Annotated in this window: 47 protein-coding genes (2 of these 47 cut by a window edge); 29 read left to right on the top strand and 18 right to left on the bottom strand. The window is 70.5% G+C overall.

The window, feature by feature from the left end:
- Positions 1 to 198: the 5' end (the start) of a sigma-54 dependent transcriptional regulator gene (locus tag ASD35_RS06680; protein WP_056874622.1), read on the bottom strand. 1,278 nt of this gene lie to the left of the window's left edge; only the first 198 of its 1,476 coding nucleotides appear in the window; its start codon is at positions 196 to 198; the stop codon falls past the left edge of the window.
- 166 nt (positions 199 to 364) lie between these two features.
- Between ASD35_RS06680 and ASD35_RS06685 the strand changes: the two genes are divergently transcribed.
- Positions 365 to 616, top strand: a complete 252-nt coding sequence (locus ASD35_RS06685; RefSeq protein WP_157275409.1) for a hypothetical protein — start codon at positions 365 to 367, stop codon at positions 614 to 616.
- Between the two features lie 88 nt (positions 617 to 704).
- Positions 705 to 869, top strand: coding sequence for a hypothetical protein (locus tag ASD35_RS27035; RefSeq protein WP_157275410.1), 165 nt, complete (start codon positions 705 to 707; stop codon positions 867 to 869).
- 12 nt (positions 870 to 881) lie between these two features.
- On the opposite strand, the gene ASD35_RS06690 is transcribed toward ASD35_RS27035, so the two are convergent.
- Positions 882 to 1,088: a hypothetical protein gene (locus tag ASD35_RS06690; protein WP_056874092.1), complete on the bottom strand. Its 207-nt coding sequence runs from the start codon at positions 1,086 to 1,088 to the stop codon at positions 882 to 884.
- Between the two features lie 138 nt (positions 1,089 to 1,226).
- Here ASD35_RS06690 and ASD35_RS06695 point away from each other — a divergent pair, with 138 nt between their 5' ends.
- Both ASD35_RS06695 and ASD35_RS06700 read left to right on the top strand, forming a co-directional pair.
- A complete protein-coding gene (locus ASD35_RS06695) occupies positions 1,227 to 2,651 on the top strand; it encodes a phosphatidylserine/phosphatidylglycerophosphate/cardiolipin synthase family protein (RefSeq protein WP_056874093.1) in 1,425 nt (474 codons plus the stop codon).
- 66 nt (positions 2,652 to 2,717) lie between these two features.
- Positions 2,718 to 3,218: a hypothetical protein gene (locus ASD35_RS06700; RefSeq protein WP_157275411.1), complete on the top strand. Its 501-nt coding sequence runs from the start codon at positions 2,718 to 2,720 to the stop codon at positions 3,216 to 3,218.
- A gap of 560 nt (positions 3,219 to 3,778) precedes the next feature.
- Here the strand turns inward: ASD35_RS06700 and ASD35_RS06705 are convergent.
- The 5 genes from ASD35_RS06705 to ASD35_RS06725 form a co-directional block, all read right to left on the bottom strand.
- Positions 3,779 to 4,837 (bottom strand): aldose epimerase family protein, encoded by a 1,059-nt coding sequence (locus ASD35_RS06705; protein ID WP_056874095.1) that lies wholly within the window; start codon positions 4,835 to 4,837, stop codon positions 3,779 to 3,781.
- Positions 4,837 to 5,814 carry an SMP-30/gluconolactonase/LRE family protein gene (locus ASD35_RS06710; protein WP_056874096.1) on the bottom strand — a complete coding sequence of 326 codons (978 nt, stop codon included), beginning with the start codon at positions 5,812 to 5,814 and terminating at the stop codon, positions 4,837 to 4,839. Before ASD35_RS06710 ends, ASD35_RS06705 begins: the two co-directional genes overlap by 1 nt.
- Positions 5,811 to 6,656, bottom strand: coding sequence for an NAD(P)-dependent oxidoreductase (locus ASD35_RS06715; RefSeq protein WP_056874623.1), 846 nt, complete (start codon positions 6,654 to 6,656; stop codon positions 5,811 to 5,813). The genes ASD35_RS06710 and ASD35_RS06715 overlap by 4 nt, the downstream gene beginning before the upstream one ends.
- A 110-nt stretch (positions 6,657 to 6,766) precedes the next feature.
- Positions 6,767 to 7,831: a LacI family DNA-binding transcriptional regulator gene (locus tag ASD35_RS06720; protein WP_235538256.1), complete on the bottom strand. Its 1,065-nt coding sequence runs from the start codon at positions 7,829 to 7,831 to the stop codon at positions 6,767 to 6,769.
- A gap of 109 nt (positions 7,832 to 7,940) precedes the next feature.
- Positions 7,941 to 10,082: an alpha-glucuronidase family glycosyl hydrolase gene (locus ASD35_RS06725; protein ID WP_056874098.1), complete on the bottom strand. Its 2,142-nt coding sequence runs from the start codon at positions 10,080 to 10,082 to the stop codon at positions 7,941 to 7,943.
- A 302-nt stretch (positions 10,083 to 10,384) separates the two neighbouring features.
- Between ASD35_RS06725 and ASD35_RS06730 the strand changes: the two genes are divergently transcribed.
- The 6 genes from ASD35_RS06730 (at position 10,385) to ASD35_RS06755 (ending at position 20,128) form a co-directional block, all read left to right on the top strand.
- On the top strand, positions 10,385 to 12,049 hold the full coding sequence (locus tag ASD35_RS06730) for a glycoside hydrolase family 43 protein (RefSeq protein ID WP_200956009.1): 1,665 nt from the start codon (positions 10,385 to 10,387) through the stop codon (positions 12,047 to 12,049).
- Between the two features lie 42 nt (positions 12,050 to 12,091).
- Positions 12,092 to 13,606, top strand: coding sequence for an MFS transporter (locus tag ASD35_RS06735; RefSeq protein ID WP_056874100.1), 1,515 nt, complete (start codon positions 12,092 to 12,094; stop codon positions 13,604 to 13,606).
- Between the two features lie 43 nt (positions 13,607 to 13,649).
- A complete protein-coding gene (xylA, locus tag ASD35_RS06740) occupies positions 13,650 to 14,966 on the top strand; it encodes a xylose isomerase (protein WP_056874101.1) in 1,317 nt (438 codons plus the stop codon).
- 165 nt (positions 14,967 to 15,131) lie between these two features.
- Positions 15,132 to 16,595: a xylulokinase gene (gene xylB, locus ASD35_RS06745; RefSeq protein WP_056874102.1), complete on the top strand. Its 1,464-nt coding sequence runs from the start codon at positions 15,132 to 15,134 to the stop codon at positions 16,593 to 16,595.
- A gap of 75 nt (positions 16,596 to 16,670) precedes the next feature.
- Complete coding sequence (locus ASD35_RS06750; RefSeq protein ID WP_056874103.1) at positions 16,671 to 18,797, top strand: S8 family serine peptidase; 2,127 nt, start codon at positions 16,671 to 16,673, stop codon at positions 18,795 to 18,797.
- A 14-nt stretch (positions 18,798 to 18,811) separates the two neighbouring features.
- On the top strand, positions 18,812 to 20,128 hold the full coding sequence (locus tag ASD35_RS06755) for an MBL fold metallo-hydrolase (protein ID WP_157275412.1): 1,317 nt from the start codon (positions 18,812 to 18,814) through the stop codon (positions 20,126 to 20,128).
- 16 nt (positions 20,129 to 20,144) lie between these two features.
- Here the strand turns inward: ASD35_RS06755 and ASD35_RS06760 are convergent, their stop codons facing one another.
- The 3 genes from ASD35_RS06760 to ASD35_RS06770 all read right to left on the bottom strand — a co-directional run bounded on the left by ASD35_RS06760 (position 20,145) and on the right by ASD35_RS06770 (position 24,753).
- Positions 20,145 to 20,468 carry a hypothetical protein gene (locus tag ASD35_RS06760; RefSeq protein ID WP_056874105.1) on the bottom strand — a complete coding sequence of 108 codons (324 nt, stop codon included), beginning with the start codon at positions 20,466 to 20,468 and terminating at the stop codon, positions 20,145 to 20,147.
- 77 nt (positions 20,469 to 20,545) lie between these two features.
- Positions 20,546 to 22,045 (bottom strand): TonB C-terminal domain-containing protein, encoded by a 1,500-nt coding sequence (locus tag ASD35_RS06765; protein ID WP_235538287.1) that lies wholly within the window; start codon positions 22,043 to 22,045, stop codon positions 20,546 to 20,548.
- Positions 22,046 to 22,158: 113 nt separating this feature from the next.
- A complete protein-coding gene (locus ASD35_RS06770) occupies positions 22,159 to 24,753 on the bottom strand; it encodes a zinc-dependent metalloprotease (protein ID WP_056874107.1) in 2,595 nt (864 codons plus the stop codon).
- Positions 24,754 to 24,983: 230 nt separating this feature from the next.
- Here ASD35_RS06770 and ASD35_RS06775 point away from each other — a divergent pair, with 230 nt between their 5' ends.
- From ASD35_RS06775 to ASD35_RS06800, 6 genes are all read left to right on the top strand, one after another.
- The gene (locus ASD35_RS06775; RefSeq protein ID WP_056874108.1) at positions 24,984 to 25,301 is read left to right on the top strand and encodes a helix-turn-helix transcriptional regulator; all 318 of its coding nucleotides are present in this window, start codon (positions 24,984 to 24,986) and stop codon (positions 25,299 to 25,301) included.
- An 8-nt stretch (positions 25,302 to 25,309) separates the two neighbouring features.
- Positions 25,310 to 25,816, top strand: a complete 507-nt coding sequence (locus ASD35_RS06780) for an arsenate reductase ArsC (protein WP_056874109.1) — start codon at positions 25,310 to 25,312, stop codon at positions 25,814 to 25,816.
- Positions 25,817 to 25,826: 10 nt separating this feature from the next.
- On the top strand, positions 25,827 to 26,903 hold the full coding sequence (gene arsB, locus ASD35_RS06785; RefSeq protein WP_056874110.1) for an ACR3 family arsenite efflux transporter: 1,077 nt from the start codon (positions 25,827 to 25,829) through the stop codon (positions 26,901 to 26,903).
- A gap of 142 nt (positions 26,904 to 27,045) precedes the next feature.
- On the top strand, positions 27,046 to 27,546 hold the full coding sequence (locus tag ASD35_RS06790) for a MarR family winged helix-turn-helix transcriptional regulator (protein ID WP_056874111.1): 501 nt from the start codon (positions 27,046 to 27,048) through the stop codon (positions 27,544 to 27,546).
- Entirely contained in the window at positions 27,537 to 29,366 is a 1,830-nt protein-coding gene (gene arsN2, locus ASD35_RS06795; RefSeq protein ID WP_082579960.1) for an arsenic resistance N-acetyltransferase ArsN2, read from the top strand. The genes ASD35_RS06790 and arsN2 overlap by 10 nt, the downstream gene beginning before the upstream one ends.
- Before the next feature lie 2 nt (positions 29,367 to 29,368).
- On the top strand, positions 29,369 to 30,541 hold the full coding sequence (locus tag ASD35_RS06800; RefSeq protein WP_157275414.1) for an MFS transporter: 1,173 nt from the start codon (positions 29,369 to 29,371) through the stop codon (positions 30,539 to 30,541).
- Here the strand turns inward: ASD35_RS06800 and ASD35_RS06805 are convergent.
- On the bottom strand, positions 30,528 to 34,289 hold the full coding sequence (locus tag ASD35_RS06805) for a glycosyl hydrolase family 8 (protein ID WP_082579961.1): 3,762 nt from the start codon (positions 34,287 to 34,289) through the stop codon (positions 30,528 to 30,530). The genes ASD35_RS06800 and ASD35_RS06805 overlap by 14 nt on opposite strands.
- A 176-nt stretch (positions 34,290 to 34,465) precedes the next feature.
- Here ASD35_RS06805 and araD point away from each other — a divergent pair, with 176 nt between their 5' ends.
- The 3 genes from araD to ASD35_RS06820 are packed head-to-tail and all read left to right on the top strand — an operon-like array spanning position 34,466 to position 38,052.
- Positions 34,466 to 36,193, top strand: coding sequence for an L-arabinonate dehydratase (gene araD / locus ASD35_RS06810; protein ID WP_056874112.1), 1,728 nt, complete (start codon positions 34,466 to 34,468; stop codon positions 36,191 to 36,193).
- Between the two features lies 1 nt (position 36,194).
- The gene (locus ASD35_RS06815) at positions 36,195 to 36,905 is read left to right on the top strand and encodes a ribonuclease activity regulator RraA (RefSeq protein ID WP_056874113.1); all 711 of its coding nucleotides are present in this window, start codon (positions 36,195 to 36,197) and stop codon (positions 36,903 to 36,905) included.
- 10 nt (positions 36,906 to 36,915) lie between these two features.
- Entirely contained in the window at positions 36,916 to 38,052 is a 1,137-nt protein-coding gene (locus tag ASD35_RS06820) for an ROK family transcriptional regulator (RefSeq protein ID WP_056874114.1), read from the top strand.
- A gap of 13 nt (positions 38,053 to 38,065) precedes the next feature.
- Here ASD35_RS06820 and ASD35_RS06825 read toward each other — a convergent pair whose 3' ends face one another.
- The 3 genes from ASD35_RS06825 to garD all read right to left on the bottom strand — a co-directional run bounded on the left by ASD35_RS06825 (position 38,066) and on the right by garD (position 42,119).
- Positions 38,066 to 39,379, bottom strand: a complete 1,314-nt coding sequence (locus ASD35_RS06825; RefSeq protein ID WP_056874115.1) for a sensor histidine kinase — start codon at positions 39,377 to 39,379, stop codon at positions 38,066 to 38,068.
- Between the two features lie 92 nt (positions 39,380 to 39,471).
- Positions 39,472 to 40,488, bottom strand: a complete 1,017-nt coding sequence (locus ASD35_RS06830; protein ID WP_235538257.1) for a hypothetical protein — start codon at positions 40,486 to 40,488, stop codon at positions 39,472 to 39,474.
- Between the two features lie 41 nt (positions 40,489 to 40,529).
- Positions 40,530 to 42,119, bottom strand: a complete 1,590-nt coding sequence (gene garD, locus ASD35_RS06835) for a galactarate dehydratase (RefSeq protein WP_056874117.1) — start codon at positions 42,117 to 42,119, stop codon at positions 40,530 to 40,532.
- Positions 42,120 to 42,228: 109 nt separating this feature from the next.
- Here garD and ASD35_RS06840 point away from each other — a divergent pair, with 109 nt between their 5' ends.
- Entirely contained in the window at positions 42,229 to 43,038 is an 810-nt protein-coding gene (locus ASD35_RS06840; protein ID WP_056874118.1) for a FadR/GntR family transcriptional regulator, read from the top strand.
- A 12-nt stretch (positions 43,039 to 43,050) separates the two neighbouring features.
- Here the strand turns inward: ASD35_RS06840 and ASD35_RS06845 are convergent, their stop codons facing one another.
- Entirely contained in the window at positions 43,051 to 43,257 is a 207-nt protein-coding gene (locus ASD35_RS06845; RefSeq protein WP_056874119.1) for a helix-turn-helix transcriptional regulator, read from the bottom strand.
- Positions 43,254 to 43,640, bottom strand: a complete 387-nt coding sequence (locus tag ASD35_RS06850) for a hypothetical protein (protein ID WP_056874120.1) — start codon at positions 43,638 to 43,640, stop codon at positions 43,254 to 43,256. The genes ASD35_RS06845 and ASD35_RS06850 overlap by 4 nt, the downstream gene beginning before the upstream one ends.
- 198 nt (positions 43,641 to 43,838) lie before the next feature.
- On the opposite strand from ASD35_RS06850, the gene kdgD reads away from it, so the two are divergent.
- The 6 genes from kdgD (at position 43,839) to ASD35_RS06880 (ending at position 51,197) form a co-directional block, all read left to right on the top strand.
- Entirely contained in the window at positions 43,839 to 44,750 is a 912-nt protein-coding gene (kdgD, locus tag ASD35_RS06855; protein ID WP_056874121.1) for a 5-dehydro-4-deoxyglucarate dehydratase, read from the top strand.
- A gap of 33 nt (positions 44,751 to 44,783) precedes the next feature.
- Entirely contained in the window at positions 44,784 to 45,755 is a 972-nt protein-coding gene (locus ASD35_RS06860) for a tripartite tricarboxylate transporter substrate binding protein (protein ID WP_056874122.1), read from the top strand.
- 4 nt (positions 45,756 to 45,759) lie between these two features.
- Positions 45,760 to 47,088, top strand: a complete 1,329-nt coding sequence (gudD, locus tag ASD35_RS06865) for a glucarate dehydratase (RefSeq protein WP_056874123.1) — start codon at positions 45,760 to 45,762, stop codon at positions 47,086 to 47,088.
- Positions 47,089 to 47,133: 45 nt separating this feature from the next.
- On the top strand, positions 47,134 to 48,108 hold the full coding sequence (locus ASD35_RS06870) for a tripartite tricarboxylate transporter substrate binding protein (protein WP_056874124.1): 975 nt from the start codon (positions 47,134 to 47,136) through the stop codon (positions 48,106 to 48,108).
- 215 nt (positions 48,109 to 48,323) lie between these two features.
- Positions 48,324 to 49,763 (top strand): aldehyde dehydrogenase family protein, encoded by a 1,440-nt coding sequence (locus ASD35_RS06875; RefSeq protein WP_056874125.1) that lies wholly within the window; start codon positions 48,324 to 48,326, stop codon positions 49,761 to 49,763.
- A 63-nt stretch (positions 49,764 to 49,826) separates the two neighbouring features.
- The gene (locus tag ASD35_RS06880; protein ID WP_056874126.1) at positions 49,827 to 51,197 is read left to right on the top strand and encodes an MFS transporter; all 1,371 of its coding nucleotides are present in this window, start codon (positions 49,827 to 49,829) and stop codon (positions 51,195 to 51,197) included.
- Here the strand turns inward: ASD35_RS06880 and pelA are convergent.
- Positions 51,181 to 52,482: a pectate lyase gene (gene pelA / locus ASD35_RS06885; RefSeq protein WP_056874127.1), complete on the bottom strand. Its 1,302-nt coding sequence runs from the start codon at positions 52,480 to 52,482 to the stop codon at positions 51,181 to 51,183. The two genes, ASD35_RS06880 and pelA, sit on opposite strands and share 17 nt — an antisense overlap.
- A gap of 95 nt (positions 52,483 to 52,577) precedes the next feature.
- Between pelA and ASD35_RS06890 the strand changes: the two genes are divergently transcribed.
- Together ASD35_RS06890 and ASD35_RS06895 are read left to right on the top strand one after the other, a co-directional pair.
- A complete protein-coding gene (locus ASD35_RS06890) occupies positions 52,578 to 53,957 on the top strand; it encodes a metallophosphoesterase (protein WP_056874128.1) in 1,380 nt (459 codons plus the stop codon).
- Positions 53,958 to 54,138: 181 nt separating this feature from the next.
- A complete protein-coding gene (locus ASD35_RS06895; protein ID WP_056874129.1) occupies positions 54,139 to 55,572 on the top strand; it encodes a S41 family peptidase in 1,434 nt (477 codons plus the stop codon).
- 83 nt (positions 55,573 to 55,655) lie between these two features.
- On the opposite strand, the gene ASD35_RS06900 is transcribed toward ASD35_RS06895, so the two are convergent.
- Positions 55,656 to 56,822, bottom strand: coding sequence for an MFS transporter (locus ASD35_RS06900; protein ID WP_056874130.1), 1,167 nt, complete (start codon positions 56,820 to 56,822; stop codon positions 55,656 to 55,658).
- Positions 56,823 to 56,903: 81 nt separating this feature from the next.
- Here ASD35_RS06900 and ASD35_RS06905 point away from each other — a divergent pair, with 81 nt between their 5' ends.
- Positions 56,904 to 56,937 carry the 5' end (the start) of a molybdopterin-synthase adenylyltransferase MoeB gene (locus ASD35_RS06905; protein ID WP_056874131.1) on the top strand. It continues 713 nt past the right edge of the window, so 34 of the gene's 747 nt are visible here — the first part of the coding sequence; it begins with the start codon at positions 56,904 to 56,906; its stop codon lies off the right edge, out of view.

Consider the following 56,937-nt stretch of genomic DNA (forward strand, 5'->3'; position numbering starts at 1 on the left):
GTCGGCCAGCAGTTCCATGCCGTTGCCGTCCGGCAGCCGCAGGTCCAGCAGCAGGATGTCCGGCTGCTGCAGCGAGATCTGGCGGCGCGCATCTCGCAAGTTGTGGGCCACCGCCACCGTGAACTGTTCGCCCGCGATCAGGGCGCGCAGCGACGCGGCCGAGTCCGGGTCATCGTCCACCACCAAGGCATGCGGCATCGCGCTCGTTTCCTTCTGAAGTTGTTTGAACGCCTCGACCGAGGCGGCCATGAATTTTCAACACATTCGAGCGTGGGCAGAAAAACATTTGTGACGGCCTAGGGGGGTGGCACGGGCACGCCCATTGCCAGCACGCCGTATCGCCGCTCCGCACGATCAGGCCCTTATGTCGTCCCTTTTTACCGGGTTGCAAGACCGCGAAGACGCCGATGCGGCGCTGTTGCATCTGGCCTGTGTCGTGGCGCTGGGCGGCCTGCTGACGCTGGCGTGGCGCTCCTGCCATGCTCGCCACCAGCACCGCCGCACGTCGCGCTCGGCCCGGCCGCCAGCGCCGGTGGACCGCTGGGAAGGCGAAGGCGGCAGGCCGCTGCCGCCCGAGCACGAAGCCAGCTCCGCGGCCACCGCCAAGCCGGCCTGAAGGCGGCGCCGGCAACATTTACCGCAAATCCGGCCAGGGCCGAGGCGTTGCCCCGCTTGGCGGACCCTGTTCACCGAAAGGCGCCCTCATGAATGCAACGCAGATCCCTCCCCCAGCGTCCGTGCCGGGGTCCCACCCCGATGACGATTCGGTCGCAGGCGAGGAAGACCCGGGCGCGAGCCTGGACGACCAGCCCGAATCCACGCCGGTGCCCGGCACGCCGCAGGCACCGGTCCCGCCGGTGCCGCGCTGAGGCCGGCTCGCCTTACTGGCTGGCCGGCGATGCCGGCCAGGCCGGGCTGGCTGGCAGGTCTGCGGCCGGCGGCGGTGTGGTCGTCGGGGTCGTGGTGGCCGGTGGAGGGGTCACCGTCACTGACACGTCAGGTGTCGGCTGGCGGCGTTCGCAGCCGACCAGGCTCAGGGCGAACATGGCGCCCAGCAGTGCAGCGGCGCCTCGGCAGAACTTGTGCATGGTGGATCCCGTTGAAAGGTTGAACAAAGGTTCAACGGACTTGACGGCAAGCCCCGTGCCCAGGCGGCTGGCCCCTGGGGGCACGCGCCTTGCCTTGACCGGCGGAGCGACGGATTCACCGGCGCCTGCAAAGCCTTCATGAAGCAATCTCGCGGCTGGCGCCGTATCGGCCTGGTGTGGACCTTGGCTGCGCTCTGGGCGCTGGTCGGTGCGGCCGCCTGCGGCAATCTGCTGGAACGCGACCGCCAGGTGCGGCCATTGCCGCCGCAGCAAACAGCCGACCGCATCACGATGGTGGACCGCGACGGCCCGGTGCCCGCGTCCGCCGAGGCGCGCGAGCTGGCCCGGGTGCGCGCCGAGGGCAGCAGCGCATTGTTCGAACGCCACCTGGGCGTGCTCGCGGGGAAGGGCGACGCCCAGCTGCTGCGCGGCAACACCGCCAAGCTGCTCATCGATGGCCCGCAGACCTTCGCGGCCATGAAGGCCGCCGTCGCCGCGGCCCGCCATCGCATCCTCGTCGAGTTCTACATCGTCGAGGACGACGGCGTCGCGGCCGAGTTCGCCGACTTGCTGATACGCAAGGCCGCCGAGGGCGTCAACGTGGCGTTGATGTACGACAGCGTCGGTTCACTGGGCACGGAGAAGGCCTTCTTCGAGCGGCTGCGCGCGGGCGGCGTCGCGGTCTGCGCCTTCAACCCGATCAACCCGCTGGAGCGGCCGGGCCACTGGGGCCTGCTGCAACGCAACCACCGCAAGATGCTGGCGGCCGACAGCGACGTCGCCTTCACCGGCGGCATCAACCTGAGCAACGTCTACGCCAAGGGCTCCTTCGGCAGCGGCCGCGGCCGGCCGCCGGCCGAGGACGCCGACCGCGAGGGCTGGCGCGACACCCAGGTCGAGCTGCGCGGGCCGGTCGTCGGCGCGCTGGCGGCCGTGTTCCGCGAATCCTGGGCCCGCCAGGGCTGCGAGGGCACGCTGCCGCCGGCACCGCCGCCGCGCGTCGCGATGCCCGGCCAGCGCGTCGTCAAGCTGGTGGCCGGCGACCCCGAGCAAGGCATCAACCCGACCTACACCGCGCTGCTGCGCGCCATCGACGCCGCCCAGCGCAGCGTGCAGCTGACCATGGCCTATTTCGCCCCGGGCCCCGAACTGATCCAGGCCTTGTGCGACGCCGCGCGGCGCGGTGTCGCGGTCTCGCTGGTGCTGCCTGGCCGCAGCGACGTGAAGATGGTGCTGCACGCGGCGCGCTCGCGCTATGCCCAGCTGCTGGAGGCCGGCGTGCAGGTGCACGAGATGTCGCACGTCGTCATGCATGCCAAGACGGCCGTGATCGATGGCGTCTTCTCCAGCGTGGGCTCCAGCAACCTCGACTGGCGCAGCATCGTCGGCAACAACGAGATCGACGTCATCGTGCTCGGTGACGACTTCGGCGAGCAGATGCAGCAGCTCTTCGCTCGCGACGTGACGGCCTCCAAGCCCATCCTGGCCGAACAGTGGGCGCGCCGCGGCCTCGGCCAGCGGCTGCTCGAGGGTTTCGCGCGCATCGTGGAGCCGTTGCTTTGACGGCCCCTGGCGCGTCGTTTGCCCAAGCAGGCTACTTCGACTCATTCGCTACCAAGGAGCGATGCCATGGAACCTGAAGGTCTTCTCGCGCGCACTGCAAGCCACGACGAACAACCCCCATTGATGGGCGGCATGCCGGCCAACTGGGACAACAGGATCTCAGCAGTGCCGACGCCGGGCGACGATGCCCAGGCCGCCGCTGAGTCCGCCAGGGCACGCCGCCCCGGTGGCAGCAAGATGGGGCGGCTGATGTGGCGCAGCCGCACGCGCACCGCCGGCATCCGCTTCGAATGGGCCATGCGCTCGTGCGGGCCGGTGCTGCGCGTCGTCGCGACCTGGACCGATCAGCAGGGCCAGCCGCACCACACCTCCTACTCGGTGCAGTGCAACGGCCTCGAGGGCGCCCTCGACCGTGCCATCGCCTCGCGCATCTCCTGTGGTGCGCCGATGCCGGATCGCGAGGACTTGCTGCAGCGACTGCGGCAGGAGTTCGCCACCGCCCCGCACTTTGCGAACGGCGCTGCGACGGCGCCATCGTCGACGGGCTTGATGGCCCAGGCGGCCTGACTGCCCGCACGCCGACGCGGCCGCGGCGCAACCGCGCGCCGCGTCTCAGAGCCAGTTGATGAGGCGCTTCAACCAGCGCGGCAGCGGGCGGGCGGGCGTGTAGTTCTGGCGGTATTGGCTCGGCATCGGAGAGGTCCTGTTCTTGGGCTGTCGATTTATACAGCATAGCTGTTGATGCATACAGCCTCTTCGCCCACCACCTCCGGAGTTCGCTCGCAAGAAAATGGTAGCGAGCACATAACGCCGTCTTCGCAGCATCTACAGCAGCCCTTCAAGCTTGGGGCCATCTCGTCAGCCCCTTGGCAGACTGGAAGGTAACGCTCACAATCGCGGCAAGACCTGTGTCTCTGGTCGGACGCCACCCCCTGGTAGCGCGTCCTGTCTCTTACGGCGGCCTGCGCGAGCGGACCGCCGTTTTTTTATGTCCGGTCGATGGCGCCGTACCGCACGCGGGCACCCGCATTGCGCGTGGCGGACCGCCCGGTAAGGGATGCAGCAATCCCTGGCTAAGGGGCGCGCGCTCGCGCGGCCCGCCATCGCGCGCCTCACGACGCGTCGCGTCAGCCGGCGATAACGGTGCCGAACCGATGCAGCGTCGCCGAGCGGAACACCTCGCCCGGCCGCAGCACGGTGCTGGGCCAGTCCGGCGCGGCGGGGCGGTTGGGCGAGTCGGGGCTGTGCTGGGTCTCCAGACAGACACCCGCGCCGCGCGTGTACAGCCGCCCGCCGGGACTGGCGAGCGAGCCGTCCATCCAGGTGCCGGCATAGAACTGGATCGCCGGCTCGGTCGTCAGCACCTCCATGCAGCGGCCGGAGGCAGGGTCGCGCAGGCGGGCCGCCGGCTGCAGGCCACCGCCCGGCGGCGCATCGAGCAACCAGTTGTGGTCGTAGCCTACGTCCATGCCGATGATGCGTTCACGGCGGAAATCGAACGGCGTGCCCTCGACGGCGCGGTGGGCGATGGGGATGCCGGTCGCATCGACCTCGGTGTAGCGGCTGGCATGCAGCGTCAGGCGCTGGCCCAGCGCCGGGCCGGACTCGGCGCCCGCCAGGTTGAAGTAGGCGTGCGAGGTCGGGTTGATGACGGTCGCGCGGTCGCAGGTCGCCTCGTAGTCGATGCGCCAGCTCATGTCGGCGCCCAGCGTGTAGCGCACCTGCAGGCGCAGCTCGCCCGGGAAGCCCTGGTCGCCATCGGAGCTGGTGAGGTCCAGCAGCAGGCTGACCGCATCGTCGGTCGGCGGCTGCGGCGTGGCCCGCCACAGCCGGCTGTGGAAGCCGCCCGGGCCGCCATGCAGGCAGTGCCCGCCGTCATTGGCGGGCAGCGGGTGGCGCACGCCGTCCAGCTCGAAGCTGGCGCCCGCGATGCGGTTGGCATAGCGCCCGGCGATGACGCCGAGGTAGCTGCCGGCACCGCTCAGATAGGCGTCCAGGTCAGCCAGACTCAGCACGACGTTGTCGCTGCGGCCGGCCGCGTCGGGCAGCCACAGGCCGGTGACGATGCCGCCCCAGTCCAGCGCCGTCAGCACCAGGCCGCGGCCGTTGTCCAGGCGGTACTCGCGCACCTGGCGGCCGTCGGGCAGGCGGCCGTAGTCGCGCACGGTGATGCCGGGCGCGGGCATCAGCGCACCAGCCCGCGTGCGTTGACGTACAGCGCGTACAGCGAATGGCTGCTGGCCATGAAGAGCCGGTTGCCCTTGGCGCCGCCGAAGCAGACGTTGGCGCAGCGCTCGGGCAGGTGGATGTGGGCCAAGGGCTCACCGTCGGCGCTGTAGACGCGCACGCCGTCGAGCTGCGCCGCATCGGCCCCGGGCTGGCCATCGCTGCCGAAGCCGCACCAGATCCGGCCCCGCGTGTCGAGGGCGATGCCGTCGAAGGCGCCATGGCCCTCGGCGTCGATGAGCAGGCGCTTGTCGCTCACGGTGGCGCCCTCGACGGCGTAGGACCAGATCAGCCGGTGCGGGTGCGCGCGGCTCTCGACCACCAGCAGCCGGCCCTCGGGGGTGAAGGCCAGGCCGTTGGGCGCGGCCAGGTCGTCGATGGCGCGTTGCAGCGCGCCGGTGCCGGGGTCGATGCGGTAGACGCCGTGCGGCTGCTCGCGCGCGGCGGGCGCGCCTTCCCAGTCGCCGGAGATGCCGAACTCGGGGTCGGTGAACCAGATGCCGCCGTCGGGCGCGCAGGTGATGTCGTTGGGCGAGTTCAGCGGCTTGCCGTCGAAGCGGTCGGCCAGCACGGTGAGGCGGCCGTCGAGCTCGGTGCGTGTGATGCGTCGGCCCAGGTGCTCGCAGCTGATGAGCCGGCCTTGCGGGTCGCGCGCATGGCCGTTGGCATTGCCGGCCGGCTGGCGGAACACGCTGACGGCGCCGCTGCAGTCGTCCCAGCGCAGGATGCGGTCGTTGGGGATGTCGGACACCAGCAGGTAGCGGCCGTCGCCGAACCACACCGGGCCCTCGGCCCACTGCAGGCCGGTGGCGAGCTGCTCGACGCAGGCCGAGAACAGGCGCAGCTCGCGACCCTGGGGCGCGAGGATCTCGAAGGCCGTGTCGGGCAGGCGGGAGGCGGGCTGGAAGGGAATGCGAGGGCCTTGCTCGTGGCTCATGCGCCCTCCCCGCCCGGCTGGCCCGCGAACGCGAACGGCCCCAGCACGACGAAGGCGCCGCCCTGGTAGCGCGCCTCGGGCCGGCTCGGGTCGATGTGCGGCTGCTTAGCCTCGACGGCGGCGCGCCAGGGCTCGGAGCTGTCCTGCGGGCGGTAGCCCACGTGCTTGCCCTGCGAGTTGTCCCACCAGGTGGTGCGGTTGTCGCTGGCGCCGTAGACGATGCTGTGGCCCACCACGGGCGCGCTCAAGGCGGCGACGAGCAGGCGCTCCATGTCGTCATGGCTGATCCAGCTCGACAGGTGGCGGCGGTCCTGCGGCTCGGGCAGGCAGGAGCCGATGCGGATGCTGACGGTCTCCAGGCCGTGGCGGTCGAAGTAGAACTGCGCGAGGTTCTCGCCGAAGGCCTTGGACAGGCCGTAGTAGCTGTCGGGCCGGGGCACGACGTGGGCCGGGATGGTCTCGCCCTGGCCGTAGAAGCCTGTCACGTGGTTGGAGCTGGCGAAGACGATGCGCCGGGTGCCGCGGCGGCGCGCGGCTTCGTAGAGGTTGTAGGCGCCCACGATGTTGGCCGGCAGCACGGTGCCGAAGGGCTTCTCGATGGACACGCCGCCGAAATGCAGCACCGCGTCCACGCCTTCGAGCAGCGCGTACATCGCCGCCTCGTCCTCCAGCGGCGCGACGACCACTTCCTCGCCCTCGCCGGCCGGGTCCATCGCGGCCAGGTCGGAGACGCGCAGCGTCTCGCAGTAGCGCTTCATGCGCGGGCGCAGCATGCGGCCCAGGGTGCCGGCGGCGCCGGTCAACAGCAGGCGCTTGAAGCGCAGTCCGGTCAGTTGTTCCATGTCGTTGTCCATCGTGATCACGGTATTCGTCGTCGGCCGAGCGCTGGAACGTCCGGAGCCGGCCGGCGGGCGATGTGCGCCCATGCCGGCGCGGCGCGACCAGGGGCTGCTCACCGCCGCATCGGCGGTCTCAGGCGCGGCGCGGCGTCGGACTGGCGACGCACGACCTTGAAATCCCGCAGCTCGTGCTCGCACGGCAAGGGCTCGCCGGCACGCCGCGCGCGGATGTGGCGCACCAGCAGGTCGACCGCGGCGCCGGCCATCTCCATGATGGGCTGGCGCACGGTGGTGAGTTCGGGCCAGATGGTGGTGGCCAGCGGCGCATCGTCGAAGCCGACGACGGTCAGGTCGCTGGGCACGTCCAGGCCCATGCGGTGGGCGATGGCGACCGTCGCCGCAGCCATGTCGTCGTTGCTGGCGAAGATGGCCGTCGGCCGCTGCTCCTGCGACAGCAGGAACTCCGCCGCGTCGAGGCCCGAACGGTAGGTGAACATGCCCTGGGCGACGACCTCTTCCTCGGCGATGTTCAGGCCCGCGTCGGTCATCGCGGCATGGAAGCCCGCCAGGCGCCGCGAGCTGCTGCTCTGGTAGGGGTCGCCGATGATGAAGCCCAGGCGGTGGTGGCCCAGGTTCAGCAGGTGCTGGGTCATCACGTAGGCGGCCTGGAAGTCGTCGATGCCGACGGCGCAGACCGATTCGGACGGCTTGCCGCTGGACACGGCGACGGCGGGCGTGTCGGTCTCGGCGACGAGCTTGAGCAGCGGCTGCGAATCGCAGAACGGCGGCGGCAGGATGAGGCCGTCGATGCCGTTGGCGATCATCTCGGCGACGGGCTTCTCCTCGCCGTCGCGGGCGGCATCGCAGCGCTGCACGATGAGCTGCACGTGGCTCAGGCTGCTCTTGTTCAGCAGGCCGATCAGGAACTCGTTGAGGTAGCCGGCCGTCGGGTCGATGTAGAGCATGCCGATGCGGATGGGCTCCGAGCCGGCCAGCCGGCGCGCGGCCTGGTTGGGCAGGTAGTTCAGCTGCGCGATGGCCGCCTGCACCTTCTCGCGCGTGCCCGGCCTCACGTTGAGCTCGCCATTGACGACACGTGACACCGTCATCGGCGACACCCCGGCAAGACTGGCCACATCGGCGATGGTGGCCACCTTGGTGCTACGCCCCTGGCGCACGTTTGGCTTCAATCTGCACCTCGAGAGTTCATTGTTCTGGCACCCGCGCGGTCAGCGCACGGACGAAGCTGCGATTTTGTATCAACGACATGGCGGGCCGTCCTGGAGCTCAGCCGCCGCGGCCGGGCGCGAACGGGAAGCGCATGGCCTTGTACGCCTCCAGCGGCTGCGCCGGGGGCCGCACGCCCGGCGGCAGCGGCAGGCCGGAGACCGCTTGGAAATAGGCGATGCAAGCATCGCGCCACCAGCGGGCCTCGCCCTCCTGCACGGCCAGGTAGGCCGCCACCTCGGCATGGCGGGCGGCGTCGATGTCGGGCTCGAGCGCCGCCCAGCGACGGCGCATGTCGGCCACCGTCGCCACGCCGCGGTCATAGCGGGCGACCAGCTCGGCCCACAGCGTGCGCCCCGACGGCATGGCGTGATCCCACGGCAGATGGTGGAACCACAGCAGCAGCTCCGGCGGCGTGGTTCGGGGGTCGCCGAAGCGTCGCGCGACGGATGGCGCGTACTGGGCGACGGCGTTGCTGCCCGTGGCGCTGCGGTCGAAGCCGATGCCATCCCGCCCGGCGCGGTGGAAGTAGACCGGGTTCCAGTCGGCCCGCTCCAGGTTGTCGACCCAGGGCGCCGGGCCATGGTGGTGGCCGGTGCCCATCAGGTGATGCAGGCCGAGCGGCGTCATGTAGTCGACCACGGCCTCGCGCGAGGCCAGCATCAGGCGGGCGATGGCGTCGCGCGCGGCGGGCCGGGCCGTGAAGGTCTGTGCCACCCAGTCGCGCGCGACGGCGGCGGCGGGCAGGTCGGGGTCCCAGGCCAGGCGGCCGAAGGCGTACCAGTTGGCCTGGTCGAACTGCGAGCCGCTCCAGTTGCGGTCGGTGCCGATGTTGGCCACGCCGGCGATGGCCGTCAGCCTGTGGCCGTGCAGGCGGCCGTCGACGACGCGGGCCACCGTGCCGCCGTGGCCGGTGTCGGCTTGCAGGACCTCCTCGAACAGCGGGCCGAGGTGCACGAGGTGGGTCGAGAAGCCGAGGTACTCCTTGGTGATCTGCAACTCCAGCGCCAGCGGCGTCTTCGGCATCGCGCCGAACAGCGGGTGGAAGGGCTCGCGCGGCTGGAAGTCGATGGGGCCGTTCTTGACCTGCACGATGACGTTGGGCGCGAACTTGCCGTCCAGCGGCTGGAACTCGGCAAACGCCTGGGCGGCGCGGTCCTTGGCATCGGGCGCGTAGACGAAGGCCCGCCACATGACGACGCCGCCATGCGGCGCCAGGGCCTCGGCCAGCATGTTGGCGCCGTCGGCATGGTGGCGGCCATAGTCCTGCGGGCCCGGCTGGCCTTCGGAATTGGCCTTGACGAGGAAGCCGCCGAAGTCGGGGATGCGCTCGTAGATCTCCGCCGCCTTGGCCCGCCACCAGGCGCGCACGGCCGGGTCCAGCGGGTCGGCCGTCTTCAGGCCGCCCAGTTCGACCGGCGCCGAGAAGCGCGCCGACAGGTAGACCCGGATGCCGTAGGGCCGGAACACATCCGCCAGCGCGGCGGCCTTGGCGAGGAAGGGCGCGGTCAGCGACTCGGCCTTGGCGTTGACGTTGTTCAGCACCGTGCCATTGATGCCCAGCGACGCGTTGGCGCGCGCGTAGTCCACATAGCGCGGGTCCAGCAGGTCGGGCAGCTTCCACCAGTCCCAGATCGAGGCACCGGCATAGCCGCGCTCCACGCTGCGGTCCAGGTTGTCCCAGTGGTTGAGCAGGCGCAGGCCGACCTTGGGCACCGAGCGCTGCTCCAGCCGGGACAGGTCGGCACCGGTCTGCGCCGCGCGCAGCCAGGCAAAGCTGCCGTAGAGCAGGCCCGCCTCGCTGTTGGCGGCGATCAGGGTGACCGGGCGTCCCTGCAGCCGCGTGCTGCGCAGCAGCCAGCCTTCGCGGCCCAGTTCGTCCCAGCGCAGCTCGACACCGGGCGGCGCGCTGCCGGGTGTGGCCAGCACCAGGGCGCCTTGGGCGATGCGTGTCGCCAGCACCGGCTCGCGCCCGGCCATGGCCGTGATGCCGCGCTGCAGCTCGGCCACCGCCGCCCGCAGCGTCGGCGAGCCCGGTTGCGCCGGGACCACGATGCTGCGGGCGCCGGCCTGCAGTTGCACCATGGCCTGGCCCTGCAGCGGCCGGTAGCGCAGCCACAGCTCATGGCCGTCCTCGGCCGCCGCCCAGGCGGGTAGCAATACCAGCCACAGCGCCCACAGCCATTTGCCCATCGTCCTCATTCCGTCTCCTCTTCGCCCGCAAGGTATGCGAAACCCTGGCTTGCGCGACACCAAATGGTAGCGCTACATTTCCATCTGACAATACGCATCCGGCGGCACCACCGATGCCCCATTCTCCAGGAGACAAGTCTTGAACAAGCACGTGCGCGGCGCCTGCGCTGCGCTGTCCCAGCGCCAGGGGTTTACCCGAGCGCGTTGCGCTAGCGCTACCAACGGCGGCGTCTAGGCGCCCACGCCGCCCCGGCGGTGAACCCTTCTTCCGAACAGCACCTGCGCACGGTGCCCGAACGCCAGTCCTGACGATGATCACCAATCCCATCCTGCCCGGCTTCCATGCCGACCCGTCCATCTGCCGCGTCCCTGGCGAAGGTGGCGACGACTACTACATCGCCACCTCGACCTTCGAGTGGTGGCCGGGCGTGCGCATCCACCATTCGCGCGACCTGGTGAACTGGCGGCACCACAGCTATGCCGTCACTCGGACCAGCCAGCTCGACCTGACCGGCCACCCCGACTCCGCCGGCGTCTGGGCGCCCTGCCTGAGCTATGCGCACGGCCAGTTCTGGCTGATCTACACCGACGTGCGCAGCACCATCGGCGCCCACAAGGACACGCACAACTACCTCGTCACCGCGCCCAGCATCGACGGCCCCTGGAGCGAGCCGATCTACCTGAACAGCTCGGGCTTCGACCCCAGCCTGTTCCATGACGACGATGGCCGCAGCTGGCTGCTCAACCAGCAGTGGACGCATGTGCCGGGCAAGAACCACTTCAACGGCATCCTGCTGCAGGCGTACGACCGCGAAGCCAAGCGCCTGGTCGGCCCGGTCAAGAACATCTACGCCGGTACCGAGCTCGGCGTCGTCGAAGGCCCGCACCTGTACCGCCGCAACGGCTGGTACTACCTGCTGACCGCCGAGGGCGGCACGTTCTATGAACATGCCGTGACGCTGGCGCGCTCGCGCAGCATCGACGGGCCCTACGAGACGCTGCCCGGCAACCCGCTGCTGACCGCCTGGCAGAAGCCCACCGACGGCCTGCAGCGCGCGGGCCACGCCAGCCTGGTCGAGACGGCGCAGGGCGAATGGTTCCTGGCCCACCTCTGCGGCCGGCCGCTGGAATGGACCGGCCCCAATGCCGAGAGCAACTCGCCGGAGTCCGGCTACGCCGGCCTGCACTGCCCGCTGGGCCGCGAGACGGCGCTGCAGCGCCTCATCTGGCGCGATGACGACTGGCCCGAAGTGGTCGGCGCCAATGGTCAAGCGAGCCAGCAACCCGGCATGAAGGTCGCCCTGCCCGACCTGCCGCCCCACCCCTTCCCCGCCGAGCCGGTGCGCGACGATTTCGATTCGGCCACCTTCAACGGCCACCTGAACTCGCTGCGCAAGCCGTTCGACGACAGCTGGGCCTCCCTGACCGCGCGCCCCGGCCACCTGCGCCTGACCGGCCGCGAGTCGCTGATGAGCCTGTTCGACCAGAGCCTGGTCGCGCGCCGCCAGCAGCACTTCAATTGCCGCGTCGAGACGCGTGTGGACTTCGAGCCCGAGAACTTCCACCAGATGGCCGGCCTCGTCGCCTACTACAACACCCGCAACCACGCCTACCTGCATGTCACGCGGGACATCGACAGCGGCGAACGCGTCGTGCGCCTGCACGTGAACCGCGACGCCGCACTCAGCTCGGTCAGCGCCCCGGTGCCGGTCGCGCCCGGGCCGGTGGACCTGGCCGTCGAGTTCAGCCACGACAGCTACCAGTTCCACTTGAAGCAGGACGGCCAGGACTGGCAGCCCGTCGGCCCGGCGCTGGACACCGCCATGCTGAGCGACGAGTTCGCGACCCGCTTCATCAACGGCTTCGCCAACCACTTCGGCTTCACCGGCAACTTCATCGGCATCGCCTGCCAGGATATGGCCGGCACGCGCAAGCATGCCGACTTCGACTTTCTGAGCTATGAAGCGAAGGCCTGACCCGGCTCACCGGGCAGGCAACAAAACGACAAGAGGAGACGTATGAGCCAGAGACTCTCGTTCATGGAGAAGGCGGGCTACAGCTGCGGCGACGCGGCGGCCAATTTCGTCTTCATGACCATGGTGCTGTTCCAGCTGAACTTCTACACGGACGTGTTCGGCCTGTCCGCCAGCACGGCCGCCGCCATCCTGCTGTGGCCGCGGCTGTGGGACGCCGTCTTCGACCCCATCATGGGCGTGCTGGCCGACCGCACCAACACGCGCTGGGGCAAGTTCCGCCCCTGGGTGCTGTGGACGACGGTGCCGTGGTGCGTCGTCATGATCGCGGCCTACACGGCGCCCGACCCGAGCTGGGGCTGGAGCACCGGCATGGTCATCGCCTACGCCGGCATCACCAACACGCTGCTGATGACGCTGTACTCGATGAACAACATGCCGTACTCGGCGCTGGGCGGCGTCATGACGGCCGACCTCAACGAGCGCACCAAGCTCAACTCCTACCGCTTCGTGTCGGTCAACGTCGCGCAGTTCATCGTGGGCGGCTTCACGCTGCCGCTGGTGGCCAAGTTCGCGCAGGGGCATGACCGTGCCCACGGCTGGCAGGTCACGATGACCATCTGGGCCGCCGTCTGCCTGCTGCTGTTCCTCGTCACCTTCTTCACGACGAAGGAGCGCATCAAGCCCGTCGTCGAGACCCATGCCTCGCCCAAGCAGGACTTCGCCGACCTGTTGAAGAACGGCCCGTGGATCGCGCTGGTCTGCTACACCGTCTTCAACTTCGGCATGCTGGCGCTGCGCGGCGGCGCGCACTACAACTATTACCACCACTACACCGACAAGGCCGCGATGTTCGACTTCGTCGCCGCCCTCGGGCTGACGACGCCCGACCCAGCCGGCACCGGCAGCCTGGCCGATGCCCTCGGCTACATCGTCCACGGCACGCGCGACAACCTGGCCAGCTCCAACGTGGCCGACGTGTTCAACAGCATCCTCAACATGGCCGGCTTCGCGACGACCATCGTCGTCATCATGCTGTCCGCGGGCCTGTCGGCACGCTTCGGCAAGCGCACCGTGGCGACGGTCGCCTTCGGTTTGTCGACGCTGCAGGCCTGCGCGATGTACCTGCTGTCGCCAACCGACGTCTGGGGCATGCTGGGCCTGCACATGCTGGGCGCCGTCTTCTACGCGCCGACCATCGCCGTCATGTGGGCCATGTACGCCGATGCCGCCGACTACTCCGAGTGGCAGACCGGCCGGCGCTTCACCGGCATGGTGTTCGCCACCATCGGCTTCTCGCTGAAGGCGGGCCTGGCGCTCGGCTCGGCGGCTTTCCTGTGGCTGCTCGCCGGCTTCTTCGGCTACGACACGCAGGCCCCCTCGGCACCCAACGCAGTGGAGGGCTACCGCGTCATGTCGAGTTTCGTCGTCGGCGCGCTGTTTGCCGGCTGCTTCTTGAGCCTGCTGGCCAACAAGCTGGACAAGCGCACCACGCTGAAGATGTCCGAAGAGCTCGCTGAACGCCGCCTCAAGGCTGGCGTGGCGCCCAACGCCGTCTAACCTCTTCATCACCACCACTTCTCCCGCCAGTCAAGGACCCGCCATGAGCACCGCCTATTCCGACCTCCCCGTCGTCCAGTACGAAGGCCCGCAATCCACCAACCCGCTGGCCTACCGCTGGTACGACGCCAACCGCGTCGTGCTCGGCAAGACGCTGGCCGAGCACCTGCGCCCGGCCGTCTGCTACTGGCACAACTTCTGCTGGAAGGGCGAGGACGTCTTCGGCCTGGGCGCCACCGCCCACCAGCGCAACTGGTTCAGCGAGGCGGACGCCGTCAAGGCGGCGCAGCTCAAGCTTGACGCCGCCTTCGACTTCTTCGGCAAGCTGGGCCTGCCCTGGTGGTGCTTCCATGACCGCGACGTGGCCCCCGAGGGCGCGACGCTGGCCGAGTCCAACCGCAACCTCGACGCCCTGCTCGAAGCCGCGGCCAAGAAGATGCAGGACCAGAAGATCGGCCTGCTCTGGGGCACGGCCAACCTGTTCTCCAACCCGCGCTTCATGAGCGGCGCGGCCACCAACCCCGACCCCGAGGTGTTCGCCTACGCCGCCGCGCAGGTGAAGCATGTGCTGGAGTGGACCCACCGCCTGGGCGGCCAGAACTATGTGCTGTGGGGCGGCCGCGAGGGCTACGAGACGCTGCTCAACACCGACCTCAAGCGCGAGCTGGCGCAGTACGGCCGCTTCCTGTCGGCCGTCGTCGAGCACAAGCACAAGATCGGCTTCAAGGGCACCATCCTCATCGAGCCCAAGCCGCAGGAGCCCACCAAGCACCAGTACGACTACGACAGCGCCACGGTCTACGGCTTCCTGAAGACCTACGGCCTGGAGAACGAGGTCAAGGTCAACCTGGAGGTCAACCACGCGACGCTGGCTGGCCACAGCTTCGAGCACGAGGTGGCCACCGCCTGCGCTTTAGGCATCTTCGGCTCCATCGACGCCAACCGCGGCGACGAGCAGCTGGGCTGGGACACCGACCAGTTCCCCAACAACCACGCGGCGCTGGTGCCGGCCATGCTGGAGATCATCCGCGCCGGTGGCTTCACGACCGGCGGCACCAACTTCGACGCCAAGGTGCGCCGCCAGTCCATCGACCCCACCGACCAGCTCGAGGGCCACATCGGCGGCATGGACACCATGGCCCGCGCCTTCCTCAGCGCCGCCGCGCTGTACGAGAGCGGCCAGCTGGAGAAGGCCGTGGGCGACCGTTACGCCGGCTGGGACGGCGACCTCGGCAAGAAGATCCACGGCGGCGCCAGCCTGGACGACCTGGCCAGCATCGTGCACGCCCAAGGCATCTCGCCGGTCGCGCGCTCGGGCCGCCAGGAGCGCCTCGAGAACATCGTCAACGCGTTCGTGTGAGCCCCTCGCCCAGTCGCGCCGCGCTGAACGCGGGCGCGGCTGGTCGGTCCCCCGAGGGAACGGCGATGCTCGCCGGGCTTGCCCCGCTCGCACATCGCCCAGGGCGGGCCGGCTTGGGAGCGGCCCGGCGCTCGGCCCGCAAACGCAATACAAGTTCAACACACCATGTTCCTCGGCATCGACCTCGGCACCTCCGAGCTGAAGCTGCTGCTGCTCGACGAGCAGCACCACATCGTCGCCACCACCGGCGTGGCGCTCACCGTGCAGCGCCCACAGCCGTTGTGGAGCGAGCAGAACCCGGCCGACTGGTGGGCCGCGCTCGACGCCGGCATGGCCCAGCTCAAGCAGGACCACGGCGCGGCGCTCGCCGCCGTGCGCGGCATCGGCCTGTCGGGCCAGATGCACGGCGCCGTGGCGCTGGACGCGGCCGAGCGCGTGCTGCGCCCGGCCATCCTGTGGAACGACGGCCGCAGCGGCCCGCAGTGCGCCGAGATGATGGCCGCCTGCCCCGAGCTGCCGGCCATCACCGGCAACCTGGCGATGCCGGGCTTCACGGCGCCCAAGCTGGCCTGGATGCGCCAGCACGAGCCCGAACTGTTCGCCAGGGTGGCCAAGGTGCTGCTGCCCAAGGACTGGCTGCGCCTGGGCCTGAGTGGCTCGTGCGTCAGCGAGATGAGCGACGCCGCCGGCACGCTCTGGCTCGATGTCGCGCGCCGCCGCTGGTCCCCCGAGGCGCTGGCGCTGACCGGCCTGAACGAAGGCCACATGCCGCGCCTGGTCGAAGGCAGTGAACCCAGCGCCGGCCTCAAGCACGAGCTGGCCCAACGCTGGGGCCTGAAGGCCGGCATCCCGATCGCGGGCGGTGGCGGCGACAACGCGGCCAGCGCCGTCGGCATGGGCGTCGTCAAACCGGGCCAGGGTTTCCTGTCGCTCGGCACCTCGGGCGTCATCTTCCTGTGCAACGAGGCCTTCAGCCCCAACCCGGCGCGGGCCGTGCACGCCTTCTGCCATGCGCTGCCAAACACCTGGCACCAGATGAGCGTCATGCTCAGCGCCGCGAGCGCGCTGCGCTGGGTCACGCAACTGCTGGGCGAGCCGAACGAAGCGACGCTGATCGACAAAGCGGCCGCGCTGAGCGACACGCAGCGCCGGCAGGCGCCTATCTTCCTGCCCTACCTCAGCGGCGAACGCACGCCGCACAACAACGCCCATGCGCAGGGCGTGTTCTTCGGCCTGACGCATGAGCATGGCGCCGCCGCCATGGGCTACGCCGTGCTCGAAGGCGTCGGCTTCGGCCTGCTGGACGGCTGGCAGGCGCTGCAAGCCGGCGGCGGCAAGGCCGACGCGCTGTGGCTGGTCGGCGGCGGCGCGCGCAGCGCGTGGTGGGCGCGGCTGCTCGCCTCGCTGCTGGATGTGCGCCTCCTCAACGGCGTGGGCGCCGAGGCCGGGGGCGCCCTGGGCGCGGCGCGGCTCGCCTGGCTGGCCTGCGGCGGCACGGTGGACGACGTCTGCCGCACGCCCGACATCGCCCGCGTCGCTGAACCCGACACCGCTCTCGCCGCCGAGCTGCAGCCCCGCCACGCCCGCTTCCAACGCCTCTACACGGCGCTACGCAGCGAGTTCGCCTGAAGCCTCCCCAACGTTGAGGACCCGCCGCGGTGCACCGGCGGCGAACAATCCGAGCCTGCTCACCGGGAGGCTCACATGGCGACACAGGACGACCGGCGGCTGCACCCCAAGCTGCGCGCGATCGGCAACCGCACCGACCGCGTCAACGCGACCGCGTCGGTGTTCTCCAGCCGCATGACCAGCCAGATGAAGCTGGACGCCGGCAGCCTGAGCACCGCCGCCGAAGCGCAGCTGGCTGCCTGCGAAGGCTTTGCCGGCGGCACGCTGGACGGCGGCCAGGTGCCCGTCACCCGGCGGCCCGAGCGGCGCCCCAAGATGGCCGAAGCCGGCGCTGCGGCGCAGGCCTATGTGAACGTCTTCATCGAGACCGTCAACGCCGACCCCGGCGAGGCCAGCCCGGCCGAGCAGGTCCAGGCCGGGTTGGAAGACCTCCTGCAACAGGCCGACTTGCCCGATGGCATCTCGCGCCGGGTCGTGCCACGGCGCAACTTCATCTCGGCCACCGTGCCGGTCGCGATGTTGGCCGAAGTCGCAGCGATGCCGGGCGTCAGCTTCGTGCATGCGGCCGAGTCGCTGTCGCTGTCACTGCCCATGGCCACCGGCGCCAGCGCCCGGCTCAAGCCCACGCCGCGTGCGGTCACGGTCGGCGGCAAGCGCCAGACTGGCGCGGGCGTGCTGATCGGCATCGTCGACGTCGGCGGCTTCGACTTCGCGCACCCGGACTTCCTGGACCGCCACGGCGACACCCGCTTCGTCGCCATCTGGGACCAGGGCGGCGACTTCCGCGCGCCGCCGGCGGCCTATGGCTACGGCTCGGAGCTGACCGCCGCCCGGCTCGCCAACGCCGTCAAGGCGCAGCGCGGCGGCGGCGGCCTGCCGGCCGTCGAGCTGGAGCGCCAGTCGCAGCGCTCGGTCGGTTCGCACGGCACCCATGTCGCCAGCATCGCGGCGGGCGCCAGCGGCGTGTGCCCCGGCGCCCGCATCGCCGGCGTGCTGGTGTCGGTACCCGAACCGCAGGGGCCGCGCGAGCAGCGCCGCATGAACTTCAGCGATTCCTCCCGCATCGTCGACGCCATCGAGTACCTCTACAGCCTGGGCCGCGAATTGGGCCTGCCGGTGTCCATCAACATCAGCCTGGGCACCAACGGCGGCGCGCACGACGGCTCCAACGGCCCGTGCCGCTGGATCGACGCGTCGCTGAATACCCCCGGCCGCGCCATCTGCGTGGCGGCGGGCAACGCCGGCCAGGAGGGCGGCGTGACGCCGGACGACCTGGGCTGGGTGATGGGCCGCATCCACACCATGGGCCGGGTGCAGTCGCGCGGGCTGGACGTCGAGCTGGAATGGGCGGTCGTCGGCGACGGCATCGCCGACTTCTCCGAGAACGAGATGGAGATCTGGTACGGCCCGCAGGACCGGCTCTCGGTCGCGGTGCAGCCGCCCGGTTCATCGGACTGGTTCAAGGTCGGGCCACGCGAGTACATCGAGAACCGCCGCCTGGACAACGGCACGGTGCTGTCCATCTACAACGAGCTCTACCACCCGACCAACGGCGACAACTACATCGCCATCTACCTGTCGCCCAACCTCAACCCCGGCACCATGGCGCCGGTGGCGCCCGGCGTGTGGAAGGTGCGGCTGCATGGCGAGGAGATCCGCTCGGGCGAGTTCCACGCCTGGATAGAGCGCGACGACCCGATGGAGATCGGCCGCATGGATCAGCTGCGCGCCTTCCGCTTCCCATCCTTCTTCACGGCCGCCAGCAACGTCGACTCGCACTCCATCGGCTCGCTGGCCTGCGCCCACCGCGTGGTCGGCGTCGCCAACATCGACGCGTCGGCCGGCAAGGTCAACCGCAGCAGCAGCCAGGGCCCCACGCGCGACGGCCGCGGCAAGCCCGACATCGCCGCGCCCGGCACCGGCATCGTCGCGGCCAACGGCTTCGGCGGCGGCGACACCTGGGTCGCCATGACCGGCACGAGCATGGCCAGCCCCTACGTCTGCGGCGTCGTCGCATTGATGCTGGCCGCCAAGCCCAGCCTGAACGCAGCCCAGTGCGAGGGCATCCTGAAACGCACCGCCCGGCCGCTGCCCTCGCACGGCTACGAGTGGCGCAACGACGCCGGCTTCGGGGTCATCGACCCGGTCGCCGCCATCGAGGAGGCGCGGGTGTTCGACGAGCGCGCCGAACGGCGCGGGTGAGCGAAAGGCAAGCGATGCAGATCCACATCTTCCAGTCCCAGGAGGGCGACTGCCTGATGGTCGAGGACGACGCCGGCCAGGCGCGGCTGCTGTCCGACGGCGGCACGCCCGGCGCCATGCGCGACGGCATCGCGGCGGCACTGGCGGCATGGCAGGAAGCCGGCAAGGACATCGACCTGCTCTGCGTGTCGCACATCGACAGCGACCACATCGGCGGCGTGGCGCTGCTGCTGGACCTGGCGGTGCAGTGGAAGGTGTTCGACTTCCACCAGCGCAACGGCGACCCCTCGGCCGAGCCCACGCTGCCGCGGCCGCCGGCCATCAAGACGATCTGGCACAACGCCTTCCGCGACCTCATCACCAGCAACGCCGGGCGCATCGAATCGCTGCTGGCGGCCAGCGCGCCGCTGCTGCAGGCCAGCCGCGACCCCGGCCTGGCCGACATCGGCCACGCGCAGGCGCAGATCGCCACGTCCATCAAGGAGGCGCTGACCGTCTCCCGCCTCATCAAGCCCGAGTTGCTGGGCATAGGCCTGAACACGCTGGCGGCCTCGCCGCAGCATGCCGGCAAGCTGCTGATGGCCCGGCCTGGCCAGGCGGCCGAGACGCTGGGCGACCTGAAGGTGACCGTGCTGTGCCCCACCGCGGCGGAGCTGCGCAAGCTGCGCGAGGGCTGGAACAACTGGCTGCGCAGCGAGACCAACCGGCAGACGGCCCGGAAGATCCGCGACCTCTACGCCGGCCAGCTGGAGAACGGCACGACCAGCCTGGCCATCGATGCCTTCCAGCTGTTCGACTGGCAGGGCGTGCCGGACTACAAGCAGGTCACGGTGCCCAACGTGGCATCCACCGTGCTGCTCGTCGAGGAGGCCGGGCAGCGACTGCTGCTCACCGGCGACAGCCACCCGGACATGATCATCGACGGCCTGGAGCGCGCCGGCCTGGTCCCCGACGGGCACATCCACCTGGAGGCGCTGAAGTTCCAGCACCACGGCTCGGACCACAACCTCTCCGACGAGTTCCCGCGCATGGTGTCGGCCGACCACTACCTCTTCTGCGGCGACGGCTCGCACAGCAACCCGGAACTCTCGGTGCTGGAGGCCATGTTCGCCGCCCGCCTCGGCCCTGCGCCCAAGCGGGCGCGCTCACCGCGCGCCGCCGGCCGGCCGTTCAAGTTCTGGTTCAGCACCTCGCCCGAGGTGCAGGCGGCCGGGCAGAACCGCGACCACATGCTGAAAGTGGTGCGCTGGGCGCAGGCCAAGCTGCAGCAGCACCCGGGTCACTTCGACTTCCACTTCGGCGTGGAGCCGTTCACGACGCTGGTGCTGTGAGCGGTTGAACCGGCGCTCAGTGGTGCGTGCGCGCCTTTGCCGCGGCGTTGCGCTTGCGTGTCTCGGCGCCCTTCCTGGCCGAGGCCGAGCGCTCCGCCGCCGTGCGGCTGGCCGCGGCCTTGCCGCCCAGGCGGCCGCCCTTGCGCGAGGGCTCGTGGTTCTCCGGCTGCCCACGGCCCGAGCCCGACTTCTTGCCGCCGCCGGTCTCCTTGTTGACCGTCGCCCAGGCACGGGCCTCGGCCTCATCCTCGGGCACGCCGCGTTCTTCATAGCCGGCCTCGATGTGCGCGGCCTGGCGCTTTTGCTTGTCGGTGTACGACGACTTGTCACCTCGGGGCATGGCGCTCTCCTGGAATGGGAAAACCCATACCTTGCGACCTTCGGGCGGGCCCGTTTGTAGGACTTCGCCGTGCTTACTCAGTCCAGCCGAACGGCCGTGTCGAAACGCCAGGTGCGGCGAATCTCGACGACATCGAAGTCGCGCAGCAGCGCCGGCGAAAAGGCCGGGTAGTTCTCCTGGCTGTGCACGATGCGGCGCACCGCGTCGTCGATGGCCGGCACGCCGCTGGAGCGCACGAAGGTGACCAACTCCACCGAGCCGTCGCTGCGCACCGCCACCGTGACGATGGGGTGGGCGTGCGGCTGCTTGGCCGCTTCTCGCACCATCTCGAAGGTCAGGTTGAGCTGGATCTTGCGCGCCCAGGTCTCGCCGTAGGCCGCCAGCTCTGCATTCGCATCCGTGCGGCCGAACAACCGGCCGCGCCGCGCGGGCGCCCAGTCGGGGCGTTGGCGTTCGGCTTCACGTTGGGCGTCGCGTTGGGCCGCCTCCGCGTCGAGCTGGCGGCCGATGGCACGCTTGCGGGCTTCGCGCTGCTCCTCCTCGGCCTTCGCTTGCGCCTGAGCCGCGGCCAGCCGGGCCGCGTCGATGCGGCCAGCCTCGAGCCGCGCTGACGCCGAGCGCGCCGCCTCCTGCCGCGCTGCCTCCTCGCGCGCCGCATCAAGCCGCGCCGCCTCGGCACGCGCGGCTTCCTGGCGGGCGGCGGCCTCCACACGCGCCGCCTCGGCGCTTGCGGCCCGCTGGCGCGCGGCCTCCTGCCGGATCGCATCCTGGCGCACGGCCTCCTGGCGGGCTGCCTCCATCTGCTGGGCGCGCTGCTGCGCCTGCTGCCGGGCGATGTCGAGCTGGGCCAGCTCGGTGATGCGCTCCCGATCGGTGGTCACGCGCAGCGCGTCGGTGGCACCGCGCAGCCGCTGCGTGGAAGGGCTGGATGCGGCACCGAAGGCCGCCACGACGGCGGCCGGCTTGGCGGCGTCGAGCTGCGCCAGTTCAGCGCTGCGTTCCCTGTCGGCCGCCAGCCGCAGTGCCTCGGTCGGCCGGCGCAGCGGCTCCACGGCGGGGCTGGACGCGCTGGACAAAGCGCCGACGACGGCGGCCGGCTTGACGTCCAGTTGCGCCAGTTCGGCGGCGCGCTGCTGCGCCTCGCGGTCGCTGGTCGGGCGCAGGCTGTCGGCGGCGCGACGCAGCGTTTCGACCGCCGGTGCCGACGCAGCGCCGAGGGATGCAACGACAGCGCTCGGCACCGCCGACGCCGCCGGCACGGCCCAGTCCGCCGGGCGCTCCACGGCCAGCAGCGCCGGGCCGCTCACGGGCGGGGGCAACTCGGTCGGCGCACTGCGCCTGGCCTCGGCGACGGCATGCGTTTCGGGTGGCGCGGGTGCAGCCTCGGGCGCCGGCAGCTGGGCGGCAGCGGGCGCCGCAGGCTCCAGCACGACGCGCAGATCGGGCTGCGCCAGCCCCGCCAGCACGGCGCTGCCGCCGCCGAAGGTCAGGCTCAGCAGCAGCGCATGAGCCAGCAGCGACGCCGCCAGCGCCGGCGGCAATCGTCGGCGGCCCCGCCTCGGCGCGGCGTCGGTCATGCGCACGCCGCCGCCTTCCTCTGTCCTGCGTCAATGTCCCTGCATGTCATCAGGGCGATTGTCAGTGCCCGGCCCGGGCGGGCGAAGCGCGGCCGCCCCCTCAATGCCGGGTCTCAGTGGTCGTGCCCGGGCCAGCAGGACTGGTGAGCCGCGTCGTCATCGGCCTGGTGGCCGAGTACGCGCAGCAGCGCCGCCGCCGGGTTGGCCGGCGGCGCGAAGCGCGGGTCCAGGGCCTTGGCGATGGTGTCGGCCAGGCCCTGCAGATGGGCCCGTCGCGTGCGGTCGCCACGCGCGGCGCCGGCACTGATCACGCCCTTGAGCTCGACCAGTTCCGCCCTCACGCCGGCCTGGCCGTCGTCCAGGCCCAGCGGGTTGCCGGTGCCGAGGCGGGCGGTCAGGGTGTCGACATGGTGGCGCTGCAGGCTGCGCCGCGCTGCCGGGATGGCCGCGCCGCTGGCCAGCTCGGTGAACACGGCGCGGCGCAGGTCGGCCAGCAGGTCCTCCAGCCGGTAGGCCCGGGCGCCCAGGTCGGCCTCCTGTGCGATCAGGCGCTGCGTGCGCGAGGGTGCCAGCAGCTGACGCAGCAGGGTGCGCTGGTTCATGCCGAGCCACAGCGAAGCCTCGGAGGCACTCAGGCGCTGGAGGATGGCCGCGTCCTGCATCCATTGCGGCGTGGCCAGCGCCTGTTCGGCCAGGAACTTCATCGCCCGCACCTGGCGGTCACGCGACACCGGCTCGGCGATGGCGCCCGGCTGGTCGTTGTGCTTGTTCTGCACGTCATAACCGCCGATGAGCGCCACGACATGCGACATCTCGCGGGACCACTGCTGCCACGTCCCGCGGTACAGCCGCTCCAGCAGTTGGTCGTCCTTGCCGTCCTGCGGCACGACAGCGGGCAGCATCTTCACGACGCGCTGCAGGTTCAGCAGGCCCAGGCCGGTGCCCACCACCGCGTCGGCATCGCCCACCGCCTCGACGTTCTCGCCAAAGTCGCCGCCCTCGGCCTTGGGCGCGCTGAAGCGCAGCCAAGGTGTGGCCTGCTGCTCACGCGCCCACAGGTTGAGCTGCTGGCGCTCATCCTCGGGCGTCCTGGCGCTGGGGATGGGCGTATAGCCCCAGCGGGCGGCGAAGACGTCGTACGGCCCGATCTTGGGAACAAGAAGCGCCGGGTCGACCTGGTCCTGCGGCTGCACGACGTAGTTGAAGCGGCTGTAGTCCATCAGCGACGGCGTGTGCCCCATGGTCTTGAGCCACTCCGGGTCGCGCAGCTTCGCCACGGGGTACAGGGAGCTGGCCTTCATGTTGTGCGGGAAGCCCAGCGAGTGCCCCACCTCGTGCGTGACGACGAAGGCCACAAGGTCGCCCATCAGGTCGTCGGGCAGCGGCAGCTTGCGGGCGCGCGGGTCCAGCGGCCCGGCCTGCGTGACGTACCAGTCCTGCTGCAGCTGCATGATGTTGTGGAACATCACGATGTTGGCGTTCAGGATCTCGCCGCTGCGCGGGTCGGACAGGTGGGGCCCATAGGCATTGGGGATGGGCGACGGCACCCAGCGGATGACGCTGTAGCGCACGTCCTCGGGGTCGAACTCGGGGTCCTCCTCGGGCGTCGGATAGGGCCGGGCCTGCACGGCGTTCTTGAAGCCGGCGGCCTCGAAGGCGGGGTTCCATGCCTCGATGGCCTTCTTCACATGGGGCACCAGCGCGGTGGGGGTGGCCTTGTCGATGTACCAGACGATGGGCTTGACCGGCTCGCTGATGGCCGCGCCTGGGTCCTTCTTCTCCAGCCGCCAGCGCGTGATGAGGCGCTCGCGGCGGGCTTCCTGCAGGCCGTCGCCGAAGTCCATGCGGCTGACGCTGAAGAAGCCCACACGGTCGTCAAACAGGCGCGGCATCATGGGCTGCGCAGGCAGCTGCACGATGTTGTAGGCGAGGTTGAGCGACACGCTGCGCGAGGGCTGCATCGGCGGCACGATGGTCACGCCCGGCACTGCGGGCATGGGCGCAGGCTGCGGTGCGATGGTGTAGGTCTGCACGGCATCCACCCGCACGCTGCCTGGGAAGGCCTTCGTCTTGTCGACATAGCTGCGGCTGCTGTCCATCGAGCCGCGCACCATGGCTCGGGCGCTGAAGTCGCCCACCTCCGAAGCGAACAGCCGCGTGACCTCGATGACCGGCGCACCGCCTTTGCCGTAAGCCTCCACGGGGAAGACAGCCAGGATGGCATCGCGCTGGGACTGCCGGACGGCATCGGCCAGCACGTTGTCGGGCGCGGTCACGGCGCTGTGGGACACCAGTTGCAGCAGCACGCGGTTCTGGTTAAGCACGAAGCGCAGCACGTCCTGGTTGATCGTGCGCCCCAGGTGGTCCTGGCCGGCCGGCACGGCCGTGGCATTGGCCACCATCAGCAGCGGCTGCTCCAGCAGCGTCTTGGGAATCTCGAAGTACAGCTTGTTCTTCAGGCGGTGGACCGCGAACAGGCCCCGCTGCGTCTTGGCCTCGGCGGTGATGACCTTGTCGAAGGGCTTGGGCTCGCCGGGGTCCGGCAGAGCTGCGGCGGGCCGGGTTGCGCCCGTGGCGGCGGACGCCGCCGAGGCCGGCGGGGAAGGCGGGGAAGGCGGCGCGGGTGGATCCTGCGCGAATGACTGGCCGGCGGCCAGGGCGAGGGTCAGCAGCGCGAGCCGGGCACGGCCGGAGGTCTTGTTTTTCATTCGCATCCCTGGGTTGTACGCACCGCAGGGTACGCGGCTGCGATGTTAGGCACGCCTGTTACCGGCAACGCTCACCGGCGTGAGATTTTCGCGGGCTCGGCAACTTCACCAGGCCTTGAAGCGCCCCGTGATGTGCTGCGTCGGACGGCTGGCGCGGTTGCGCCGGGCCATCACCCATTCGCAGGGTGGGAATGCTTGCATCATTTCCATATTTCCATGAAACTCGAATCATGGAAGAAGCCGTAGTCATCAAGAGCCTTGCCGCGCTGGCCCAGCCGCTGCGGCTGCAGGTCTTCCGCGCGCTGGTCGTCGTCGGCGACGCCGGCCTGACCCCCGGCGCCATCCAGGAGGCCCTGGGCGTGGCCCCGGCGACGCTGTCTTTCCACCTGAAGGAACTCGTCAACGCCGGCCTGGTGACCCAGGAGCGCGCCAGCCGCAACCTGATCTACCGCGCCCACTACGCGCACATGAACGCCGTGCTCGGCTACCTGACCGAGAACTGCTGCCAGGGTGCCGCCTGCACCACCACGCCGCCCTGCGGCTGCTGATCCAAGCCATGACCACCCACGTCCTCATCCTCTGCACCCACAACTCCGCCCGCAGCGTCCTCGGCGAGGGCATGCTCAACCACTGGGCCCGCAAGCTCGGCAAGGACGTCGAGGCGCACAGCGCCGGCAGTGCGCCGAGCGGCCGCATCAACCCGTTCGCGCTCGAGGCGCTGCGCAACGCCGGCGTCGACACCGCGGGCTGTCACAGCAAGAGCTGGGACGCATTCAGCCAGGCGGGTGCGCCGCCGCTGTCAATCGTCATCACCGTCTGCGACAGCGCGGCGGCGGAGCAGTGCCCGGTGTTCTTTGGCGGCACGGCCGGCCAGCCGGTGAAGGTGCACTGGGGCTACCCCGACCCGTCCAACGCCGAGGGCGGCGACGCGGGCAAGCGCCGCGCTTTCGAGCTGACCCGCCAGGCCCTCGGCTACCGCATGTTGCAGCTGCTGCAGCTGCCGTTCGAATCGCTGGATCGCCCGGCGCTGCAGGGGGCGTTGAGCGACATCGGCAACAGCTGAGGCGCCCGCCATGAGCACCACGGCCCTGCCCGCATCGGCGCCCGCACCCGCGCCGATGAGCGTCTTCGAGCGCTACCTGACCGTCTGGGTCCTTCTCTGCATCGTCGTCGGCATCGCCCTCGGCCAGCTCCTCCCCGGGCCGTTCCAGGCCGTCGGCCGCATGGAGTTCGCCAAGGTCAACATCCCGGTCGGCCTGTTGATCTGGGTGATGATCATTCCGATGCTGCTGAAGGTCGACTTCAGCGCGCTGCACCAGGTCAAGCAGCATTGGCGCGGCATCGGCGTCACGCTGTTCATCAACTGGGCCGTCAAGCCCTTCACGATGGCCTTCCTTGGCTGGCTGTTCGTCCGGCAGGTGTTCGCGCCCTACCTGCCGGCCGGCCAGCTCGACAGCTATGTCGCCGGCCTGATCCTGCTGGCCGCGGCGCCCTGCACGGCGATGGTCTTCGTGTGGAGCCGGCTCACCCACGGCCACCCCCTGTTCACTCTCAGCCAGGTGGCGCTGAACGACACCATCATGGTGTTCGCCTTCGCGCCCATCGTGGCGCTGCTGCTCGGCCTGTCATCGATCACCGTGCCGTGGGACACGCTGCTGACCTCGGTCGTGCTCTACATCGTGGCCCCGGTGGCGATCGCCCAGGTCTGGCGCAAGGCCTTGCTGGCCAGGGGGCAGGCCGCCTTCGACGCGGCGCTGGAGAAGATCGGGCCGCTGTCGATCGCCGCGCTGCTCGCCACGCTCGTGCTGCTGTTCGCGTTCCAGGGCGAGGCGATCCTCAAACAGCCGCTCGTCATTGCGATGCTGGCCGTGCCCATCCTCATCCAGGTGGCCTTCAACTCGGCGCTGGCCTACTGGCTCAATCGCAAGCTGGGCGAGTCCCACAGCGTCGCCTGCCCCTCCGCGCTGATCGGCGCCAGCAACTTCTTCGAACTGGCCGTCGCCGCCGCCATCAGCCTGTTCGGGTTCGAGTCCGGCGCCGCCTTGGCCACCGTCGTCGGCGTGCTGATCGAAGTGCCCGTGATGCTGCTGGTGGTTCGCGTCGTGAACCGCAGCAAGGCCTGGTACGAGAGCGGCGTCCATGCCCGCTGAGCCCTTGAACCCGCGCGCGGCCTGACCCGGCAATCGCCGGCGCACGGGGCCCAGGCCCCGTTTCTTTGATTCATGTAGTTGCGATTGACAACCAACCGCACGGAACGGAACATGCAGCCAGATAGTTGCTATCCACCACCAGATGACCGCGTCCGCCCCCGGCAGCCTGTTGCGCGAAGTCGCGCGCCTGTACACCCGCGCCCAGCGCGTCGTGGCCGATTGCTGCCGCACCACCAGCACCCAATGCCACCTGCTGACCGAGCTGGGGCGCTCCGGGCCGCTGCCGCTTTCGGAGCTGGGCACGCGGGTCAGCCTGGAGAAGAGCTGGGTGTCGCGCGCGGTCGAGGCCATGGCAGCCCGTGGATTGGTGACCAAGGAGCCGAACCCGCAAGACGCAAGGAGCTGGCTCGTCACGCTCACCGCCGACGGCGAACGCACCGTCCGTGAGCTGAACCAGACCCTCGACGAGCATGCCCGGCAGTTGCTGGCGTCACTGAGCGAGCGCGAGCGCGCCGCCGTCGAGACCTCGTTGCTGACGCTCCTGAACGCCTTGCGCGAAGACGCGGCGGCCAACTGCTGCCTGCCGCCGCCGTCGCCTGCAGCGCCTCGGGAGCCCACCCAGGATTCCAAACCATGTTGCTGAACCCCACTTCCCTCTCCCTGCGCCAGGCCGGCGCCGCCGACTGGCCGGCCGTGGAAGCCCTGCTGCTGGCCAACAAGCTGCCGACCGAGGGCGCGCAGGCCCACCTGAGCACCTACCTGCTGGCCACCCACAATGGCGAGGTCATCGGCTGTGCCGGCGCCGAGGTCTATGGCAGCGTGGCGCTGCTGCGCTCGGTCGCCGTGGCGCCGGGCTTGCAGAAGCAGGGCATCGGCCGCCTGCTCGTCGAGCGCCTGCTGCAGGAGGCCGCGGCGCGCGACATCGCGACCCTCTACCTGCTCACCGTCACCGCCCCCGAGTACTTCGCGCAGTACGGCTTCAAGCGCATCAAGAGCGAGGCCGCGCCGGCAGCGCTGAAGGCCTCGGCGGAGTTCCAGGGCGCCTGCCCCGCGTGTGCGGCGCTGATGGCACTGACACTGCGCGAGGCGCCGGCCGGCGACGCCACGCTGCCGGTCGCGGTGCTGGGCGCCGGGCCGGTGGGGCTGGCCGCGGTGGCGCAGCTGATCGAGCGCGGCCTGCCCTTCGTCGCGCTGGAGGCCGGCGCCGAGGTGGGCGCCAGCCTGCTGGACTATGGGCACGTCGCGCTGTTCTCACCCTGGCAGTACGACGTCGACCCGGCGATGGCGCGGCTGCTCGCGCCCGCCGGCTGGGCGCCGCCGCCCGCGGCCGAGTTGCCCACGGCCGGCGAGGTGGTCCGGCGCGTGCTCCAGCCCTTTGCCGCACTGCCCACCGTGGCCGCCTCGCTCAAGCTCGGTGCCCGCGTGCAAGCCGTCAGCCGCGAGGGCTTCGACAAGGTCAAGAGCGCCGGCCGCGACCGGGCCGCCTTCGTGGTGCGCTACACGCAGGGCGGCGCAATGCGCGAGCTGCGCGCCCGCGCCGTCATCGACGCGACCGGCACCTGGAACCAGCCCAACCCGCTCGGCGCCGATGGCCTGCCCGCGCGCGGCGAAGCCGAGGCGCGCGACCGCATCTTCTACGGCATCCCAGACATCGCCGGCGCGCTGCGCAGCCGCTACGAGGGCAGGCGCACGCTGGTCGTCGGCGCCGGCCACTCGGCGGCCAACGCACTGCTGGCGCTGGCCGAACTGGCCAAGGCGTCTCCGGGCACGCGCCTGGCCTGGGCGGTGCGCTCGCCCGCGCTGCAGCGCGTCTTCGGCGGCGGCACGGCGGACGCCCTGCCCGCCCGCGGCGCATTGGGCGCCGCGCTGCGCCGGCTGCGCGACGGCGGCGCGCTGGAGTTCTTCAGCGGCCTGCGCATCACGGCCATCGAGCGCGTCGGCCCCCGGTTGCGCGTGAGCGGCCTGGACAACGACCAGCGGCCGGTGGTCGTCGACGGCATCGACGAGATCATCTGCGCCACCGGCCAGCGGCCCGACCTGACGCTCACCAGCGAGTTGCGCCTGAAGCTCGACCCCTGGCTGGAATCCACCGAGGCGCTGGGCCCGCTGATCGACCCCAACCTGCACAGTTGCGGCACCGTGCGCCCGCACGGCCACCGCGAGCTGGCCCATCCCGAGCCGGACTTCTACACCGTGGGCGTGAAGAGTTATGGCCGCGCGCCGACCTTCCTGATGGCCACCGGCTTCGAGCAGGCGCGCTCGGTCGTCGCCGCGATCGCCGGCGACCTGGCGGCGGCGGACCGCGTGGAGCTGGACCTGCCCGAAACCGGCGTGTGCTCGACCGAGTCGGGCCCCGCGAGCGAGGCCACGGGCTGCTGCGGGCCAGCGACGGAAGACAAGGTGGCCCTGCCCAAGCCAGGCTGCGCACCCAAGCCCGCGGCCGCCGCGCGCTGCTGCGGCTGAGCATGGCGAGCGCGCGGCTGCGGGTGGTCACGACGCTGGGCATCGCCCAGACGCTGGCCTGGGCGTCGTCCTACTACCTGCCGGCGCTGCTCGCGCGGCCGATGGCGCGCGACCTCGGCGTGTCGGAGCCCACCGTCTTCGCGGCGTTCTCCGCGGCGCTGGTGGTCTCGGCCGTCATCGGGCCGCAGGCTGGCCGGCGCATCGACCGCTGGGGCGGCCGGCCGGTGCTGATGGCGACGAGCGCGCTGTTCGCGCTCGGGCTGGCGGCGATGGCGCTCGCCACCGGGCCGGTCAGCCTGTTCGCGGCCTGGCTGCTGATGGGCGTCGCGATGGGCAGCGGGCTGTACGAGGCGGCGTTCGCGTCGCTGGTGCGGCTGTACGGCCACGACGCGCGCGGCGCCATCACCGGCATCACGCTGATCGCCGGCTTCGCCAGCACCGTCGGCTGGCCGCTCACGGCGGCGCTGGAACACGCGCTCGGCTGGCGCGGCGCCTGCTGGGCCTGGGCCGGCCTGCACCTGGCCATCGGCCTGCCGTTGAATGCCTGGCTGCCCAGGATCCCGGCGCCTGTCGAACGCAGCGATCCCTCGGTTGCGCCTGCAGCCGAGCCGGCGGCGCCGCCGCTGATGACCTCGGTGATGCTGGCCTGGGTGTTCGCCGTGACCTGGTTCATCAGCACGGCCATGGCCGCCCACCTGCCGCGGCTGCTGGACGCGGCCGGGTCGGCGCCGGCGGCGGTCATCGCCCTGAGCGCACTGGTCGGGCCGGCGCAGGTGGCGGGGCGGCTGCTGGAGTTCGGCCTGCTGCGGCGGCTGCACCCGCTGCATTCGGCGCGCGTGGCGGCGCTGATGCACCCGCTGGGCGCCGCACTGCTGGCGCTATTGGGCGCGCCGGCGGCCGCGGCGTTCGCGCTGCTGCATGGCGCGGGCAACGGCATCCTGACCATCGCCAAGGGCACGCTGCCGCTGGCGCTGTTCGGGCCCAGCGGCTACGGCCACCGGCAAGGCCTGCTGATGCTGCCCGCGCGGCTGGCACAGGCGTTGGCGCCGTGGCTGTTCGGCGTGCTGCTGGCCGGCTTCGGCACCGGCGTGCTGTGGTTCTCGGCCGGCCTGGCGCTCAGCGCCCTGCTGGCGCTGCTGGCCATCCGCATGGCGGCGCGGCCTACCAGGCCTTGAAGCGCCCGGTCACGTGCAGCATGGCCATGAACTGCAGCAGGCCGTCGTAGTAGCGCCATTGCCCGCTGGGCGGCTCCAGCGCCCACAGGTCGTCGACGAAGCGCGTGGCCAGCGGCTTGCCCACCAGCAGCGCCGCGACCGCGTTGCTGGCCATCAGCCCCTTGGAGGGCTCGTCGTTGAGCGGCGTGCCGTCCAGGCGGAACAGGTGCTGATAGGGCTTGGGCCCGAGTGACGCGAAGAAGCCCAGCAGCCGGCCGCTCAGCTCGGCCGCGGCCGGGTGGCGGCCCCACCAGGCCTGGTCGACGCTCCAGTTCACCGCCGTGCGGAAGGCGTCATAGCGGAAGTCCTCATGGCCCTCGTGCACGCGCGGGCGGCCATCGAACTCGGCGTAGTCCGGCGTGAGGCCGGTCTTGGGGTGCGCGGCTTTGTGGAAGTAGGCGCGGCTGACCTCCGCGATCTCGCGCCAGCGCTGGCTGTCCTCGGGGCGGCCGCGCTGCGCCCAGAGCTCGTAGAAGGCCGGCAGGTGGTAGGACGGGTCGCTGAAGCCGGCCGCGTTGCCGATGGGCACGAACACGACCTGCTTGTGCTGCGCCGAGAACATCGAGCGCACGCCGTCGACGACGCCGCCGTTCATGCGCTCCTTGTGCAGCATCACGTCCAGCAGCGCCTGGGCCTGCGCGGTGTAGTCGTAGATGCCGGGGCCGTTGCCCCAGCGGCTGGCGGCCATCAGCAGCGCGGTGGCGATGTACTCCTCGCCGTCGGAGGCGGGCACGGCATCCTTGTTGCAGCCGCTGGGCTGGCACTGCCAGCGGAAGTAGCCGGCGCGCGGCCCCGAGCGGTAGCGCATGTGGGTCCAGGCCCAGTTCCACAGCGCATCGAACTCCGTGCGGCGGCCCATCTGCACCGCGACCATCATGGCGTAGGACATGCCTTCGCTGCGCACATCGGCGTTGCCGACGTCCAGCACGTACGACGCCGGGCCGTCGGGCGTCGGCGCCGCAGCGTAGACGATGCGCTGGTCGGCACCGCCCTCGAACAGCGCATGCCAGTAGCCGGCCAGCTTGGCCTCGATGGCGGCCTCGCCGATGTCCGGCCGGATCTCGCGCAGCAGGTTGCGGTACTGCCCGGTGACGGCCGCACCGCTCGCCACCGGGCCGGCCTGGGGCGCCAGCATCAGCTTCTGCAGCAGCGCGTTGTCGTCCAGCCGCCAGACCTTGATGACGTGCCGGCCGGGCTTCACGCCAGTGAAGCGGGCCTGCAGCACGAACTCGTTGTCGCGGACCGCGCGCGCCCAGTCCTTTTCCTCGCGGCGCGACTCGGGGCCCGCCGTGGGCACGAGGTGCAGGTTGAGCTCCTGCGGCGGCCGGTCGTCGAGGGCGACGGCCAGGCGGATGCCACCGGCGTTGCGCGTGTCCAGCGTGGGCAGCATGTGCAGCGCCAGGTTCATGTCGCCGTCGTGCGTGGTGTCGACGTCGTACTCCAGCCGCACATCGTCGGCCAGCGTGGTCGGCGCGCGGCCCTGCGGCAGCGCGGTGACGGCGCCCAGGCCGTGGCCCAGATTCGGAATGGCCGTCCAGTTCAGGCCCTTGCCGTTGACGGCGCGGCTGAAGCGCGGCGCCTCGATGGTGATCCCCTTTGCAGCCGCGACCGGCGTGGCGGCTTCGAGCTGCTTCTGCACCGCGGCGGCATCGGCCTGGCCGGCGACGCGCTGCACGGCGGGCATGATGTTCTTCGCCGGCTGCTGCCAACTGGTGTAGCCGATGTGGACCTGCAGCATCATGCCGGCCCACTTGCCGCCGTGGATGGCGTGGTACTGGTCGCTGAGGGCCTGGTCGCGCTGGATGGCGGCCTCGGCGCGGTCGGCAAACACATTGGCGCGCGCATCGCCGGCCGCGGCCAGCTTGCGGTTCCAGGCCACCGCGTCATAGAGGCGATAGAGGTTGGCCAGCGCCAGCACCGGGTGCTCGACGAGCTGGAAATAGGCGTCGAGCTGGTCCGGCCGCAACCCCTGCTTGATCTTCGCGACGCGGGCCTCCAGCGCGGCCCACTCGGCCACGCGGCGGCCGAAGTCGCCACCGTCCAGCGCCTCGGGCGACGCCGCGCCGAGCGCGAAGCTGCCGGCATCGATCAGCTCGGGCTTGCGCCGCGCCGCGTACTGGCTGAAGCGGGTGACGGCCTCGCCGATGTCGGCCGCGTGCGCGGGCCCGAACGTGCGTGCCGCCCAGTCCTGCGGGTAGGCCGCCAGCGCGGCGGGCGTCATGCGGGCCGGGGCCCAGGCCATGTCGAGGAAGAAGCTGATCGGGAACTCCATCGGCTTGATGTCGCCGACATTGACGATCCACAGCGCGTCCGCGCCGCGCTCGTGCGCGAGGTTCATCTGCTGCCAGGTCTTCTCGATCTGGTTGGTGTTGAGCCACTTGTAGTTGCGCGGCCCGCCGACGTAGTCGAAGTGGTAGTAGACGCCGTAGCCGCCGGGGCGCTTGGCACCCGCGTCCGGCAAGCGGCGGATCTGGCCCCAGTTGTCGTCGGCGAACAGCAGCAGCACGTCGTCGGGCACCTTCATGCCTTTGTCGTAGTAGTCCTGCACCTCCTTGTAGAGGGCCCACATCTGCGGCGTGCGCTCGGCGGGCTGGCGGGTCACGTCGGCAATGATCCGGCGCTGGTCCTTGACGATGCCTTCGAGCAGCGCCGTCGCCGTGCCCTCGCTCATCGGCTCGTCGCCGTCGCCGCGCATGCCCAGCGTGACGAGGCTGTCGAAGGGCTTGCCATCGGGCCGGCCCATCATGCGCTGGATGCCGCCGCGCCAGAACTCGCGCAGCTTCTCGCCGTTCTTCGTGTAGTCCCAGGCACCGCCTTTGACGCGGCCCCACTCGTCATGGGCGCGCATCATGGGCTCGTGGTGCGAGGTGCCCATGACGACGCCCATCTCGTCGGCCAGGACCATGTTCTTCGGGTCGTCGGCGTTGAAGGCGCGCGGCTGCCACATCGCCGGCCAAAGGTAGTTGCCACGCAGCCGCAGGATCAGCTCGAACACGTGCGCGTAGAACGCCGAGTTGGTGCCGCCGAAGCGCGCCTGCGCCCAGGTGCTCAGCGCCGGCGCCTCGTCGTTGATGAAGATGCCGCGGTACTTGACGCCCGGCTGGTCGGCCCGCGCGCCGGCGGTGACGAAGACGTCGGCCTGCTTGGCCGTCGGCACATCGGCCCACCAGTGCCAGGGGCTGACGCCGATGCGCGCCGACAGGTCGTAGGTGCCGAACACCGCGCCGCGGCGGTCCGTGCCGACGATGACGAGAGCGCGGTCCACACCGGGGAAGGGTTGGTCGACGACGGCCTGCCTGTAGCCTTCCCACTGTCCTTTCAGATCGGCGGCCTTGAGCTTGCCCTGTTTCACCAGCGCGTCGATCGCAGCGCTGCGGCCCAGCTCACCGATGACGACCAACTCGCGCGGCGCGCCGGCGAGCTGGCCCCGCAGCGCCGCCGGCCGGCCGGACACGCGCTCCAGGTCGGCCACGAAACTGCGCCCTGCATGCTGCAGCGCCGGGTCCGCGCCGGCCTCGACGAGGACCGCGGCCGGCTGGCCGGCGCGAACCAGAGCGAAACTGCCGCCCATGTCGCGCGTGCAAACCGATGCCGGCGTGTCGCAAGCCAGCGCTGCACCCGTGAGCAGCTGGAACGCCAGCGCCCCCAACAGCTTGAACCGGGAGATGGGTCGGCTGAACGGCCTGGCGGCCTCGGGAACGATGTGCATGGTTCGAAATGGTTGCGCGATCATTCCCAGTCTAGCGGCTCGCCTCCGGACCGACGATCCTGGGGGAAACGCTGAGCAGGGCACCCCGTCACCGTCACTATGATAGCGATAACAACATTGCCACTCCTTCGTGCCGGTCCGCAAGGCGTCGGCCGCGCTTCGGCCGCAGGGCGCCCATGACCAAGAAACTCCAAGACCTGCGCAGCGCACGCTGGTTCGCGAAGGACGATTTCCGCAGCTTCGGCCACCGCAGCCGCGTGCTGCAGATGGGCTATGGCCCGGAAGACTTCATCGGCAAGCCGGTGATCGCCATCGTCAACACCTGGAGCGACGCCAACCAGTGCCACACCCATTTCAAGCAGCGGGTGGAGGACGTCAAGCGCGGCATCCTGCAGGCGGGCGGCTGGCCGCTGGAGCTGCCGGCCATCTCGCTGAGCGAAAGCATGGTCAAGCCGACCTCCATGCTTTATCGCAACTTCCTGGCGATGGAGACCGAAGAGCTGCTGCGCAGCCACCCGGTGGACGGCGCCGTGCTGATGGGCGGCTGCGACAAGACGACGCCGGGCCTGCTGATGGGCGCGCTCAGCATGGGCCTGCCCTGCATCTACCTGCCCGCCGGCCCCATGCTGCGCGGCAACTGGCGCGGCCAGGTGCTGGGCTCGGGGTCGGACGCCTTCAAGTACTGGGACGAGCGCCGCGCCGGGCGCCTCTCCGACCAGGCCTGGGCCGAAATGGAAGCCGGCATCGCGCGCAGCCACGGCACCTGCATGACCATGGGCACGGCGGCCACGATGATGGGCATCGCCGAAGCCATCGGCTTCACGCTGCCGGGCGCCAGCAGCATCCCGGCGCCGGATGCCAACCACGTGCGCATGTCGGCCGAATGCGGCCGGCGCATCGTGCAGATGGTGTGGGAGGACCTGACACCCGCGCGCATGCTCAGCGCCGGCAGCTTCGCCAACGGCATCGCCGTCGCGATGGCCATGGGCTGCAGCACCAACGCCATCATCCATCTGGTGGCCATCAGCCGCCGCGCCGGGCTGCCCGTCACGCTGGACGACTTCGACGCGGCCAGCCGCCACGTCGGCGTCATCGCCAACATCCGGCCCAGCGGCGACCGCTACCTGATGGAAGACTTCTTCTATGCCGGCGGCCTGCCGGCCATGATGAAGGTGATGGCGGCCAAGCTGGACCTGGCCGCGTTGACCGTCAACGGCCGCACCGTCGGCGAGAACATCGCAGGCGCCGAGGTCTTCAACGACGACGTCATCCGCCCGCTGGACAACCCGATCTACGCCGAGGGCGCACTCGCCGTGCTGCGTGGCAACCTGGCGCCCGACGGCGTCGTCATCAAGCCCAGCGCCGTCGCACCGCACCTGCTCAAGCACACCGGCCGCGCGCTCGTCTTCGACGATTACCCGAGCCTGAAGGCCGCCGTGGACGACGCGGACCTGGACGTGACGGGCGACGACATCCTCGTGCTGCGCAACGCCGGGCCCAAGGGCGCGGGCATGCCGGAGTGGGGCATGCTGCCCATCCCGACCAAGCTGCTCAAACAAGGCGTGACCGACATGCTGCGCCTGTCCGACGCCCGCATGAGCGGCACCAGCTACGGCGGCTGCCTGTTGCACTGCAGCCCCGAAGCCTTCGTCGGCGGGCCGCTGGCGCTGGTCAAGACCGGCGACCGCATCACCGTCGACGTGCCGGCGCGGCGCATCCACCTCGAAGTCAGCGATGAAGAGCTGGCCGCGCGCAAGGCGGCGTGGACACCACCGCCCCCACGCTATGAGCGCGGCTACGGCTGGATGTTCGGCCGCCACATCCTGCAGGCCCATGAGGGCTGCGACTTCGACTTCCTCGAAACCCAGTTCGGCGCCCCGGTGCCCGAGCCAGTGATTTACTGACATGAACCCCGATACCCGCCAAAAGCTGATGGGCGTCAGCACCGCCACGCTCTGCACCGCCCTGTTCAAGCGCGGCCTGCGCAACCAGTTCATCCAGGACGTGCGCCCGCTCAACCCCGGCCTGCCCAACATGGTCGGCCCGGCCTACACGCTGCGCTACATGCCGGCGCGCGAGGACCTGAACGCCATCGCGGTGTTCCAGGACCGCAGCCACCCGCAGCGCAAGGCCGTCGAGGAATGCCCCGCGGGCGCCGTGCTGGTCATCGACAGCCGCAAGGACGCCCGTGCCGCCTCGGCCGGCGGCATACTCGTCGCGCGGCTGATGGTGCGGGGCGTGGCCGGCGTCGTCACCGACGGGGGCTTTCGCGACAGCCCCGACATCGCCAGGTACACGATGCCCGCCTACCACTCGCGCCCGAGCGCGCCCACCAACCTGACGCTGCACCAGGCCATCGCCATCAACGAGCCCATCGGCTGCGGCGATGCGCCGGTGTTCCCCGGCGATGTGGTCGTCGGCGATGCGGAGGGCGTCGTCGTCATTCCCGCGCATCTGGCCGATGAGATTGCCGACGAGGCGGTACAGATGACCGTCTTCGAGGACTATGTGCAGGAGAAGGTCATCGGCGGCCGCAGCGTGCTCGGGCTGTACCCGCCGACCGACGCCGACGTTGCCGCCGACTTCGCCGCCTGGCGTGCCAGCAAGGGCCGCTGAAAGCATGCTGATGAAAACCCAAGGCGCCAGCGGGCAGGCGTGGCTCAAGCGCGGCAACCGCATGGCGTTGATCCGCCGCCTGCGCGTGCACCCGGGCCAGTCGCGCGTCGACCTGGCCCATGCGCTGGGCCTGACCAAGTCCACCGTCAGCGCGCTGGCGCGCGAGCTCATCGACGAGGGTTGGCTGGTGGAGCGCGAGGTCATCGCGACCGGCGACCTCGGCCGCCGCCCCACGCCGCTGTTCGTCGACCCGTCCCGGCTGCTGCTGCTGGGCACCCAGGTGGGCATCGGCCACGTGCGCGTGGTGCTGACCTCGCTGACGGGTGAGGTCCTGCAGGCCCGCAGCGCCGGCTACGACACCAGCCTGGACGTCGAGGCCTGCATCGGGGAACTGACCCGCACCATGCTGGCCGTGGCGGCCCGGTGCAGCAAGGCACAACGCATCATCGGCATCGGCGTGGGTCTGCCCGGCGGTGTGGACCAGGCCCGCGACCAACTCGTCTTCGCACCGCACGTGCATTGGCACCAGGTGCCTTTCGGCGCGCTGCTGCGCGAGGCGCTGCAGGGCACGCCACTGTCGGGCGTACCCGTTTTCATGCAGAACGACGCCGATGTCGCCGCCCTGGGCGAGACCGAGTTCAACCCTTCGCCGGTGGCCGACCCGCTGCTGCTGGTGCTCGTCGGCGAAGGCGTCGGCGCCGGCCTCGTCGTCGGCGGCCGGTTGCTGACCGGCGCGCGCGGCCTCGCCGGCGAGGTCGGCCACATGGTGCTGCAGATCGACGGCCCGCGCTGCTCCTGCGGCCGCCGCGGCTGCGCGGAGGCGCTGATCGGCAGCCGCGCCCTCCTGCAGGAGGACGGCGCCTCGCCGCCTGCACCTGCCGTGGCCAGGGCCGGGCACTACCTGGGCGTGCTGCTGCAAAACCTGGCCGTCGCCTACGACCCTGCCTGCATCGTGCTGGGTGGCGGCACGGCTGTGGCACTGGGCGATGCGCTGCTGGCGCCGGTGCGCGCGACGCTGCAGCAGTACGCGGAGGCGGCAGGCCTGCCCGAGCCGACGCTGCGCTTGTCGCGCTTCGGCGCCGATGCCATCGCGGTCGGCGCAGCTGCCCTGGCCGGCTATCGGCTGACGCAGCCCTCGCCGGACTGACCTGGGCCGGCGCCTACTGGGCCGGCGCCTCGCCGTAGCTGCGCGGCAGCAGGATGCGGAAGGTCGTGCCGACATCGATCTCGGACTGCATCTCGATGGTCGCATCGAGCAGGTCGCACAGGCGCTTGACGATGGACAGGCCCAGGCCCTCACCGGCCTGCTGCCGGACGGGGCGCAGGTCCTCCGGCGCCGAGGCCGTCTCGGCCAGGTCGACGTTGACATGCGTGACGGCGCCGGTCGCATGGTCGGCCGCCACCTGCCGGGCCTGGTCGGTCGCCTCCTCGATCGCGCCGACGAGCTGCGAGCCCGGCCCCGCATGGAAGCCCGGCCCGGTGTCCTGGATCTGCATGAACCAGCGCTCGCGGTCCCCCACCATGCAGTCGCCGCAGCTGACGGTGACGCCGCCGCTGCGCGTGTACTTGATCGCGTTGAGGATGAGGTTCTGCGCGATGCGCCGCGTCTTGATCGCATCGCCCTCCACCCGCAGCGTGAAGAGGCCTTCGAACCGCAGGTAGAGCCCGCGCTGGTGGGCGTGCGGCTGCAGGTCTTCGCACAGCGCGCACAGCAGTTCGGCGGCGTCGATGGCCACCACGCGCCGCTGTTCCAGGCCGCCCTGCAGGCGCGCCAGGCTGGTCACGTCGTTGAGCAACTGGTTCAACGAGTTCACGTTGCGGTCCAGCAGGCGCAGGAAGCTGCTGCGCATCAGGTCCGAGGCCTGCGGCAACGCGAGCCCCGCGGTGGCGGTGGCCACCACGCCGAGGCTGCCGCGCAGATCGTGGGCCGCCTGCTGCCACAGCCGCGCGCGCTCCTGCTCCAGCTCCTTCAACGACTGCAAGGCGTGTTCGAGATCGCGGATGTGGGTGCCGGCCTCGATCTGCTGCAGCTGGAAGTACTGCGACACGCTGGCGCTGATCGCCTCGCCGCACTGCTTGGCCCAGATGCGGCGTGCGTCCGCCATCACCTCGGGGGCGAGTTCGGGATGCTCCGCCGCATAGCCTTCCAGTTCCACCACCACGCATTCGTTGAGGCGCCCGAGCTCGCGCGTCACTTCGGACAGGTCGAACCCTTGCTGCCAGCGGTGCAGGCCGTGGGCCGTCGCATCACCCTGCTGCACCCCTGCGCTGTCGCTGTGGGGCGCGCCGCCGCTCAGCGCCTGTTCGAAATTCGCCAGCAACGCCGGGATGTGGTCATGCAACTGGTCCCGCGGCAATGCGGCCCCGCTGGTCAGCGACGGGTCGACCATGACCGCCGTGCGCCAGGCCTGCAGGATGGCGCCACGACGGCGCTTCAGGTGGGCGCCCAGCGCCGCATGTTCGATGGCGTGCATGGCCGCATCGTATTCCTCCGAAGGACCGGGCTTCGTGGCTCAAGGGGCGCATCGGCGGCTCAGCCGCGACGCAACCGGCATGCAGGATTCGTTCACCCTGTCGGGCCGGAGCGCTTCTTGATCCGCTCGATGCCGGCCTTGGCCAGGCCCAGCGTGCGCCTGGCCGCGTCCTCGACCTGGTCTGCCGCGGGCAGCTTCTCCTGCGCCCAGGACGCCGCCTTCTGCACCGTCTGTTGAACCTGGGTCGCGGCGGTGCTCGTGACCGCCTGCAGTTGCCCCGGCGAGGGCAGGCGCTCGCGCGTCCAATCGGCGGCGTCCTTGGCCGTGGCGCCGATGTGCACGGCTGCCTTGCCCGCCCCCGACCGGGTGGCCGTCCAGGCCTTGGCCAGCGGGCCGTCCGGCTCCTCCAGCAACCGCGCCAGGCTGGCGGCCAGTGCGGCCTCCTCGGCCTCGGACAGCGGCCCGCCTGCCTCCAACAGCCGGCGCAGGAACTCGCCGAGATCGCCGGCAATGGCCTTGTGGTTGCAGTCCGGGTTGGCATGCAGGAAGGCCGACAGCTCGGCCGCCATCTCCTCGACCGAGCCCTGCATGACGCCCGGCTCGATCTGCGCGATGGCCTGCGTGACGAAGCCGTCGTCGAGGCCCCAGTCGTCCACCAGGTGCTGCACCAGCGCCTGCCGCTCGACCGGCTCGATGGCGCCATCCACGGCAGCCAGCCGCAGCGCCAGCGGCGCGATGAGGTCGAACAGCGCCAGGCCCAGCGTGTCCAGCGGCGTGTTCAGGAACTTGGGGATCTCGATGACGCGCGAGCCCTTGGTGTCACCCAGCCAACGGTAGAGCCCGTAGCAGGCGCCGCCCGAGGCGACGGCCGCCAGAGCCACCCAGCCGATGGGCGTGGTGGCGGCGCCGATGCCCAGCACGCCCGACTTGACGACGGCCGCGCCCGCGCCCGCGGCGCCCAGCACGTCCCAGACCTCGCGGGTGCGGTTGATCATGCGCAGCGAGGCGTAGGCGTTCTCGCCGATGGCGAGCTTGGCCTTGAAGCGCAAAGGTTCGGCGACGACCTGCGTCACGCCTTCGAGCGCGGCGCCGGATTCGGCTGGATTCACTGGAGGTTGCTGGGTGCTCATGGCGCCCAAGCATAGAACCCTCAGGTGACCGGCGCCGGGTTGAACAGCACCAGGCTGTTGTGCAGCTTCCAGTGCTCGGCCCAGGTCTTCTTGCGACCACTCGCCACGTCCAACAGCAGGCGGAACATCTCCCAGCCGGTCTCTTCGATCGTCGCCTCGCCGTCGGCGATGCGGCCGGCGTTGACGTCCATCAGGTCATGCCAGCGGCGCGCGAGGTCGGTGCGCGTCGCGACCTTGACGACCGGGCATTCGGCCAGGCCGTAGGGCGTGCCGCGGCCGGTGGTGAAGATGTGCAGGTTCATGCCGGCGGCCAGCTGCAGCGTGCCGCAGATGAAGTCGCTGGCCGGCGTGGCGGCGTAGACGAGGCCGCGCTGGTCCTGGCGCAGCTTCTCGCCCGGCGACAGCACATGCGAGATGGCCGAGCTGCCGCTCTTGATGATGGAGCCCATCGCCTTCTCGGCGATATTGCTCAGGCCGCCGGCCTTGTTGCCGGGCGTCGTGTTGGCCGAGCGGTCGACGCGGCCACGGTCCAGGTAGCGGTCGTACCAGCCCAGCTCTCGGATGATGGCGTCGGCCACGTCCGGCGTTGCGGCGCGGCTGGTGAGCTGCTCGACGGCGTCGCGCACCTCGGTGTTCTCGCTGAACATGATGGTGGCGCCGGCGCGCACCAGCAGGTCGGCGCAGAAGCCCACGGCCGGGTTGGCCGTCACGCCGGAGAAGGCGTCGCTGCCGCCGCACTGCACGCCCACCACCAGCTCGCTGGCGGGCACGGTTTCGCGGCGGCGCGCGTTCAGGCGTTCGAGGTGCGGCTTCGCGCTGCTGACGATGTCGTCCAGCATGGACATGAAGCCGACGTGCTGGTCGTCCTGCAGGCAGATGGTCTCGGGGCCGCTCGCGGGGTCGCGTTCATCGGTGATGGGAAAGGAGCCCGGCGGCAGCAGGCGCGCGGGCTGCAGCTTTTCGCAGCCCAGGCTGACGACCATGACCTCGCCGCCGAAGTTGGGGTTCAGCGAGATGTTCTTCAGCGTGCGGATGGGGATGACCGCATCCGGCGCGTCGATGGCCACGCCGCAGCCGTAGCTGTGCTCCAGGCCGATGACGTCGTCGACGTTGGGGAACTGCGGCAGCAGCTCGGCCTTGATGCGCGCCACGGCCTGCGCGACGACGCCGGCCACGCACTGCACCGTCGTCGTGATGGCCAGGATGTTGCGCGTGCCGACCGAGCCGTCCTTGTTGCGGTAGCCCTCAAAGGTGTAGCCCTCCAGCGGCTCGGCCGTGGGCGGCTTCACGGTGGCGATGGGAAGGCCTTCGAGTGCGCGGGCGGCGGGCATCTGCAGCAGGCGCTCATGCACCCAGCTGCCGGCGGGGATGGCTTTGAGCGCATAGCCGATGGGCACGGCATAGCGCAGCACCACCTCACCCTCGGCGATGTCGCGCAGCGCGACCTTGTGGCCTTGCGGCACCTTCTCACGCAGCACCAGGCCGGCGCCGGGCACGCCATCCGGCAGCCGCGTGCCCTCGGGCAGGCCGCCGTCGTTGGCGACGATGGCGACGTTGTCCTCCGCGCGCATGCGCAGCGTCAGGGGCGGGCGGGGGGAAACAGCAGTCATTGGGAAGCCGAGGCGGAGCTACAGTTGATGTTGTACGTCGTCTAGTTGTCGTACAACATGCGTCACTTTAGACGGCGCGACCGTTTCAAAACCCCGGGAAAACCCGCGAATGCACGCCCCTCTTTTGCCGTCGGCCCGCCGCCGGCCCCGCACGCTGGCCCTCGAACTGGTCGATTCGCTCGGAGACCGCATCCGGGCCGGCGAACTGCAGCCGGGCGACAAGCTGCCCACCGAGGCAGCCATCATGGGCGAGTTCGACGTCAGCCGCACCGTCGTGCGGGAGGCCATCTCCAAGCTGCAGGCGGCCGGTCTGGTGGAGACCCGGCACGGCATCGGCACCTTCGTCCTTGGCCCCGGCGACGGACCGTCCTTCAAGATCTCGCCGGAACAGTTCAGCACGCTGCAGGACGTCATCGCCGTGCTGGAACTGCGCATCGGCCTGGAGACAGAGGCGGCTGGCCTGGCCGCCCAACGGCGCAGCGAGGCCAATCTGCTGGAGATGCGCAGCGCGCTGGACGCCGTCATCGCCGCCGTCGAGGCGGGCCAAGATTCCGTCGTGGCGGACTTCCAGTTCCACCTGGAGATCGCCCGGGCGACGCAGAACAGCCACTTCGCCGAGTTGATGTCCACGCTGGGCAGCCAGATCATTCCGCGCGCGCGGCTGGAGCCGACGGCTGACATCGGCCCCGCGCGGGCACCCGCAGGGGCTCCGCTCCCCCCCGGCGGCACGGTGCAAAGCGCGAAGGGTGCGGACCTCAGTGCCGAGCGCCTGGCCTATATGCGCCGCGTCAATGCGGAGCATGAAAGCATCTTCGACGCGATCGCCAGCCAGGATGCCGAGTCGGCCCGCGCCGCCATGCGCACCCACCTCAGCAACAGCCGCGAGCGCCGCCGGCGCGCACAGGCGCAGCCCGCCTGACAGGCCCACCCTTCAGCGGCCGGTACCGGGGCGAAAGAGAAAGATCGCCTCGATGGGCTGGCCGAACAACGCAGCGATGGCGAAAGCCAGCGCCAGGCTGGGCTCGTAGCGCTCGGTCTCGATCGCATTCACCGATTGCCGGGACACGCCCAGGCGCGTCGCCAGTTCGCCCTGCGTCCAGCCGCGTTCGGCGCGCAATTCGGGAAGGCGGTTCTTCATCGCGCCTGCAGGACCAGCCACAACATCTGGGCGTTGAAGACGCTCCAGCCCACGACGTGGACCCACATCATGCTCAGCTTGGGCAGGCCCACCAGCTCGAGCAGGAAATAGACCAGGCACAGCAGCGCAACGACGCAAGCGGTGAAGGTGGCTGCCTGCAAGGTTCTCAGCCGGATGTACTCGTCGCACGATCGGTACAACCAGTAGCAGACAGCGAAGACGAGCACACCCGGCATGACCGGCGTCAGGATGAGCGCGGTGCGGACGCTTCCGTCGGGCAGGACGAAATAGGCCCAGACGGCCATCGCCAAAGCGCACCAATACGCCCACTGGCTCCAAAAGATCGCGCTGAGGGCGGATCGGCTGAATCGGGTCAAAGACATTCCTGATCCTGGGATGTAAAGCATGCTTGACTATGGCGGCGCGCCGGATGAGCTGTCAAGCATGCTTTACAAGCAGGGAGGCTTCTAGGTATTCGCCCTAGGCTTGCTCAGGGCCCATGCCAGTTGTACGATGACATACAACAACGACGTCTGGCGTTGCATCCACCCGTCCTTCCATCCATCCCCGGAGACCAGCCCATGTCGCCCCAAGAACTCAAAGCCGTCCTGCAAGCCGGCCTCCTGTCCTTCCCGCTGACCGATTTCGACGCGCAGCTGAATTTCGCGCCCAAGGCCTATGCCGACCGGCTGGAATGGCTGCAGCCCTATGGCGCGTCGGCGCTGTTCGCGGCCGGCGGCACGGGCGAGTTCTTCTCGCTGGAACCGGGCGAGTACACCGACATCATCAAGGTCGCGCTGGACACCTGCCGGGGCCGCACACCCATCCTGGCCGGCGCCGGTGGCGGCACCCGGGTGGCCATCCAGTACGCGCAGGAGGCCGAAGCGCTGGGCGCGCAAGGCGTGCTGCTGCTGCCGCACTACCTGACCGAAGCCAGCCAGCAAGGCCTGATCGACCACGTCGAGGCCGTTTGCAAGAGCGTCAAGTTCGGCGTCGTCGTCTACAACCGCGGCGCCTGCAAGCTGACGCCGCAGTCGCTGCAGATCCTGGCCGACCGCTGCCCCAACCTGATCGGCTTCAAGGACGGCCTGGGCGACATCGAGAAGTTCGTGGCCATCCGCCAGACGCTGGGCGAGCGCTTCGCCTACCTCGGCGGCCTGCCGACGGCCGAGGTCTTCGCCGGCGCCTACAAGGCGATGGGCTGCCCGGTCTATTCGTCCGCCGTCTTCAATTTCATCCCCAAGACGGCGATGGCGTTCTACAACGCGCACGCCGCCGGTGACACCGCCACCTGCGACGCGCTGATCCGCGACTTCTTCCTGCCCTACCTTGCCATCCGCAACAAGGGCGAGGGCTATGCCGTGTCCATCGTGAAGGCCGGCGCGACGCTGATCGGCCACGGCGCCGGTCCCGTGCGCCCGCCGTTGTCCGACCTGCTCCCCGCAGAAGTCGACCAGCTCGGCGCGCTGATCGCCAAGCTCGGCCCGCAATAACGCCCCCCGTCACGACCACCCCTGGAGACAACGATGAAGCGACTGCTGACGTCCGTGCTGCTGAGCCTTGGTGCCCTTTCCTTCACGGGCGCCGCCCTGGCGCAGGCTTGGCCGGCCAAGCCCGTGACCCTGCTCGTGCCCTTCCCGCCTGGCGGCTCCAGCGACTGGATCGCCCGGCTCCTCGGCACCAAGCTGCAGGAAAAGCTCGGCGGCAACTTCGTCGTGGACAACCGCGGCGGCGCTGGCGGAACGATCGGCACCGCGACGGTCAAGCGCGCGCCAGCCGACGGCTACACCCTGCTCGTCACGTCGCTCGGCCCCCTCGTGATCGGCCCGCACCTACTTAAGAACGTGGGCTACGACCCGACCAAGGATCTCGACTTCATCAGCGTCGCCGTGCAGGCGCCCAACGTGCTGGTCGTGCCGGCCGCGTCGCCGCACAAGACGCTCGCCGACGTGCTGGCCTTCCTGAAGGCCAACCCCGAGAAGATGAGCTTCGCCTCCTCCGGCAACGGCTCCAGCGACCACATCACCGCCGAGATGTTCTGGCAGCAAACCGGCACGAGCGGCCTGCACATCCCCTACAAGGGCGGCGGCGCGGTCATGACCGACCTGCTGGGCAACCAGGTGGACTCGAGCTTCATGAACATCAACACCGCCTTGCCGCAGATCAAGGCCGGCAAGCTGCGCGCCCTCGTCATCACCAGCACCAAGCGCTCGCCCGTGCTGCCCGACGTGCCGACGACGGAGGAAGCCGGCATCAAGGGTCTGCAGGTGTACTCCTGGCAGGCGGTGGCCGCACCCAAGGGCTTGCCGGCGGACATCAAGACCAAGTTGCACGGCGCCGTCGTCGCCGCGCTGAACGCGCCGGACGTGAAACCGAAGCTGCTGGAGCAGGGCTTCGAGATCGTCGCCAACACGCCCGAGCAGTTCACCGCCTTCCAGGCCTCGGAGTTCGCCCGCTGGAAGAAGGTCATCGAGGACCGCAAGATCACGGCAGATTGAGCCCATGAGCGCCACCCCCGTCATCAAGGAGCTGCGCGTCGTGCCCGTCGCCGGGCGCGACAGCATGCTGCTCAACCTCAGCGGCGCGCATGCGCCCTTCTTCACGCGCAACCTGCTGATCCTCACCGACAGCGCCGGCCACACCGGCGTGGGCGAGGTGCCCGGCGGCGAGAAGATCCGCCAGACGCTGGAGGACGCGCGCGCCTTGGTCGTCGGCCAGCCCATCGGCGCCTACAAGGGCCTGCTGCAGGCCGTGCAGAAGACCTTCGCCGACCGTGACGCCGGCGGCCGCGGCCTGCAGACCTTCGACCTGCGCACGACCATCCATGCCGTCACGGCCATCGAGTCGGCGCTGCTGGACCTGCTGGGCCAGCATCTGGAGGTGCCCGTGTGCGCGCTGCTCGGCGAAGGCCAGCAGCGCAGCCACGTGCCCATGCTGGGCTACCTGTTCTACGTCGGCGACCGCCGCAAGAGCGACCTGCCGTATGACACCCAGCCCGATGCCGCCGACCCCTGGCTGCGCCTGCGCCATGAAGAGGCCATGACGCCCGAGGCCATCGTCAAGCTGGCCGAGGCGGCCCAGGCCCGCTACGGCTTCCAGGACTTCAAGCTCAAGGGCGGCGTGCTGCGCGGCGAGGAGGAAGTCGAGGCCGTCAAGGCCCTGAAGGCGCGCTTCCCCCAGGCGCGCATCACGCTGGACCCCAACGGCGGCTGGCTGCTGCAGGACGCGATCCGCCTGATGCGCGACATGCACGGCGTGCTGGCCTATGCCGAGGACCCCTGCGGCGCCGAGGGCGGCTTCTCGGGCCGCGAGGTGATGGCCGAGTTCCGCCGCGCCACCGGCCTGCCCACGGCCACCAACATGGTCGCCACCGACTGGCGCCAGCTGGTGCATTCGCTGTCGCTGCAATCGGTGGACATCCCGCTGGCCGACCCGCACTTCTGGACCATGGCGGGCGCCGTTCGCGTCGGCCAGACCTGCCGCGACTTCGGCCTGACCTGGGGCTCGCATTCCAACAACCACTTCGACGTCTCGCTGGCCATGTTCACCCATGCCGCGGCCGCCGTGCCGGGCCGGGTCACCGCGATCGACACGCACTGGATCTGGCAGGACGGCCAGCAGCTGACCGCCAACCCGCTGCAGATCGTCGGCGGCGAGGTGGCCGTGCCCACCCAGCCGGGCCTGGGCGTGACGCTGGACATGGCGGCCGTCGAGGCCGCGCACCAGCTGTACCTGCAGCATGGCCTGGGCAGCCGCGACGACGCGATCGCGATGCAATACCTGGTGCCGAACTGGACCTTCGACAACAAGCGGCCCTGCATGGTGCGCTGAACCTGCGCCGGCCCCGAGGTCGGCGCTCCACGGAGAGACCTTCCCATGACCAAACTCCCCCGCCTCGGCCTGATCCTGCTGTCCAGCCTGACCCTGGCTACCGCGGCTACGGCGGCGCCGGCGTCTCCCGCCTGGCCTACCGGGCCCATCAAGCTGGTCGTGCCCTATCCGCCGGGCGGTTCGTCGGACATCATCGCCCGCGCCATCAGCACCCAACTGGGCGCGGCGCTGAAGCAGAACGTCATCGTCGACAACCGCCCGGGCGCCAGCGGCAACATGGGCGCGGACGCCGTCGCCAAGTCCACCGACGGCCACACCCTGCTGCTGTGCGACGTCGGCGCGCTGGCCATCGCCCCCTCGGTCTACACCAAGCTGCCCTTCGACCCGTCCAAGGACCTGCGCGGCGTGACCATGCTGGCCTATTCGCCCCACCTGCTGGTGGTCCATCCCGGCGTGCCGGCGAACAACCTTGGCGAACTGGTGGCGCTGTCCAAGACCCGGTCGTTGAACTTCGCCGTCACGGCGCTGGGCAGCGCGCCCCACCTGGCCGGGGTCGCTGTCGAGCAGGCCACCGGCGCGAAGTGGACCTACATCCCCTACAAGGGCGGCGCGCAGTCGGTGGCCGACACGATTGCCGGCCAGACCGAGGTCACGATGAACGGCATGCTGGCCACCCTGCCTCATGTGCAGTCCGGCAAGCTCAAGGTGCTGGCGGTGTCCAAGGGCACGCGTGTGCCGCTGCTGGCCAACGTGCCCACCGTCGCCGAGCAGGGCATCAAGGGCTTCGAGTCCGGCACCTGGCAGGGCGTGCTGGCGCCGGCCAGCATGCCACCGGCCGCGCTGGCCAAGCTCAACGCCGTGCTGACCGAGGTCATTCGTTCGCCCGAGGTGCGCGAGCGCCTGGTCTCGCAGGGCGCCGAGGTCCGTACCATGACTACGGCTGAGTTCGCCAGCTTCTTCGACGCCGAGCGCAAGCGCTGGGCCCAGGTGGTCGCCAAGGGCGGCGTCAAGCTCGATTGAAGTGAACGTGCGCCCCTCGCCCGGTCTTGCGCCGCTGGACGCGGGCCAGCCCAGTCGGTCCCCCGGGGGGACGGCGATGCTCGCGGGGCGTACCCCGCTCGCACATCGCCAGACGGGCCGGCTTGGGAGCGGCCCGGCGCTCGCCCCGAAATGCGTCCGTTAGCCCAGTCGGCGGCGTCCGCACTGCCTTTCCTTTTCTTCATCGCGGAGTCCCCATGAAACCGAACTACATCGCCGGCGCCTGGACCGAAGGCCCTCACGTCTCCCGCAACATCAACCCCTCCGACACCCGCGACCTGATCGGCGAGTACGCGCAGGCCGACGCCGCCCAGGCCGACCTGGCCATCGCGGCGGCCACGGCCGCCTTCCCGGCCTGGAGCCTGTCCACGCCGCAGCAGCGCTTTGACATCCTGGACGCCGTCGGCACCGAGATCCTGGCCCGCCGCGCCGAGCTGGGCGACCTCCTCGCCCGCGAGGAAGGCAAGACGCTGCCCGAGGCCATCGGCGAGGTCCAGCGCGCCGGCAACATCTTCAAGTTCTTCGCCGGCGAGGCGCTGCGCCCGGGCGGCGAGACGATGCCGTCCGTGCGCCCCGGCGTCGGCGTCGAGATCACGCGTGAAGCCGTCGGCGTCGTGGGCCTCATCACGCCGTGGAACTTCCCCATCGCCATTCCCGCCTGGAAGATCGCGCCGGCGCTGGCCTGGGGCAACTGCGTCGTCTTCAAGCCGGCCGACCTCGTGCCCGGCTCGGCCTGGGCACTGGCCGAGATCCTGTCGCGCAGCGGCCTGCCGGCCGGCGTGTTCAACCTCGTCATGGGCCGCGGCTCGGTGGTCGGCGAGAAGCTGCTGAACGACCCACGCGTGGCGGCCATCAGCTTCACCGGCTCGGTCGCCACCGGCCAGAAGGTGGCCGCCGCCTGTGTCGCCCGCATGGCCAAGTTCCAGCTCGAGATGGGCGGCAAGAACCCCATGATCGTGCTGGACGACGCCGACCTCGGCGTGGCCGTCAACGCTGCCGTCAACAGCGGCTTCTTCTCCACCGGCCAGCGCTGCACCGCCTCGTCGCGCTTGATCGTGACGGAAGGCATCCATGACCGCTTCATCGCCGCCATGGTCGAGAAGATGAAGGGCCTGAAAGTGGACGACGCCCGCAAGGCCGGCACCGACATCGGCCCGGTGGTGGATGCCAGCCAGCTCGGCCAGGACACCGACTACATCGGCATCGCCAAGACCGAGGGCGGCAAGCTGGCCCACGGCGGCGAGCGCATCGAGACCAACGCCGACGGCGCGCCGGGCTTCTACCTGACACCGGCGCTGATCACCGACACGACCCCCGCCATGCGCATCAATCGCGAAGAGGTGTTCGGCCCGGTCGTCAGCGTCATCCGCGCGCGGGATTACGAAGAGGCGCTCGCCTTGTCCAACGACACACCGTTCGGCCTGGCCGCGGGCATCGCGACGACTTCGCTGAAGCACGCGACGCACTTCAAGCGCCACGCGCAGGCCGGCATGGTGATGGTCAACCTGCCGACCGCGGGCGTGGACTACCACGTGCCCTTCGGCGGCCGCAAGGGCAGCAGCTACGGCCCGCGCGAGCAGGGCCGCTACGCCGCCGAGTTCTACACGACCGTGAAGACGGCTTACACCCAGGCCTGATCCCACCCTTTCGGCACGACCGCCCGGCAAGAGGCGGAGCTGCCGCATTGCCCGGAGACTCCCATGAGCACCACCACCGCCTCGCTGGCCCAAGCCGCCAGCGGCAGCGCCGTCCGCACGAAGAAGCGCTTCGCCATCCTGGCCATGCTCTTCATCGTCACGACGATCAACTACGCCGATCGCGCCACGCTGTCCATCGCCGGCCCCGCGTTGTCGAAGGACCTGGGCATCGACTCGGTGACGATGGGCTACATCTTTTCGGCCTTCGGTTGGTCTTACGTCATCGCGCAACTGCCTGGCGGCTGGCTGCTGGACCGTTTCGGCTCCAAGCTCGTCTACGCGGCCAGCATCTGCCTGTGGTCCGTCTTCACATTGCTGCAGGGCGGCATCAGCTTCATTGCCGCCAACGTGGGCCTGGCCGTCGTCACGCTGTTCGCGTTGCGCTTCCTCGTCGGTGCGGCGGAGGCCCCGTCCTTCCCGGCGAACGGCCGCATCGTCGCGAGCTGGTTTCCTGCGGCCGAGCGCGGGACGGCGTCGGCCATCTTCAACTCGGCCCAGTACTTCGCCACCGTGCTGTTCGCGCCGCTGATGGGCTGGATCACGCACAGCTACGGCTGGCCGGCCGTGTTCGTCGTCATGGGCCTGCTGGGCATCCTGCTGAGCGCCGTGTGGCTGAAGACCGTCTTCACGCCCCGGACCCATCCGGGCGTCAACCAGGCCGAGCTGGACCACATCGCCGCCGGCGGCGCGCTCCTGAACATGGACCAGCCCGGCACGCAGAGCCGCAGCTTCGCGCCCGCCTCGCCCAAGCTGGGCTACATCAAGCAGCTGCTCTCCAACCGCATGCTGATGGGCGTCTACGTGGGCCAGTACTGCATCACGACGCTGACCTACTTCTTCCTGACCTGGTTCCCGGTCTACCTCGTCAAGGAGCGCGGCATGTCCATCCTCAGCGCCGGCTTCGTCGCGGCGCTGCCGGCCATCTGCGGCTTTGCCGGCGGCGTGCTGGGCGGGCTGATCTCCGACGGCCTGCTGCGCCGCGGAAAAAGCCTCACCTTCGCCCGCAAGACGCCCATCGTCGTGGGCATGCTGCTGAGCACCAGCATGATCCTGTGCAACTATGTCGACAGCTCGGCCGTCGTCGTCGCCATCATGTCGCTGGCCTTCTTCGGCAAGGGCCTGGGCGCGCTCGGATGGGCTGTCGTGTCGGACACCTCGCCCAAGGAGATCTCCGGCCTCTCCGGCGCGCTGTTCAACACCTTCGGCAACACGGCCGGCATCACGACGCCCATCGTGATCGGCTACCTGGTCAAGGGCACGGGCTCGTTCAACGCGGCGCTGGTGTTCGTCGCGGCCAACGCGCTGGTGGCCGTGTGCTGCTATCTGTTCGTCGTCGGCGACATCAAGCGCTTCGAGCTCAGGAAGGCTGCCTGATCCACTTGACGGCCCAGGCGTCGTAGGCCGCCAGCGTCTTCTGCGGCCAGTTGCCCCACCAGGCATAGCCGTTGCGCCGCTCCAGGCTGATGTCGTTGACGTCGTCGTGCAGGCTCTTGTCACGGTCGCCGAACACGGGCCTGAGCGTCGCGGGGTCGTAGTAGCGCGCCCACAGCGGGCCGGCGCCCGGCTGCACCACCAGCTTGCGCCCGTCGTCTGTCTTGACGAAGGCGCGGTCCCGCACGCCGAGGGCCTTCAGCGTCGCGACGCCGGCGCGTACCGCCTCGACGACGGCGGGTGACGGCTGGGGCAGGCCCATCAGGAAGGCCAACACCTTGGCGCTCTCGCCACTGCTCAGCGCCGGCGGCTCGTAGTTGCGCGCCGACGCGGGCGCCAGCGTCAGCGCGTCATGCTGCTGCGCCCACAGCGTGAGCTTGCCGTTCACACGGATCTGCGTTGCCAGCAGCAGTTGCACGGCCTTGGCCTCGGCGGCCGCGGCCGCCGTGCGCTGCGATGCGGGCAGGAAGCCCAGATCCGCTTCGCCCCGTCCGATGTCGCCCATCAGCTCGGCCACCTCCACCAGCGCGTTGTCGTTCAGCGTGATGGCGTCGTGGTAGCCGCCCTGCAGCGGCCACACCTGGGGCCAGCCGCCGCCCGGGAACTGCGCCGCCAGCAGGTAGGCCACGCCGCGCTGCGCCGCCTGGCGGTAGGCCTCGCCGGGCGCGCCGGGTTGCGCGGCGGCCACGCGGGCCAGGAAGCGGATCTCGGTGATGGTCGCGTCGTTGTCGATGGTGCCGACATAACTCCACTGGGCGTCTTCGGCCTTGTCGAAATCACCGGCGACGGCCGGCTTCTTGGGGCTGTTGTCGGCGACGTAGCTCTGGCCGCGCTCGCGCGGCGGCTTGTCGCGCGGCTGGTTCTTGCCCCAGCCGCCGGCCGGCGTCTGGTAGCTGAGGATGTTGCGCGCGACCTGCAGCGCGGCTTCGCTCGCGTACCAGTCGGCCGGTTTGTCCAGCGGCATGCTGGCCTCGCCGTTGCCGCCGGCCGGCGCCGCCGGCCAGGCCGCCAGGCCCTTGCGCTCCGCCGCCAGCGCGGCGCGGTCGGCGGCGCGCTGGGCAGCGGAACGGGCCAGGTAGTCCACCCACGCGGCGCGCTCGGCGGCCGGCAGGGCGGCCACGCGCTCGGCCGTCAGTGGCTCGGCCGGCGGGATGACGCCGATCTGGGCGGCAAACGCCGGCGACGACAGTACCAGCGCAAGCAGGGCGGAGCGGCTGAAGGCGGGCATGGCGGGCAGTGAAGTTGGGGATGGGCGGCAATCTACCGGCTCGCGCCGGCTGGCGCGCGGCTAACCTTGCGCCGCTCACACAGTTGACTGCTTTCATGACCCCTCGCGCCCTCGCCCTCGTGTCGACCCTGCTGGCCGGCTGCGCCGCCACCCCGCCGGGCGAACCGCCGGCCGCGCCGCCCGCCGTCGGCCTGCAGCAAGCCTGGGTCCAGGCCGTCGCCGGCCCGGGTTGGGCTGTGCGCGCCCTGACCGCCGAGGCCAGCTGCCCGACGCTGCACTGGGCCGGCGCGGCGGCGGTCATGCAGCCGCGCAGCGCACCCGGCGAGGAGCCATCACCGCCGGGCAACACCCAACCGGAACGCAGGCCCACGCAGTTCACGCTGCGCGCTTGCGAAGCGCCCTGGCCTGCCGACGCCACGAGCGTGCAGGTGGGCGCCCTCACGCTGCGGGCGCCCGCCGCCGAGCTGCGCCGCATCGTCGTCATCGGCGACACCGGCTGCCGGCTCAAGGCCAGCGACAAGGACTTCCAGGCCTGCAACGACACGTCCCGCTGGCCCTTCCCACGCGTGCTGGCCCGCGCCCTGGCGCTCAAGCCCGACCTGGTCGTCCACGTGGGCGACTACCACTACCGCGAAAGCCCCTGCCCACCCGGCCTGGCGGGCTGCGCCGGCAGCCCCTGGGGCTACGGCGACGACGCCTGGCAGGCCGACTTTTTCCAGCCGGCCCGCGCGCTGCTGGCGGCCGCGCCCTGGGTGTTCGTGCGTGGCAACCATGAGGCCTGCTCGCGCGCGGGCCAGGGCTGGCTGCGCTACCTGGACGCCGAGCCCGGCACCGCCCGCGCCTGCCAGCCCGAGGTGGCCGCCGGCAGCGTCAACGAGGGCGATTTCACCGCGCCCTTCGCCGTGCCGCTGTCGCCGCGCCGCCAGCTCATCGTCTTCGACTCCGCGGAAATCGGCAGCGGCACGCCGCCGGCCGGCTCGCCCGCCTGGGCGCGCTGGCGCCAGCAGCTCGACCGCGTCACCGAGCTGTCGCGGGAGCGCACGCAGAGCCTCTTCCTCAGCCACCATCCGAGCCTGGCCTTCAGCCCCAGCCGCAGCGGGGCGCCGGGCACGGTGCGTTCGGGGCTGACGCCGCTGCTGGAGGACGCCACGCCGGGCCGGCTCCTCCCGCCGGGCGTGCAGGCCACGCTGCACGGCCATCTGCACATCCACCAGGTGCTGGGCTTCGCCACCAACCAGCCCGCCAGCCTCGTCATCGGCAACGGCGGCTCGGCCGCCTCCGGCCGCCTCAATGCTGCGGCGGCATTGCGGGCCGAGCCGCTGCCGGGCGTGCAGCTGGAGACCTTCCAGAGCCACAGCGAGTTCGGCTTCTCGCTGCTGACCGCCACCCCGCTGGGCTGGCAGCTGCAGGCGTTCAACACACTGGGCCAGCCGCTGGCCACCTGCACGCTGGCGGGCCAGCGGCTGCGTTGCTGACGGGCGCACTTCGTTACGCATGACTTCCGACAGGTAACGCCCGCGCATTCCATCACTGCAAGGCCAAATTGAAGGGTTTCAGTCGGGTAAATCGACGGGTCCGCCAGAGCCCCGGGGCTACACTGGATGCACCTGTCAAGCGGTTTCGACAGGAGTCACGTTGATCAAAGGACTCGCCCTGATGAGCTCCAAATTGAAAGTTGCCGGTTGGGTCGCCCTCGGGGCCGTCGCAGGTGCGCTCACCACGATGCAACTGCAGGCCAATGCACGCAGCAGCCTCTCGCCGCTGCCGCTGGACGAAATGCAGCAGCTCGCTGCGGTCTTCGGGCTGGTCAAGGCCGAGTACGTCGAGCAGGTCGACGAGAAGAAGCTCATCAACGACGCGATCGGCGGCATGGTGTCCGGGCTGGACCCGCATTCCCAGTTCTTCGACAAGAAGACCTTCAAGGAATTCCGTGAAGGCACCAGTGGCAAGTTCGTCGGCGTCGGCATCGAGATCGGCATGGAAGACGGCTTGGTCAAGATCGTCTCGCCCATCGAAGGCTCACCCGCCTTCCGCGCCGGCCTCAAGAGCGGCGACCTGATCAGCCGCATCGACGACACCGCCGTGCGCGGCCTGTCGATCGACCAGGCGGTGAAGAAGATGCGCGGCGACCCGGCCACCAAGGTGTCGCTGACGATCTACCGCAAGGCCGAGAACCGCACTTTCCCGATCACCATCGTGCGCGAGGAAATCAAGATCCAGAGCGTGCGCGGCAAGGTCATGGAGCCCGGCTATGCCTGGCTGCGCGTCAGCCAGTTCCAGGACCGCACCATCGAAGACTTCGCCAGGAAGCTCGAAGAGATCTACAAGCAGGAACCCCACCTGAAGGGCCTGGTGCTGGACCTGCGCAATGACCCGGGCGGCCTGCTCGAAGGCGCTGTCGCGCTGTCGGCGGCCTTCCTGCCCAAGGGCGTCGAGGTGGTGTCGACCAACGGCCAGATCGCCGAGTCCAAGGCCAGCTACAAGGCTGACCCCGACGACTACCGCCGCCGCGGTGGTGACGACCCGCTCAAGCGCCTGCCCGCTGCGCTCAAGACCGTGCCGATGGTGGTGCTGGTCAACGAGGGCTCGGCCAGCGCCAGTGAGATCGTCGCCGGCGCACTGCAGGATCACAAGCGCGCGACCGTCATGGGCGCCCAGACCTTCGGCAAGGGCTCGGTGCAGACCGTGCGCCAGCTGGGTCCGGAGACCGCGCTGAAGATCACCACGGCACGCTACTACACGCCGGCCGGCCGCTCCATCCAGGCCAAGGGCATCGTGCCCGACGTCATGCTGGACGAAACCGCCGAGGGCAACGTCTTCGCCGCGCTGCGCATGCGTGAGGCCGACCTGGAGAAGCACCTCAACAACGGCCCCGAGGACAATGAAGCCCGCCAGAAGGCCCGTGAGGAAGCCCGCGCCAAGCTGGAGGCCGAGTACGCCAAGCGCGCCGAGCCGCCCAAGCCCCTGCCCGAGTTCGGCTCGGCCGAGGACTTCCCGCTCGTCCAGGCGCTGAACAAGCTCAAGGGCCAGCCGGTTGTCGCGTCCAAGGCGCCGCTGGAGCGCAAGGCCGAAGCCAAGACCACCGAATAAATCGAAGTAGCACACCTGTTTCAAGCACACGGGCCTCGCAAGAGGCCCGATTTTTTTGCCTGGCCGATACCGGCGTCGAGCGGTCAGCGGCGTCGCGCAATGGCCCAGGCACCCAGCGCCGCCACCGCCCCCAGCGCTGGCACGGCCCGCCAACCGAACGCCGCCAGCAGCGTCGAGCCCAGCGCCGCGCCGCCGGCCATGCCGACGAACATGACGCTCACCAGCACCGCGTTCAGCCGGCTGCGCGCGCCGGCATCCAGCCCGTAGACCACGCTCTGGTGCGACACCAGCGCGGCCTGCACGCCGAGGTCGAAGACCACCGCCACACCGACCAGCAGCCACAGCGACGCCGGCGCCACCGCCTGCACCGCGAAGGCGACGAACACCAGCAGCGCGCCGGCGCGGATCACCGCCTGCGGGCCGCGCCGGTCGGCCAGGCCACCGGCCAGCGGCGCGATCAAGGCCCCGGCCGCGCCGGCCAGGCCGAAGGCGCCGGCCACCGCGCTGCCCTGGCCGAACTCCGGCCCCGCCAGCACCAGTGCCAGCGTCGACCAGAAGGCGCTGAAGGCGACGCTGAGCAGCCCCTGCGCCAGCGCCGCCCGCCGCAGCGGCGCGTGCTTCACCCACAGCCCGGCCATGGAGGCCAGCAGCGAGCCGTAGCCCGCCTGCGTGGCCGGCACGAAGCGCGGCAGGCCGTGCCACAGCAGCGGCATCAGCAGCGCGACGGCGACCGCCGCGGCCGCATAGACCGCCCGCCAACCGGCCAGCGCCGCCAGCGAACCGCTGGCCACGCGTGACAGCAGGATGCCCAGCAGCAGGCCGGTCATGACCTGGCCGACGCGCTTGCCGCGTTCGGCCTCCGGTGCCAGCGTCGCGGCGGCGGGCACCAGATCCTGCGCCAAGGTGGCCATCAGGCCGATGGCCACGCTGGCGATGCACAGGGCCGCGAAGCCGGGCGCCAGCGCCGCGAACGCGAGCGCTGCCACCAGCCCCGCGGCCTTGATGGCAATGATGCGACGGCGGTCGAAGCGGTCGCCCAGCGGCGACAGCAGCAGGATGGCTGCGGCATAGCCGAGCTGCGTCAAGGTGGGCAGCAAGCCGATCGCGGCGCTGCCCACGCCGAACTGATCGGACAGCAGGCCGAGCAGCGGCTGGACGTAGTAGATGGATGCGACGGCGAGGCCGGTGGCTGTCGCGAGCAACAGCGTCAGCGCCGGGCTGAGGGTGGTGGCAGGGGGCTGGGAGTGCATCGGCGCGAGTGTCGCGAGCACGGGCAACCCTTGCCTGGCGCGGGCTTAGTGTCCGAAGGGCGCCGGCGCTATCCTGCCGCCATGACCGACGACGACCTGCTGCGCTACTCCCGCC

This window comes from Pelomonas sp. Root1444 (assembly GCF_001426885.1).
GTDB lineage: Bacteria > Pseudomonadota > Gammaproteobacteria > Burkholderiales > Burkholderiaceae_C > Pelomonas.

Coding starts and splice junctions, on each gene's coding strand:
- ASD35_RS06700 (WP_157275411.1), top strand. CDS start 2,718: ATGGAACCTGAAGGTCTTCTCGCGCGCACTGCAAGCCACGACGAACAA.
- ASD35_RS06840 (WP_056874118.1), top strand. CDS start 42,229: ATGCACGCCCCTCTTTTGCCGTCGGCCCGCCGCCGGCCCCGCACGCTG.
- araD (WP_056874112.1), top strand. CDS start 34,466: ATGACCAAGAAACTCCAAGACCTGCGCAGCGCACGCTGGTTCGCGAAG.
- ASD35_RS06815 (WP_056874113.1), top strand. CDS start 36,195: ATGAACCCCGATACCCGCCAAAAGCTGATGGGCGTCAGCACCGCCACG.
- ASD35_RS06875 (WP_056874125.1), top strand. CDS start 48,324: ATGAAACCGAACTACATCGCCGGCGCCTGGACCGAAGGCCCTCACGTC.
- ASD35_RS06765 (WP_235538287.1), bottom strand. CDS start 22,045: ATGACCGACGCCGCGCCGAGGCGGGGCCGCCGACGATTGCCGCCGGCG.
- ASD35_RS06730 (WP_200956009.1), top strand. CDS start 10,385: ATGATCACCAATCCCATCCTGCCCGGCTTCCATGCCGACCCGTCCATC.
- ASD35_RS06755 (WP_157275412.1), top strand. CDS start 18,812: ATGCAGATCCACATCTTCCAGTCCCAGGAGGGCGACTGCCTGATGGTC.
- xylB (WP_056874102.1), top strand. CDS start 15,132: ATGTTCCTCGGCATCGACCTCGGCACCTCCGAGCTGAAGCTGCTGCTG.
- ASD35_RS06770 (WP_056874107.1), bottom strand. CDS start 24,753: ATGAAAAACAAGACCTCCGGCCGTGCCCGGCTCGCGCTGCTGACCCTC.
- ASD35_RS06715 (WP_056874623.1), bottom strand. CDS start 6,656: ATGGAACAACTGACCGGACTGCGCTTCAAGCGCCTGCTGTTGACCGGC.
- xylA (WP_056874101.1), top strand. CDS start 13,650: ATGAGCACCGCCTATTCCGACCTCCCCGTCGTCCAGTACGAAGGCCCG.
- ASD35_RS06750 (WP_056874103.1), top strand. CDS start 16,671: ATGGCGACACAGGACGACCGGCGGCTGCACCCCAAGCTGCGCGCGATC.
- ASD35_RS06890 (WP_056874128.1), top strand. CDS start 52,578: ATGACCCCTCGCGCCCTCGCCCTCGTGTCGACCCTGCTGGCCGGCTGC.
- ASD35_RS06780 (WP_056874109.1), top strand. CDS start 25,310: ATGACCACCCACGTCCTCATCCTCTGCACCCACAACTCCGCCCGCAGC.
- ASD35_RS06900 (WP_056874130.1), bottom strand. CDS start 56,822: ATGCACTCCCAGCCCCCTGCCACCACCCTCAGCCCGGCGCTGACGCTG.
- ASD35_RS06825 (WP_056874115.1), bottom strand. CDS start 39,379: ATGCACGCCATCGAACATGCGGCGCTGGGCGCCCACCTGAAGCGCCGT.
- gudD (WP_056874123.1), top strand. CDS start 45,760: ATGAGCGCCACCCCCGTCATCAAGGAGCTGCGCGTCGTGCCCGTCGCC.
- pelA (WP_056874127.1), bottom strand. CDS start 52,482: ATGCCCGCCTTCAGCCGCTCCGCCCTGCTTGCGCTGGTACTGTCGTCG.
- ASD35_RS06725 (WP_056874098.1), bottom strand. CDS start 10,082: ATGAGGACGATGGGCAAATGGCTGTGGGCGCTGTGGCTGGTATTGCTA.
- ASD35_RS06860 (WP_056874122.1), top strand. CDS start 44,784: ATGAAGCGACTGCTGACGTCCGTGCTGCTGAGCCTTGGTGCCCTTTCC.
- ASD35_RS06690 (WP_056874092.1), bottom strand. CDS start 1,088: ATGCACAAGTTCTGCCGAGGCGCCGCTGCACTGCTGGGCGCCATGTTC.
- arsN2 (WP_082579960.1), top strand. CDS start 27,537: ATGTTGCTGAACCCCACTTCCCTCTCCCTGCGCCAGGCCGGCGCCGCC.
- ASD35_RS06850 (WP_056874120.1), bottom strand. CDS start 43,640: ATGTCTTTGACCCGATTCAGCCGATCCGCCCTCAGCGCGATCTTTTGG.
- ASD35_RS06845 (WP_056874119.1), bottom strand. CDS start 43,257: ATGAAGAACCGCCTTCCCGAATTGCGCGCCGAACGCGGCTGGACGCAG.
- ASD35_RS06760 (WP_056874105.1), bottom strand. CDS start 20,468: ATGCCCCGAGGTGACAAGTCGTCGTACACCGACAAGCAAAAGCGCCAG.
- arsB (WP_056874110.1), top strand. CDS start 25,827: ATGAGCACCACGGCCCTGCCCGCATCGGCGCCCGCACCCGCGCCGATG.
- ASD35_RS06790 (WP_056874111.1), top strand. CDS start 27,046: ATGACCGCGTCCGCCCCCGGCAGCCTGTTGCGCGAAGTCGCGCGCCTG.
- ASD35_RS06880 (WP_056874126.1), top strand. CDS start 49,827: ATGAGCACCACCACCGCCTCGCTGGCCCAAGCCGCCAGCGGCAGCGCC.
- ASD35_RS06705 (WP_056874095.1), bottom strand. CDS start 4,837: ATGCCCGCGCCCGGCATCACCGTGCGCGACTACGGCCGCCTGCCCGAC.
- ASD35_RS06800 (WP_157275414.1), top strand. CDS start 29,369: ATGGCGAGCGCGCGGCTGCGGGTGGTCACGACGCTGGGCATCGCCCAG.
- ASD35_RS06870 (WP_056874124.1), top strand. CDS start 47,134: ATGACCAAACTCCCCCGCCTCGGCCTGATCCTGCTGTCCAGCCTGACC.
- ASD35_RS06695 (WP_056874093.1), top strand. CDS start 1,227: ATGAAGCAATCTCGCGGCTGGCGCCGTATCGGCCTGGTGTGGACCTTG.
- ASD35_RS06820 (WP_056874114.1), top strand. CDS start 36,916: ATGAAAACCCAAGGCGCCAGCGGGCAGGCGTGGCTCAAGCGCGGCAAC.
- ASD35_RS06735 (WP_056874100.1), top strand. CDS start 12,092: ATGAGCCAGAGACTCTCGTTCATGGAGAAGGCGGGCTACAGCTGCGGC.
- kdgD (WP_056874121.1), top strand. CDS start 43,839: ATGTCGCCCCAAGAACTCAAAGCCGTCCTGCAAGCCGGCCTCCTGTCC.
- ASD35_RS27035 (WP_157275410.1), top strand. CDS start 705: ATGAATGCAACGCAGATCCCTCCCCCAGCGTCCGTGCCGGGGTCCCAC.
- ASD35_RS06775 (WP_056874108.1), top strand. CDS start 24,984: ATGGAAGAAGCCGTAGTCATCAAGAGCCTTGCCGCGCTGGCCCAGCCG.
- ASD35_RS06895 (WP_056874129.1), top strand. CDS start 54,139: ATGAGCTCCAAATTGAAAGTTGCCGGTTGGGTCGCCCTCGGGGCCGTC.
- ASD35_RS06685 (WP_157275409.1), top strand. CDS start 365: ATGTCGTCCCTTTTTACCGGGTTGCAAGACCGCGAAGACGCCGATGCG.
- ASD35_RS06710 (WP_056874096.1), bottom strand. CDS start 5,814: ATGAGCCACGAGCAAGGCCCTCGCATTCCCTTCCAGCCCGCCTCCCGC.
- ASD35_RS06805 (WP_082579961.1), bottom strand. CDS start 34,289: ATGCACATCGTTCCCGAGGCCGCCAGGCCGTTCAGCCGACCCATCTCC.
- garD (WP_056874117.1), bottom strand. CDS start 42,119: ATGACTGCTGTTTCCCCCCGCCCGCCCCTGACGCTGCGCATGCGCGCG.